35 protein-coding genes and 6 tRNA genes (1 of these 41 cut by a window edge) are annotated in these 50,611 nt (G+C 40.0%); 25 read left to right on the top strand and 16 right to left on the bottom strand.

From position 1 onward, the window contains the following. Nucleotides 1-7 precede the first annotated feature (7 nt). Nucleotides 8-83, top strand: a tRNA-Gly gene (locus C9J47_RS12825). Between the two features lie 449 nt (nt 84-532). Here the strand turns inward: C9J47_RS12825 and C9J47_RS12820 are convergent. After that, entirely contained in the window at nt 533-1,555 is a 1,023-nt protein-coding gene (locus C9J47_RS12820) for a PTS sugar transporter subunit IIC (RefSeq protein WP_107253879.1), read from the bottom strand. Nucleotides 1,556-2,715: 1,160 nt separating this feature from the next. Here C9J47_RS12820 and C9J47_RS12815 point away from each other — a divergent pair. From C9J47_RS12815 to C9J47_RS12790, 6 genes are all read left to right on the top strand, one after another. Next, nucleotides 2,716-5,601: a pyridoxal phosphate-dependent class III aminotransferase gene (locus C9J47_RS12815; protein WP_107253878.1), complete on the top strand. Its 2,886-nt coding sequence runs from the start codon at nt 2,716-2,718 to the stop codon at nt 5,599-5,601. 121 nt (nt 5,602-5,722) lie between these two features. After that, nucleotides 5,723-6,967, top strand: coding sequence for a carboxynorspermidine synthase (locus tag C9J47_RS12810; RefSeq protein ID WP_107253877.1), 1,245 nt, complete (start codon nt 5,723-5,725; stop codon nt 6,965-6,967). Nucleotides 6,968-7,050: 83 nt separating this feature from the next. Beyond that, nucleotides 7,051-8,184 carry a carboxynorspermidine decarboxylase gene (gene nspC / locus C9J47_RS12805; protein ID WP_107253876.1) on the top strand — a complete coding sequence of 378 codons (1,134 nt, stop codon included), beginning with the start codon at nt 7,051-7,053 and terminating at the stop codon, nt 8,182-8,184. A gap of 342 nt (nt 8,185-8,526) precedes the next feature. After that, a tRNA-Cys gene (locus C9J47_RS12800) sits at nt 8,527-8,600 on the top strand. Between the two features lie 107 nt (nt 8,601-8,707). Next, nucleotides 8,708-8,794 (top strand) — tRNA-Leu (locus C9J47_RS12795). Between the two features lie 42 nt (nt 8,795-8,836). After that, nucleotides 8,837-8,912 (top strand) — tRNA-Gly (locus C9J47_RS12790). 246 nt (nt 8,913-9,158) lie between these two features. Here the strand turns inward: C9J47_RS12790 and dld are convergent. Further along, nucleotides 9,159-10,865 carry a D-lactate dehydrogenase gene (gene dld, locus C9J47_RS12785; RefSeq protein ID WP_107253875.1) on the bottom strand — a complete coding sequence of 569 codons (1,707 nt, stop codon included), beginning with the start codon at nt 10,863-10,865 and terminating at the stop codon, nt 9,159-9,161. 941 nt (nt 10,866-11,806) lie between these two features. Here dld and C9J47_RS12780 point away from each other — a divergent pair. After that, the gene (locus tag C9J47_RS12780; protein WP_107253874.1) at nt 11,807-13,498 is read left to right on the top strand and encodes an L-lactate permease; all 1,692 of its coding nucleotides are present in this window, start codon (nt 11,807-11,809) and stop codon (nt 13,496-13,498) included. Between the two features lie 71 nt (nt 13,499-13,569). Here the strand turns inward: C9J47_RS12780 and C9J47_RS12775 are convergent, their stop codons facing one another. Then, entirely contained in the window at nt 13,570-14,472 is a 903-nt protein-coding gene (locus tag C9J47_RS12775; RefSeq protein ID WP_107253873.1) for a LysR family transcriptional regulator, read from the bottom strand. Between the two features lie 503 nt (nt 14,473-14,975). On the opposite strand from C9J47_RS12775, the gene C9J47_RS12770 reads away from it, so the two are divergent. The 3 genes from C9J47_RS12770 to C9J47_RS12760 all read left to right on the top strand — a co-directional run bounded on the left by C9J47_RS12770 (nt 14,976) and on the right by C9J47_RS12760 (nt 17,226). Further along, nucleotides 14,976-16,622, top strand: a complete 1,647-nt coding sequence (locus C9J47_RS12770; RefSeq protein ID WP_107253872.1) for a response regulator — start codon at nt 14,976-14,978, stop codon at nt 16,620-16,622. 382 nt (nt 16,623-17,004) lie between these two features. Further along, nucleotides 17,005-17,091 (top strand) — tRNA-Leu (locus C9J47_RS12765). A 61-nt stretch (nt 17,092-17,152) separates the two neighbouring features. After that, nucleotides 17,153-17,226 (top strand) — tRNA-Cys (locus tag C9J47_RS12760). A 167-nt stretch (nt 17,227-17,393) separates the two neighbouring features. Here the strand turns inward: C9J47_RS12760 and C9J47_RS12755 are convergent. From C9J47_RS12755 to C9J47_RS12750, 3 genes are all read right to left on the bottom strand, one after another. Continuing rightward, entirely contained in the window at nt 17,394-17,915 is a 522-nt protein-coding gene (locus tag C9J47_RS12755) for a GNAT family N-acetyltransferase (RefSeq protein ID WP_107253871.1), read from the bottom strand. Between the two features lie 300 nt (nt 17,916-18,215). After that, a complete protein-coding gene (locus C9J47_RS27110; RefSeq protein ID WP_006232327.1) occupies nt 18,216-18,359 on the bottom strand; it encodes a hypothetical protein in 144 nt (47 codons plus the stop codon). A 41-nt stretch (nt 18,360-18,400) separates the two neighbouring features. Then, on the bottom strand, nt 18,401-20,671 hold the full coding sequence (locus C9J47_RS12750) for an acetyl-CoA hydrolase/transferase C-terminal domain-containing protein (RefSeq protein ID WP_107253870.1): 2,271 nt from the start codon (nt 20,669-20,671) through the stop codon (nt 18,401-18,403). 415 nt (nt 20,672-21,086) lie between these two features. Between C9J47_RS12750 and C9J47_RS12745 the strand changes: the two genes are divergently transcribed. After that, nucleotides 21,087-21,443, top strand: a complete 357-nt coding sequence (locus tag C9J47_RS12745) for a phasin-related domain-containing protein (protein WP_107253869.1) — start codon at nt 21,087-21,089, stop codon at nt 21,441-21,443. Nucleotides 21,444-21,454: 11 nt separating this feature from the next. Next, nucleotides 21,455-23,134, top strand: a complete 1,680-nt coding sequence (locus C9J47_RS12740) for a wax ester/triacylglycerol synthase family O-acyltransferase (protein WP_107253868.1) — start codon at nt 21,455-21,457, stop codon at nt 23,132-23,134. Nucleotides 23,135-23,326: 192 nt separating this feature from the next. Here C9J47_RS12740 and C9J47_RS12735 read toward each other — a convergent pair whose 3' ends face one another. Beyond that, the gene (locus C9J47_RS12735; protein WP_011218901.1) at nt 23,327-23,593 is read right to left on the bottom strand and encodes an acyl-CoA-binding protein; all 267 of its coding nucleotides are present in this window, start codon (nt 23,591-23,593) and stop codon (nt 23,327-23,329) included. A gap of 63 nt (nt 23,594-23,656) precedes the next feature. After that, nucleotides 23,657-25,648: an SDR family oxidoreductase gene (locus C9J47_RS12730; protein WP_107253867.1), complete on the bottom strand. Its 1,992-nt coding sequence runs from the start codon at nt 25,646-25,648 to the stop codon at nt 23,657-23,659. A gap of 304 nt (nt 25,649-25,952) precedes the next feature. Between C9J47_RS12730 and C9J47_RS12725 the strand changes: the two genes are divergently transcribed. The 9 genes from C9J47_RS12725 (at nt 25,953) to ald (ending at nt 36,102) form a co-directional block, all read left to right on the top strand. Further along, a complete protein-coding gene (locus tag C9J47_RS12725; protein WP_107253866.1) occupies nt 25,953-27,590 on the top strand; it encodes a GMC family oxidoreductase in 1,638 nt (545 codons plus the stop codon). A 336-nt stretch (nt 27,591-27,926) separates the two neighbouring features. Beyond that, entirely contained in the window at nt 27,927-29,036 is a 1,110-nt protein-coding gene (locus C9J47_RS12720; RefSeq protein ID WP_245903444.1) for an alpha/beta fold hydrolase, read from the top strand. Nucleotides 29,037-29,235: 199 nt separating this feature from the next. Next, the gene (locus tag C9J47_RS12715) at nt 29,236-29,997 is read left to right on the top strand and encodes a metalloregulator ArsR/SmtB family transcription factor (protein ID WP_107253864.1); all 762 of its coding nucleotides are present in this window, start codon (nt 29,236-29,238) and stop codon (nt 29,995-29,997) included. Nucleotides 29,998-30,063: 66 nt separating this feature from the next. After that, entirely contained in the window at nt 30,064-30,576 is a 513-nt protein-coding gene (locus C9J47_RS12710; RefSeq protein ID WP_107253863.1) for a phosphatase domain-containing putative toxin, read from the top strand. Nucleotides 30,577-30,786: 210 nt separating this feature from the next. Beyond that, the gene (locus tag C9J47_RS12705) at nt 30,787-31,788 is read left to right on the top strand and encodes an ArsJ-associated glyceraldehyde-3-phosphate dehydrogenase (RefSeq protein WP_107253862.1); all 1,002 of its coding nucleotides are present in this window, start codon (nt 30,787-30,789) and stop codon (nt 31,786-31,788) included. Nucleotides 31,789-31,894: 106 nt separating this feature from the next. Next, complete coding sequence (gene arsJ / locus C9J47_RS12700) at nt 31,895-33,127, top strand: organoarsenical effux MFS transporter ArsJ (protein ID WP_107253861.1); 1,233 nt, start codon at nt 31,895-31,897, stop codon at nt 33,125-33,127. Between the two features lie 135 nt (nt 33,128-33,262). Next, nucleotides 33,263-33,952: an HAD family hydrolase gene (locus C9J47_RS12695; RefSeq protein WP_107253860.1), complete on the top strand. Its 690-nt coding sequence runs from the start codon at nt 33,263-33,265 to the stop codon at nt 33,950-33,952. Nucleotides 33,953-34,013: 61 nt separating this feature from the next. Further along, entirely contained in the window at nt 34,014-34,280 is a 267-nt protein-coding gene (locus C9J47_RS12690) for a hypothetical protein (protein ID WP_107253859.1), read from the top strand. A 706-nt stretch (nt 34,281-34,986) separates the two neighbouring features. Next, nucleotides 34,987-36,102: an alanine dehydrogenase gene (gene ald / locus C9J47_RS12685; RefSeq protein WP_107253858.1), complete on the top strand. Its 1,116-nt coding sequence runs from the start codon at nt 34,987-34,989 to the stop codon at nt 36,100-36,102. Nucleotides 36,103-36,729: 627 nt separating this feature from the next. On the opposite strand, the gene C9J47_RS12680 is transcribed toward ald, so the two are convergent. Both C9J47_RS12680 and C9J47_RS12675 read right to left on the bottom strand, forming a co-directional pair. Further along, complete coding sequence (locus C9J47_RS12680; RefSeq protein ID WP_211321739.1) at nt 36,730-37,374, bottom strand: murein L,D-transpeptidase catalytic domain family protein; 645 nt, start codon at nt 37,372-37,374, stop codon at nt 36,730-36,732. A 496-nt stretch (nt 37,375-37,870) separates the two neighbouring features. Next, the gene (locus C9J47_RS12675) at nt 37,871-41,008 is read right to left on the bottom strand and encodes a chitinase C-terminal domain-containing protein (RefSeq protein ID WP_107253857.1); all 3,138 of its coding nucleotides are present in this window, start codon (nt 41,006-41,008) and stop codon (nt 37,871-37,873) included. Between the two features lie 466 nt (nt 41,009-41,474). Here C9J47_RS12675 and C9J47_RS12670 point away from each other — a divergent pair, with 466 nt between their 5' ends. After that, complete coding sequence (locus C9J47_RS12670) at nt 41,475-42,704, top strand: EAL and HDOD domain-containing protein (protein ID WP_107253856.1); 1,230 nt, start codon at nt 41,475-41,477, stop codon at nt 42,702-42,704. A 76-nt stretch (nt 42,705-42,780) separates the two neighbouring features. Here the strand turns inward: C9J47_RS12670 and C9J47_RS12665 are convergent, their stop codons facing one another. Further along, nucleotides 42,781-43,425, bottom strand: a complete 645-nt coding sequence (locus C9J47_RS12665; RefSeq protein WP_107253855.1) for a DUF2057 domain-containing protein — start codon at nt 43,423-43,425, stop codon at nt 42,781-42,783. Nucleotides 43,426-43,723: 298 nt separating this feature from the next. Between C9J47_RS12665 and C9J47_RS12660 the strand changes: the two genes are divergently transcribed. Continuing rightward, entirely contained in the window at nt 43,724-44,482 is a 759-nt protein-coding gene (locus C9J47_RS12660; RefSeq protein ID WP_107253854.1) for a sulfite exporter TauE/SafE family protein, read from the top strand. Between the two features lie 62 nt (nt 44,483-44,544). On the opposite strand, the gene C9J47_RS12655 is transcribed toward C9J47_RS12660, so the two are convergent. After that, nucleotides 44,545-45,738 (bottom strand): class I SAM-dependent methyltransferase, encoded by a 1,194-nt coding sequence (locus C9J47_RS12655; protein WP_107253853.1) that lies wholly within the window; start codon nt 45,736-45,738, stop codon nt 44,545-44,547. Between the two features lie 112 nt (nt 45,739-45,850). Further along, nucleotides 45,851-47,251, bottom strand: coding sequence for a methyl-accepting chemotaxis protein (locus C9J47_RS12650; protein WP_107253852.1), 1,401 nt, complete (start codon nt 47,249-47,251; stop codon nt 45,851-45,853). Between the two features lie 356 nt (nt 47,252-47,607). Between C9J47_RS12650 and yccX the strand changes: the two genes are divergently transcribed. Further along, a complete protein-coding gene (yccX, locus tag C9J47_RS12645; protein WP_107253851.1) occupies nt 47,608-47,880 on the top strand; it encodes an acylphosphatase in 273 nt (90 codons plus the stop codon). 120 nt (nt 47,881-48,000) lie between these two features. On the opposite strand, the gene C9J47_RS12640 is transcribed toward yccX, so the two are convergent. The 3 genes from C9J47_RS12640 to C9J47_RS12630 all read right to left on the bottom strand — a co-directional run. Continuing rightward, nucleotides 48,001-48,330 (bottom strand): TusE/DsrC/DsvC family sulfur relay protein, encoded by a 330-nt coding sequence (locus C9J47_RS12640; RefSeq protein WP_041394359.1) that lies wholly within the window; start codon nt 48,328-48,330, stop codon nt 48,001-48,003. Between the two features lie 153 nt (nt 48,331-48,483). Continuing rightward, nucleotides 48,484-49,149, bottom strand: coding sequence for a Bax inhibitor-1/YccA family protein (locus C9J47_RS12635; protein WP_107253850.1), 666 nt, complete (start codon nt 49,147-49,149; stop codon nt 48,484-48,486). A 764-nt stretch (nt 49,150-49,913) separates the two neighbouring features. Further along, nucleotides 49,914-50,611, bottom strand: partial view of an amino acid ABC transporter ATP-binding protein gene (locus C9J47_RS12630; RefSeq protein ID WP_425440600.1) — the 3' portion only. 40 nt of this gene lie beyond the right edge of the window; only the last 698 of its 738 coding nucleotides appear in the window; its start codon lies off the right edge, out of view; its stop codon occupies nt 49,914-49,916.

Here is a 50,611-nt window from a genome sequence, read left to right as displayed (position 1 = left end):
TCAGCATGCGACACTAGCTCAGCTGGTAGAGCGCAACCTTGCCAAGGTTGAGGTCACGAGTTCGAGCCTCGTGTGTCGCTCCAAATTGAAAAGCCCAATCAGAAATGATTGGGCTTTTTGACGTTTGGAGCATATTAGAAAGAGTCTCGATGCGTTATCTCAACAATCATTAGCTTAGCTGGTAGGGTGCAACCTTATCAAGGTTGAGGTCACGCCTAAGCCTTGAAGATCGGGAGCCTCGTGTGTCGCTCCAAATTGAAAAGCCCAATCAGAAATGATTGGGCTTTTTGACGTTTGGAGCATATTAGAAAGAGTCTCGATGCGTTATCTCAACAATCATTAGCTTAGCTGGTAGGGTGTAACCTTATCAAGGTTGAGGTCACGCCTAAGCCTTGAAGATCGGGAGCCTTGTGTGTCGCTCCAAATTGAAAAGCCCAATCAGAAATGATTGGGCTTTTTATTTATACTTTTTGCAGCATGCGACACTGGCTCAGCTGGTAGGGTGCGGCCTTGCCAAAATTGGTGCTAAAAATTATCCATTAGCAAACTGCTGCAAAGGAACTCGTTCTTGTAAAAACGTACGGTAAATTCTCACGCCAATCATACCACCCAATAAACCTGCGACAGCAGCAGCAGATGCGGCCATGAATAAGGTTGATGGCGGGTTGAAAGCAATTGAGGCTAATAAACCGGGAATAGGAGCCGCACTGCCTGGTGCATCATTGATGATGCCGAAATACGCGGCGATTGTGCCAGCGAAGGCACCACCAATGAAATTAGACATGAAAATAGGGACGGGATTGCGGGTAACAATATGTGCCTGAGTTAAAGGCTCTAACATTACGCTCACTGTATTGCATGATTTCCCTAATTTTAGAGTATGGAAAATATAACCGTTGGTAAACGAACCACCAACACAGGCCATTGCCGCAATCCCCATCGGTAGTCCTGTTAATCCGAGCATAGCGGTCAATGCCATTGAACTGAGCGGGGAAGTACATACCATTTTAATAAGCCCACCTAATAAGAAGCCCATAATCAGCGGTGACAATGAGGTTGCTTCAGTGATCATGTTAGCCAACGTTCCCATCAGTAAATCAAGGGCTGGACTAATAAAGAAGCCGACTAATCGTGCTAGTGGGGCAAGAATTAACACACCTAGAATAACGTCGATACCTTCTGCTAAATATTTTTTAAATAGAGGGGCAATGAACGAGAATAAATAGCCGACAATGAAGCCTTCTAGAATACCTAAATGTATCATTGCCAAACCTGTAACCATCGCAAAGACTGGCTGTACACCAACACGGAGCATGACTAATGTGGCCGCAGCGACACCTCCCATACCACCAACGAGGTTACCAAATTCGGCTAAGTAACCAATTCCTAATAAGTTACCCATAACGTACTTATGAATAGCTTCGACGAGAAATGTCGCGATAGCAGCATCTGCTAACCCACTCATTGCTGCACTACCGTGGGGTGCTTTAAAGCTAAAAAGTGAAAATAATGCCAGAGCCATTAAAAGTGCTGTAATTCCTAATAAAATTTCCATGGTCTTTCCTTACCATACAAGCGACTTCTGATATGAATAACACCATTTACAGGTGATATTCACCTAGCAACCTCGCTTAACGCTGCGAGTTGCTATATTGATATAGATTTATAGAGAGGCTGAAGATGAGAAATGCGACCAGGGTCAGGACCAGACGGAATAAAACGAATAGGGTAGTACAGAGGTGAAATAAAAAAGAGATAGCTGCGCAAACTGCTAGCATCAATATTGACTCAATATATGTTCATATGCGTCACCATGTTTGAATACATTGTGTGAAGAACAAAAGGGTATTGTGTAATAGAGCTACCGTAGCACAAGCAAGTTGGTTGGTTTTTGAGCTAGTTCATATTCCGTAAAACTCATGGATATAAGTGTAAGTTCATATGGTTGATTAAGCTGAGTATCTTTTACTTGTTGGAAAGTAATACTGAATTTTATGGGTAAATGCTGCTGAATTAGTTATCAGTGTGCTATTTGGTGGTGTTTTGTATTAATGCGATTGAAATATTGAGTTCTTATATAAATAGCACTTGTTTTTTAAATCGTGATTGTGTTACTTTCTGCCCAATCTCGAGTGAATTGTACTGAGACACATGCGTTATGACGATATCAAATAAGTGTGTCATAACGTGCCGTAGGTACTAACGAACCAATCGTTAGTAGAAGGGCATTAATAGAGCAAACCTGCATAAAATAAAGCAGGTGCATATTGAAGGAACCCAACAGTGAATATACCAACATTATCTATGCAACTTACGTTCGTCTTGCCTAACTGCAGTATTATTACTGAGCCTTGATCTTTCCTTAAAAAACACGAGTAACTTACTCTCTTTGTTAATTCGCATATTGGCACAATTGAATATTGTCTTTTAAAAAGGCTTTTTCAATATTCCAATGATGAATGCGGGTTAAGTGCATCAATAAATCAATATCTTATGTATTGTTGATTGTTGCAGAAGAACTTTTCATCAGCTTTTTCTGGTGAAATTTATACGCATAAGTTCATTCGACCATCTAGGAATACCACTTTCGTTATGCCTGAACGTTCAGCATATCTCTCGATTGTTTGTATCTCTATTTGTTCTCGATAAGAACTCGAATACATATAACGATATGAATTATTCGATGCGTAACGTGATGATTTAATGGAAATGAAAATGAACAATGTGTTTGATTTAGACGAACTGAAGCTAGCTTCTAATATCCCTGTCGTTCACGAGTTATATGACTTAACACCCGATGAACTTTTGCTTAGCCAAGAGCATTATGAATCAGAGGTGCGTTCATATCCAAGACGCTTACCTTTAGCTATCGCAAAAGCGGCTGGCGTTATGGTTGAAGATACCCGTGGTCAACTCTTTATTGATTGCCTTGCTGGTGCTGGCACACTTGCGCTTGGTTATAATCATCCAGAAATTAATCAAGCGATTATTGACCAGCTACAAGCGGGTTTGCCTTATCAGACGTTGGATATAACAACACCAACAAAAGATAAATTTATCAGAGAAGTCATGAGCTTCCTTCCTGATGAATTTGCGAATAATGCGTGTATCCAATTCTGTGGTCCATCGGGTGCTGATGCTGTTGAAGCAGCTATTAAACTCGCGAAACAAACAACTGGTCGAAACACGATGGCTGCGTTTCATGGTGCCTACCATGGTATGACGAACGGCACGATGGCAATGATGGGTAATCTAAGTACCAAATCACGCCGTCAGGGGCTGATGTCAGATGTTCATTTTTTACCATTCCCATATAGTCTACGTTGTCCGTTTGGTTTAAAAGGCGACGAAGGTGCAAAACAAAGTTTACGTTATATCGAGCGTATGCTGAGCGATGATGAAAGTGGTGTTCAAAAGCCTGCTGCAATTATCGTTGAACCCGTGCAAGGCGAAGGTGGTGTTATTCCTGCCCCTGCATTCTGGTTACAAGAATTACGCCGCATTACCAAAGAGCAGGGCATCCTACTTATTTTGGATGAAATTCAATGCGGTATTGGTAAAACAGGCCATAACTTTGCTTTTGAAGAAGCAGGCATTACGCCTGATATTCTGTGTTTGTCAAAAGCCGTTGGTGGCGGACTACCAATGTCGTTGCTTATTTTTAATAAGTCGATAGATACTTGGCTGCCTGGTGAACATACAGGTACATTCCGCGGCAACCAACTTGCGATGGCAACAGGTGCGACAGCGTTAGAAATCATTCGTCGTGATAACTTGGTCGAGCATGCTCAAAAAGCCGGACAGTACTTACGTGAAGGCATCGAACGTATTGCTCAATACACGGATTGTATTGCTGAAGTTCGTGGTAAAGGCTTGATGTTAGGTGTTGAAATTGTAAAACCTAACGGCGCTAAGAATAAATTTGGTGAACCTGAAGCTGATCCAGAATTAACGGTTAACATTCAACGTGCAGCCCTTGAACGTGGATTGATTATCGAAAAAGGTGGTCGTCAGGGCTCTGTACTGCGTTTCCTTCCCCCGCTTATTATTACTTTCGAGCAAATTGACTTTGTGCTTGATGCGTTAAGCAAAGCGATTATTGCAACGGCGGGTCCCGCTAAAATTGTTGAGCCTGTAACGGCGAATGAACAAGACGATTGGCGTTCATATTTCATCCATACTGGTGAAGGTGGTGCTGACCAGTTTGAAAAAGTACTGAATCAGACAACCCAAGTGCTGAAAAATGTATTTGAAGAGACAACGGCACCCTATTCAGGGTTAGATCCTGAAGTCTTGAAATCGATGATTTATAACATTGATCTCGATCACCAGCAGTTGCCGATTGAAACGGTCATTGAGCAAACCGGCGAGCTTATCGCTAAAAATTCAATCATGGTGCAACATCCACATTGTATTGCTCATCTACATACGCCACCTTTATTGCCAGCAGTTGCCGCTGAAGCCTTTATTGCGTCGTTAAACCAATCGATGGATTCATGGGATCAGGCGAGTTCAGCAACATTTGTAGAGCAAAAAGTTGTCGATTGGTTATGTGGTGTTTATAACCTAGGTGAACAAGCGGATGGTGTATTCACCAGTGGCGGCACTCAAAGTAATTTGATGGGGCTGCTATTAGCCCGTGATTGGGCGGCAGATACTATTTCTGGTCACAATATCCAGAAAGATGGCTTGCCAGAGTATGCGTCGAAAATGCGCATATTGTGCTCGAAAAAATCACACTTCACCGTGCAAAAATCAGCGTCATTAATGGGGCTAGGTGAACACGCAGTAGAGTGTGTTGATACCAACCCCGATGGCACTATTAAGATTGCAGCATTGGTGAAAACGGTAGAGACACTAAAGAATGAAGGCTTATTGCCATTCGCTTTAGTTGGCACAGCTGGTACAACCGATCACGGCGCGATTGATGACTTAGCCAATATGGCTGATATTGCAGAGCAACATAACCTGTGGCTGCATGTTGATGGGGCTTACGGTGGTGCACTGATTCTTAGCCGCCACAAAACACGTTTACACGGTATTGAAAAAGCAGACTCAGTGAGTGTGGACTTCCACAAGTTATTCTTCCAACCAATCAGCTGTGGTGCAGTATTGCTTAAAGACAAAGAGAACTTTAAGTACTTATTACATCATGCCGATTATCTGAATCGTGAAGATGATTTACTGCCAAACCTTGTTGATAAATCGATTGCAACAACGAAGCGTTTCGATGCATTAAAAGTATTGATGACAATGCAGTGTGTTGGTACGCAAGCTCTTGGCGGTATGTATGATCACCTGTTAGGGCAAACACAGCAAGTTGCCGACTTGGTCAATAATCGCAATGAATTTGAATTACTGGCAGACCCTGCATTATCAACGGTGTTATTCCGTTATGTGGGTGAAAAGCCAGATACCGATATCGACGCACTGAACAAAAAACTCCGTATAGAGGCACTTGTTAAAGGTGTTGCTGTACTGGGTGAAACGGTTGTCGACGGTAAGGTTGCGTTAAAGTTCACGATTCTAAATCCTTGTTTAACTATGACTGATTTTGAGTTATTGCTAAATAATATCAATCAGTTGGCTTTAACGTTATAACGTAAAAAAGATAAATAATTCCCCTTCTTTTTAGAGGAGGGGAAATATTCTGATTTCAGGCGATTTTTTAATAAGTTGTCGAATATATTTCAAAGAACACATAGACGGAATACAAAAAAATATGGCTATTTTACAAATTGGTGCAGGTGGTGTTGGTTGGGTTATCGCGCATAAAGCGGCACAGAATAATGACGTATTAGGTGATATCACCATTGCATCTCGTACAGTTAGCAAATGTGAAAAGATCATCGAGTCAATTAAAGGGCGTAATAACCTAAAAGACACGACTAAAAAACTAGAATCACGTGCAGTAAATGCAGATGACGTTGATGCACTAGTTGCACTGATCAAAGAAGTTCAGCCTGATTTGGTTATTAATGCGGGCCCTCCTTGGGTTAACGTTGCCATTATGGAAGCATGTTACCAAGCTAAAGTATCATACCTTGATACATCTGTAGCGGTAGACTTGTGCAGTGAAGGTCAACAAGTGCCTGAAGCTTACGATCCACAGTGGGCATTCCGTGAAAAATTCGCAGAGGCGGGTATTACAGGTATTCTTGGTGCGGGCTTTGATCCAGGTGTTGTAAGTGTATTTGCAGCTTACGCGGTTAAGCATTTGTTCGATGAAATCGACACAATCGATGTAATGGACGTGAATGCTGGTGATCACGGTAAGAAGTTCGCAACGAACTTTGACCCAGAAACAAATATGCTAGAAATTCAGGGTGATTCTTTCTACTGGGAAAACCAAGAGTGGAAACAAGTGCCTTGCCATACACGTATGCTTGAATTTGATTTCCCTAATTGTGGCTGCCAGAAAGTATACTCAATGGCGCACGATGAAGTGCGTTCAATGAAAGAGTTTATTCCAGCGAATCGTATCGAATTCTGGATGGGCTTTGGTGATACTTACCTGAACTATTTTAACTGTATGCGTGATATTGGTCTGTTAAGCCCAAATCCAGTAACGCTGCAAGATGGTACTGTTGTAGAGCCACTTAAAGTGCTGAAAGCTATTTTGCCTGATCCAACATCATTAGCACCGGGCTACACAGGTTTAACCTGTATCGGTACTTGGGTTCAAGGTATTAAAGACGGTGAGCCACGTAGTGTCTTCATCTATAACAATGCCGATCATGAAGTTGCTTACAAAGATGTTGAACACCAAGCGATTTCTTACACGACAGGTGTACCTGCCATTACAGCGGCACTTATGTACTTCCGTAACGAGTGGAGTGGTAAAGGTGTATTCAACATGGAGCAGTTGAACCCAGACCCATTCCTAGAGCTAATGCCAACAATCGGTCTTGATTGGCATGTACAGGAATTGCCAGTAGCACAGCCTGAGATTAAGATTCTAAAATAACACCCTTATAGCTGTTATATCGAATTAATCATTAGAGCCGGTGTGCAAGCATCGGCTTTATTCCGTCTACGCGGGTAGTAAAAATGCAGAAGAATGATTTAAAAACACCTTACTTTATGATTGATGAAAGTAAGCTGGTAGCAAATTTAGAGAAAGCAAAGTTGTTAAAAGAGCTTTCTGGTGTGAAGTTGGTACTGGCACTGAAATGCTTTTCTACGTGGGGGGTGTTCGACCTTATTAAGCCGTATCTTGATGGTACTACAAGCAGTGGTCCTTATGAAGTGAAGCTAGGCTATGAAACGTTTGGTGGTGAAACACATGCTTACAGCGTGGGTTACAGTGAAGATGATGTGAAAGAAGTGGCTGAAATCTGCGATAAGATGATTTTCAACTCGCAAAACCAGCTAGCAGCTTATTGTCATTTGGTTGAAGGTAAAGCATCTCTTGGTTTACGCCTAAACCCTGGTGTTAGCTATGCAGGGCAAGATTTAGCTAATCCTGCGCGTCAATATTCACGCCTTGGTGTGCAGTGGGATCACATTGATGCAGCTGTCTTTGATAATCTTGACGGTGTTATGTTCCACATGAACTGTGAGAACAAAGATGAAGATGCATTCATAGGATTATTAAATGATATCTCAGATAAGTTTGGTCAGCATTTAGACAAACTAGACTGGGTGAGCCTTGGCGGTGGGGTATTCTTTACTTGGCCGGGTTATAACATCGAAAAGCTTGCAGCGGCATTGAAAACGTTTTCTGAGAAGCATGGTGTTCAGTTATACCTTGAGCCCGGTGAAGCGATTATTACTAAAACGGCCGATCTTGTGGTGACAGTTGTTGATATTGTCGAAAATGAGATGAAAACAGCAATTGTAGACAGTGCAACAGAAGCACACCGTTTAGATACGCTAATTTATGATGAACCAGCCTCGATTGCTGAAGCCAGCGAGCAGGGGGAGTACCAGTATGTTATTGGTAGTTGTTCTTGTTTAGCCGGTGATCAGTTTTGTGTAACCCAGTTTGATGAGCCATTGAAGATTGGTCAGCGTTTGCACATCACAGATAGTGCAGGTTATACAATGGTGAAATTAAACTGGTTTAATGGTTTGAAGATGCCCTCTATTTACTGTGAACGTGCAAATGGTGAAATAGAGAAACTGAATGAATTCGGTTATGACGATTTTAAACGATCTTTGTCACAATGGTCGGTGTCGTAAACGTTTAAGTACTAACGTTTAAGTACAAGCATATAAGCCAATTATTATAAAGAAGATCGGTGAACGGTCTTTTTTTACGTTGTAGAAAACGTTATCTTTTGGCTGTAATAGGGGGGGGGTATGATTAATTTCACAATGGCGACGTTAATTTAAACGAATTTTGCGTTGTTTTTAGCAGGTTTAGATAAAAAATAATCAGTTGAATTAAAACAATAAAATTTCCTATTGACTCATTTTCTGAATCAAGTAAAGTACGTGCCATACCGCAACGGGGTAACCCATTAACGGTTAGCGATTGAAAGATTGCTTACTTCTTTAAGATGTTTTAGCTTTAAAGAATATGGCGCGTTGGCAGAGTGGCTATGCAGCGGATTGCAAATCCGTGTACCTCGGTTCGACTCCGGGACGCGCCTCCAAATTTTGTACTAACGGTCACGTTACATTGGCAGGCCGTTATAAAGATGGTGTCTAACCGCTTTTTATAAAGCACATTGGTTAGGAGCATCGCAATAAAGAATTGCGTGCCCTGGTGGTGGAATTGGTAGACACAAGGGATTTAAAATCCCTCGGCGTTCGCGCTGTGCCGGTTCAAGTCCGGCCCGGGGCACCATCTATTAAAGTCTGATATTCTCTGAAAAGAGGGTTTCAGCATGCGACACTAGCTCAGCTGGTAGAGCGCAACCTTGCCAAGGTTGAGGTCATCGGTTCGAACCCGATGTGTCGCTCCAAATACGAAGCCCTGACAGAAATGTCAGGGCTTTTTATTATTTAAATTTTGAGTCGCGTCAATATCATATTCAATGTGCCACTCGCACAGCAGTTTGTTGCTGCCGTGAACCAGAATACTCCCATAACCAATTCATCAAAATCCCGAAAGAAAAGCTGGCGTCATAACATTGCTAGGCTCAATGTATTTCTTAATAGCAGTAGGGAACTTAATAAAAAGCCAGAGCATAATGCTCTGGCTTTGCGTTTTAATGGCAGCAGCTACAATTGCGCTTGTATTTACTCATCTTACCAATCCCTGGGTTAAAGGTGTTGGTTGGGTCCAACTTATGATAAAACTCCTGCAATGTGTTTTCAGCCTCATAAAGGTGACCAACATTATGTTCGGCAGGATATTTTGCTCCTTTTTGTTCAAGCAATTCCAACATCAATTTCTTCATTTTCTTGGTGTCAGTGCCTTTCTTGAAGATATAGTCCTGATGGAATACATGACACAGAAAATGGCCGTAATAAAGTGATGTCACCATGTTTTTGGTTATCTCTTCTGGTAGTTCTTCTACCCATCCACGGTCATTACGGCGAAGCGCTATATCAAGTGCGACTATCTCTTCAACTTCATTTCTGTGGATAGTTTCGTAACGAATAGCTGCTCCTGCTGCTGCAAAACGATGTAGCAGTGCTTTTTTCCCTTCGTCTGCAGTACATGTAAAGTAGCTACCACCTGAGCCTTCTCCCCAGTTCTTTTCTAGGTAAGCTTTTGCTTCTTCGATTCCCTTATCACTCATTTTTAATATTAGGTGGTGTTGATACTTGTTACGGAAATCCAGCATGCGTTTTGGCAGATGCTGAGGGAATATCTTGCTTATATAATACAAAATTGTATCTGGCAGGTATTTGTTCACAAAAGGAATACGACCTAGGAAGTTTTCTACTTTTGCTTTTAATGCAAAGAACTTCGGTAGACTTTCGGTACCTAAGTAATTGATAGAAAGGAAAACATCTTTACCGTATTTTTCTGAAAGATTGAAAATGTCACGGTGCATGTATTCACCCATTTCTGGTAAATTATCAAACTTAGATAAAATATCCCTTCTTAGCTGAGTCAGTTTTTCAGCGTTATCAGTACCAATATAAAAAACCTGCTCTTTTTCTGTTACAGGGTAGCTGTCAACTCGTACGGCAAAAATACCTAGCTTACCCGCGCAACCACTGGCCTCGTATAACCGGCGTTCATCAGCGTTAAATCGAGATGGAATATCAGAATCTACATCACGAACGCGCGCTTCATATTCACGGTCAGAAGCCATACCAGCATTATGCTGGATGTTTTCCAGTTTAATGTTTCCGTTTTGAATGTTGGTTAAGATCTCTTCAGGTGTATCACCTAGTCCGTCAATTCCTAAGTGGTTAACGAGGTGTAATTTGCCTTCTTTATCTACTTGAGCGAATAATGATAATTCAGTATAAGCAGGCCCGCGTTTAACCAGTGCACCACCAGAGTTATTGGCAATACCACCAACAACTGTTGCACCAATAGAAGAGGATCCAATGACAGAGTGCGGCGCACGCTTTACTTTTTTTAGTTCTTTCTCTAGGTTGTGTAGGCTTGTGCCCGGCATACATATAGCCTGCTTGCCACCATCTAAAAGATGAATCTGTTTCATTTTAGTAATATTAATGATTACCACTTCTCTGTCGTAATCACTGCCGCTTGGTGCCGAACCTTCTGTTAGTCCGGTTTTTGCCGCTTGCATAATAATAATGCAGTTTGATTCAACGCATGACTTAATGACATTCCACTGCTCTAGTAAAGTTGTCGGAAATACGACTGCAAGAGCTTCGCCTTTCCCCGAACGAAAACCTGAACGGTAATATTCGGTTTCTTTAATTCTGGTTAAAACGTTTTTTGTTCCAACAAGTGATTGGAACGTCTTTATTAGCGTATGGTTTTCCATAACAATCCTTTACTACAGTGTGTCTTAAGTTGTAATAGTGTAAACATTTATTCATCCGTACATCTACGATGAATATATTCGGATGTGTTTTTTACATAAATTTCAAATTATGTAATGCTTACGGAATTTAATTATTTATTTATAAGATACAACAAGGTAGCAAGATTTTTAGCTGACATTAACAACTGACTATTCATTATTTTGCAACGGTAAGTTTCAAAAGCGCAAATAAATAATAACTGATAAATTATATTTTTAGTCCAAATAGGCGATAAATAGGGAGTGTTTTATTCTGATGTGGCATTTACGTGAGGTTACTTGGGTATAGAAGTATAAAAACATGCTTAAGCAGTGGGTGAATGAAATACACCTTTTGTTTTGTCTAACCATTTATTAAGTAGGAGGGTATTAATTGAGCTCATGAAACGCATCAATAATCACAAGTCAAGTTTGTAATTAAATAACAAATGTTTTATGTATTATCATTTTACTGATGGTGTTTGTTGTAATATAACACCATTCTATATGGTGGTGATAATTGTTTTTAACGTAAGAAGGCTATAAATAGTGAAATTCTCAGTTATTACTTTTATTTATTAGTGCAGATATAGAACATGATTGTTTCCGGTTTATGTATAATAAGAGGGCGATATTTATACTATTTGTTTATTGCAGCCTTGTTATCAAAGGTTTTGAGGCGAATTATATATTTTTTAACAAAATAACTTATATTTACTAATGCCTCCTGTAGCAAAAAAGAGGCATAGCCATTACTTTTTTTCGCTTTAGAATATCTTCCCCACATAAAACAGCTGATAGAAAATTACTGTTCTAAATACAGCCTGTAATGAAAATAACATAATTATAAACATGGCAGCTAACTTAAGAAATATCCTAATTAATCGGGTAACTAGCTAGCCAAACACATGGAGTGGAAGATCATGACGTCCTTATTTTTATCCGTTATACCTATTGTCATCCTGATTTGGATGATGACAAAGAAAAATGGATTACCTTCGCACATTGCCTTACCAGTTACCGCTCTAATGGTAGGAACAATACAACTTTTTTACTTCGGTACAGACATCACATTAATTAGCGCCAACATCATTGCTGGTATTCTTTCTGCTATAACTCCAATTTCTATTGTTGCTGGCGCTATTTTATTAAACAGAATGATCTATCTTTCAGGCTCTGAAGATATAATTCGTCGCTGGCTTGAAGGGATCAGTCGAAACCAAGTAGCTCAGCTAATGATTATCGGTTGGGCATTTGCTTTCATGATTGAAGGTGCATCCGGTTTTGGTACCCCAGCTGCAATTGCTGCCCCGATTCTAGTGGGCTTAGGCTTTAATCCATTGAAGGTTGCCATGTTGGCCCTAGTCATGAACTCTGTACCTGTATCATTCGGTGCTGTAGGTACGCCAACATGGTTTGGTTTTTCCAACCTAGGGTTAGATGATGCAACCTTACTTGATATAGGTAAAACTACTGCTTTAATCCATTTTGTAGCTGCATTTATCATTCCGCCTATGGCGCTTCGTTTCATCGTTAGTTGGAATGATATCCGTAAAAATTATCTGTTTGTATTAATCAGTACTTTGTCATGTACTGTTCCATATTTCCTACTTGCACAATGGAATTATGAGTTCCCAGCACTTGTTGGTGGCGCTATTGGTTTGATTGTTTCAGTTATTGTTGCGCGTTTAGGCTTAGGTTTAGCAAAAGAGCAGCACAATGTTACCCAAACTGTTTTTGCTGGTGATGCTGCAGCTTTTGGTGAAGTGAACGCAGTCAATATGACAGCTACTGATTCTCGCTCGGCAGAAACTCGTTCATCAGAGAAGCAAAGCGTACAAAGTCAAAGTGTGTCGTCGGCACAAATTTTTAAAGCGATGACGCCAACGATTTTACTTATTGTCATTCTTATTGTTACTCGTATTAAGCAGTTCGGCATTAAGTCGATACTGACTGATGGTACAGAAATATTTTCTCTATCGTTTGGCCCGCTAGGTGACTTCAGTCTTAGTAAGGCATTGATTGTTAAACTTAGCCATATTCTTGGAACCGATGTATCTTGGGCTTATAAGACACTTTATGTGCCAGCACTGATACCTTTCCTTCTGGTGGTATTGATTTCTATCCCACTGTTTAAGTTGCAAGGAAACGTAGTTAAACAAATGTTTTCTGAAACAGCGAGCCGAATCAAAATGCCATTTATCGCGCTGGTTGGTGCATTAATTATGGTGAAGTTGATGATGACTGGTGGTGAGAACTCACCGATCATGACAGCAGGTCAAGCCTTCTCTGATCTTATGGGTACAAGTTGGCAATATGTTGGTGCCTATTTAGGTGCACTTGGTGCATTCTTCTCGGGCTCTGCAACTGTGTCTAACCTGACTTTCGGTGCTATTCAGCAGACAATTGCAATTAATGTTGGTTTGCCACAAACCACAATTTTAGCTTTGCAGTCAGTCGGTGGGGCTATGGGTAACATGGTGTGTATCAATAACATCATTGCCGTATCAACCATTTTAGGTATCGCCAATAAAGAAGGCTTTATTATTAAGCGTACTGTCGTTCCGATGATCGCTTACGGCATTGTGGCTGCAATTATGAGTACTATAGTGTAATACCCATCAGACCTAATAAAAAAGCGAGGTGATAGTTTCGATCATCTCGTTTTTTCTTTATAGATCGAGAGCTAAAACTTATCTTCGTGTTTCTGATAACACTGATAAAGGTGCTCTATAAATAATTTTACCTTGATCGGCTGGTGACGAGTGTAAGGGTACATGGCATAAATACCTAAGCACTTAGCGACTTGCTCTTGCAGCACTTCAATTAAACTACCTGCTTTTAAATCTTCCGCAACTAGCACTTTCGGCACATAAACGAGTCCTTGCCCAAACAAAGCTGCGCGACGTAATGCAGATGCATTATTCGTCGTAAAGTTACCATTCACCTTAATGGTATAAGGTTTATTTTCACCTTTGAACAGCCATTCTTTTGCCCCAGTTTCTTGGTAGCTATAAGCGAGGCAATTATGATTGACCAGTTCAGATGCTATTTTTGGTACCCCATTGCGAGCAAAGTATTCAGGAGCACCACAAATAACCCAATGAGCATCAACAAGTCTTCTGGCTATAAAACTTGAATCTGGTAATTCACCCGTTCGGATCGCGAGGTCAAACCCTTCTTTCACAATATCAACAAACCGATTGTCTAAATCCATATCGATGTGAATTTCTGGGTATTTAGCACTAAACTCTGATATTGCTTTCGGTAATAGCAGTTCACCAGAAATAGTTGGAACGGTAAGACGAATGGTGCCTGTTAAGCTTTCTCCTAATCCGCTCATGGCTTCTTCAGCACTTTGGACAGAATAATAAACTTCTCTCGCATGGCCGAAAAAAACCTCGCCCGCTTCGGTAAGCGTTAACTTACGAGTCGTTCGATAAACCAGCTGCACGCCAAGATCTTGTTCTAAACGGGTTATCCGCTTACTAACGACAGACTTTGTTAGCCCAACTTGATCGGCGGCTTTGCTGAATGAGCCTTGCTCAATTAAATGGTAAAAGATTAAAAAGTCATCTGTATTTCGCATTATTAGTGTACTTTTTGCAACGAAATTAATTATGTGCGGCAGTATATCAACCAATAAGGAAATATTAAATGCCACTAAAGGTGGTAAAAAGGAGCCTTACTGTACTTAATTAATTTAAGGTTCAGGTTTCAGCGTCTGAACGAGCTCTGTAACTTTGGATACCAATGAGCGAGCATTTTTTGTTAATGGCTATGAATGGTTAATACAAATTGGTCATGTGCTAACTGATCGCTACTTGCACAGTGCAGCTTGCTTTTTAATTAATTGATTAATAAAGTTAAATGTTAGGGCTTTTTATTTATCTGAAATTAGATCCGCGCCAATTTCATCATCAACATGTCACCTGCCCAGCGGCACGCACAGCAGTTTGTTGCGGTGAATCAGAAGACTTCCACATCAAATTTTCTATATTTCTTCTTTCACAATGATTATTTTGTCTTATGCATATGCAACAGGTTTATTCAGTGCTATCGTTTGACTTGTGTAGCCATGGAGGGGTTGAGATGGTGATAGAAAAGAAATATTTATTGATAGATGACTCTAGTACCGCCATCTCAATCATGCGATCTATGCTCAATGTGGCTGGTATTTCTAATCATAATATTGATAGCACGATGGATAGCCTCAAAGCTATCCGCCTATTAGCTGCCCACTCTTATGATATAGTGATTTGTGATTATAATATGCACCATCATATTGATGGTGGTCTCATTTTTGACGAAGTAAAACAACGTAGACTTCTTCCAAGTGATGGTGTCTTTATGTGTGTGACTGGTGACAGTACTCAGAAGGTCGTTACTCATCTCATTGAACTGGAACCTGATGATTATTTGATAAAACCTTTCTCTGCGGCCGCATTTATACATCGGATTGAGATGGTATTAGCACGAAAATCGACTTTGTATCCTTTATTACTGGCTGTTGATAATAAGGATTATCAAACAGCGACTGACCTTTGTAAGAGATATAGAGCGGATCACCCGCTGTATACAGGTTATATCGATAGAATAAACGGAGATTGTTTATTACGTTCAGAGCGACATTTAGAAGCCAAAATTTTCTATGAAAATGCCTGTAAGCATACTGATCATTTATGGCCAAGAATTGGTTTTGGGCAAGCTCTTAAAGGTTTAGGTGAACTGAAAAGAGCAGAGACTGTCTTTCGAGACATTTTGGCAAAATACCCGAAGCAGCCATTAGCGAGAAAGCATTTGGCTGGATGTTTGATAGCGAGTGAACAGTTGCCGGAAGCCCTTGAACAGTTTCACCTTCTGCACAAAGTTAATTCAGCAAACCCACTACGAGAACTCATCATTGCTAACCTTTATGCTGTTCTTCAACAACATCAGAAAGCAGCGATTGGATATTTACGTTTTATTCAAAAGGTTACAGGGACAAGCCGTTATAGCTTCGGTGTATATTCTAATATTTCTGTTTCACTAATGCTTGCTAGTATATATACCGATGACAATTCTGAATATACCGAATTGCTGAATGAGGCAAGACACAATATTTACGAACAGAATATACATGGTGATACAGAGAAAGAACGTTATGAGAGTGAGATCGGTTCATTGGTTGGAGTCGCCATTCTGGCTTGTTTACATGGTGAAATCCAAGATTCTTTTACAATAGTTAGTAAAATTAACCTTCAAGAAAAGCCTATTGATGATTATTACACGGTGTTGAATATTGCTCGCTTGTATGGCTTTTGTGGCATGCCTGAACAATATGAAAAAACGATGCAGATCGCGAGAGGATTATGTTGGAAATCAGATGATGATGTATTAATACAAAGCCAGGTTAAGCTGCTTGAAGCCTGCCATGTTGAAATTAACCATCGCTTAAAAGAAGGAGGTGAGCTGGTAGAAAAAGCCTTTGAAAAACGTAACAGTAATAATGCAATAGGGGCGTTAGAAGACGCCTATAGAGCGTTTCATATGGTACCTTTTCATTATCATCTATGTTTTTTGATTCTTGAACTGACAGCATTAGCGACGCCTTCCTTTTTGAAAACTGCAAATATCAAGGGAGTGATTTCGTCATGTAATTGGGTCTGCTGTAATGATACAAGACCGGAAAAAGAAGAGATCGAGCGAGCCAATGAGCTTTACAAACTAGCGTTAGAGCGTGTTAATAAACTCTTGTAGCCAGTATCCCAATCTAATGTACAAAGCACTATCTAAACTGTTATTCCATTGATTAAACCTCGTTAATGAGTGAAATAAATTTATCTCATACACCGTCTTAATTTTGTGCTAATTATTTTTTGTACTGGATCAATTATGCGCGTTGTGGTGTGCATTTCTACTTCCTTGGCTTGTTTTTAACCGTTTGAATCAAATCCATAAAATTTCTTATTGACTCATTTTCGCAATCAGTTAAAGTACGTCTCGTTCTCAGGGTAAACCGCTCTAGAGAAAAAGAATTTTGTACTAGCAGTCATGTTACAGTGACAGACTGTTATAAAGATGGTGTCTGACCGCTTTTTATAAAGCACATGGTTAGGAGCATCGCAATAAAGAATTGCGTGCCCTGGTGGTGGAATTGGTAGACACAAGGGATTTAAAATCCCTCGGCGTTCGCGCTGTGCCGGTTCAAGTCCGGCCCGGGGCACCATCTATTATTATTTATCGTTACCATAAGCGATAAAGCTAAGTAATGACTTAGCGATAAATATGGCGCGTTGGCAGAGTGGCTATGCAGCGGATTGCAAATCCGTGTACCTCGGTTCGACTCCGGGACGCGCCTCCATATTGATTTAATCAGTGTGTTCGATGGTAAGTTACCATCATAATAAACCAGCCAAGTGCTGGTTTTTTTGTATCTGGAATTTGGATAGTTATAGATACCAATATCCACAAGATTCAGCGATGTATTGTATTTGCTGCTCCCAGTTTCACATAATGAAACCAGAGAACTTATAGCAGTTCTTTAATGGTTTCCCAACGATAAACAAACTCTTGAACATGGCTACCATCGGGTGCTTGCCATGTCTGAGTTTTCTCATTGAATGCCCCTAGCTTCTGATAAAATTGTTGAGCGGCCACATTGCCCGTCAATACTTCAAGGTAAAGCCCATTAGTCGGTGCGTGTTGGTAAGCTATTTGGGAGGCAGCGGTGAGTAACGTTTTACCCACTCCTTGCCCTTTATAGTGTTCGCTGATATGCAGGTTTTCAATTAATGTCCCCCATTGACGGTGGTTATCTATATAAATACAGATAAAACCACAAACGGTATTATTTTCGCATGCCACTAAAATACGTTGATGGCTTTCTGGTGTGTCAAACCGTTGCACCCACACTGTTTGACGATCTTCAAATATGTCGTTATCTAGATATTTATCAGACAGCATACCGCGATATATATTTTGCCAATTTTTTGCATGTAAACGTGAAATTTGGCTAATGTCATCTCGTGTCGCCATTCTTAGCTTTATCATAAAATGCTGTTTGCTGCCTATTTAGTGAATGCAATATGACCATTACTGTGCCTGTATATTATTTATAGTATCAAAATACGCTCATGAAATATTTATGCATAAGAGCGACATGTTTGAAACGTAAATTTCAGCTGAATTTGAAACGGTTTATAACAATTTAGCAGAGATGATTCTTGGATTAGCAGTGATTTTGTGAATGGAAGGGGGTATTGCTTCGTGGCTTAGTTACTTGTGCTGTTTTTATAAGAAAGAAAAACGGGTCACTAGCTAGGAATAGTGACCCGTTTTATTTCAAATTAATTAATCTTTCGGTTTGTCTTTGGGCTTAATTGGCTGATCACCAATCGTTGTTTTACCCGGACATATCCTCTTAACTGGACATTTAGGGCATCCCCATACTGCAGCATAGGGGCATAATGCCATTTCTTTACTTTTTGTTGCCATCCACTCATACCTCGTTCAATGATTGCTCACAGATATTTTAATTATTTACTTAATTCTGCTGTTAATAGGCGCTTTGTTATACGGTCTTGTAAGTTATTTGGCTCATTCATACCAATACGCTTTAATAGTGGTTCAATCGCGGCTGTTGGCTTTGGTGCGGATAGTGCCTGCCATAAACACTGTGCTTTGCCCTTTCTTGTTGCTGTTTTATTTTTAAGCGACTTTAATGCTTTACCTAATTTAAGCTCTTCTTCAGTAAAGCTACAACCGAAGGGGAAAGGGCCAAAGAAATCTTGTGCTGTATATTTGTTATATACTAGTGCAATTGCTTCTGGGGTGTTATTACAGAATTCAGCAGGAATTTGGTAATCTTTTGCTACTTTTCCTGCCGCTTTGGCTTTTTCTAGTAATTCTTGCTGGAAGCGTGAATCTGCGATTTTAATCAGTTCTGTATATACAACATGATCTGACTTACTGCGAAGATCTGCAATGCCATATTCAGTAATAACCGTATCGCGAAGGTGACGAGGTATTGTCGTGTGTCCGTAATTGAATAAAATATTTGATTGAAGTTTGCCACCACGTACACAACAGCTGCGTAATTTTAGAATAGAACGTGCACCGGGTAATTGATGGGCCTGTGCGACAAAGTTATATTGACCGCCTACACCACTAACGACCTGTCCATTTTCTAAGGCATCTGAAATAACAGATCCATTTAACGTCACCATCATGGCTGAGTTAATGAAACGTGCATGTTTACGTTGTGCTTGCTTGAGCTGCTGGCTACCAAGGAAATGGTCATAAAGCTCATTTACATAGTTCACACTTGTCATACAGAATTGATCATGCTCGGCATCGGTCATTGTATTAAGTGCTTCGTAAAAGTCTTTAGGTCCGATGAAGAATGCACCGTGCATGACTACGCCGCCGCATAATGCTGAATTCAAGCAATGTTTGGTTATCCATTGTAAGGCTTCTTCATTTTTCAAATTACCTAAATAGCTGCTATCAGTAATATTAAGCAACCCATTGTGGTAATGAACCGATGACTTAAATACGCCAATACGTTTTAAATAATCCACATCATCACTGTTCAATACTGAAGATATTGCGTTATGCTCAAGCAAAGTGAGTAGTGTTGAAATAGTCACTTTCGGCGTGATTTTCTTTTCATTAAGTAGGGTTTGTATTGTTAAATCTTCGAATACTTCACGCTTGAGAATGCCGGCTTTAAACAAGTGCATGAAGCCATCAACCATCAGCTCACTACAGCCGTACAAGCCTTCTTCGAATGTGCCCGTTTCACCAATAACACAACTAAGAGGGAATTTTTCTTCAACTTTTAGATCGTGAAGTACTTGTTGGTAAACAGGGTTATTCTGATGACGTAGCATAGTGCTGTACGTTAATGCGCTACTGAGAGAACCAATACCAACCTGTAATGTACCACCATCTTTAATCAGCGTACTCGAATATAGCCCAATCATATGATCTTCTTGGGAAATACTGGCATTTGGTGCTGCAAATAGTGCGTAATCTTCATGTTTTTCGTTCAGGTTGCCATCAAGAATGAAATCAAATTCGGAGTCTGCTACTTCTGCATGGTTACGCATGAATGGCATGTTGCTGTTAACTTCACCAACAATTGCCATAGGAACGCCTTCTGCTTTCAGTCGATCCATTTCAGGAATGAAATCTAACGCTAAATCAGAGTTACTGCACAAGCTGTACGTTGTTACGCCATTAATGACACGTTTGGCAACGATTTGGGCGACAACATTCACCCCTTTATCTAGCAGATCTCGAACGGCATGCGTATAGTTTGTGCTGGTGTAATTTAATTGCTGTGTGCTATTTAAAAAGCTGCCCGCTTTGAAGAAAAATTCATTCACGCAGATATTGCTAGGCATATCGCCTTTACGAAGACCACAGATATAATCAATCTCGGGTACATTCGCAAATTCGCGTTCGACGAATGGCCCTAAAAAGTTTTTCTCTAACGTACTTTTACCAATAGGTTTTTCGAGTGTAATACCCGTTTCTATACGAAGTGAAATAGAAGGATCGGCTTTCGCTCGTTGATAAAGCGCATTGATAAAAGCAATGGGTTTTCCGATAGCAAGAGGTACGCCGATAACGATATTCTTTCCAACTTGCGCAATTACTTGATCAACAAGTTCATCTGATGTCGCGAATGTTTGCGCAGCCGATTTTGTTTCGTTTTCTGTATGCAATATTTGGTTATCGGAATGACTAGGAGAAAGAGCAGAAGGGCAAATAGGTGTATCTATAAATTCAAGTACAGACATGACAAATTCCTTTTTCACTATATTTATTTACTATTGGTGGCGAGTGTTTGCTAAGTTGTTTTATTATTATCTTTATACTTTTAAAGGATAGAGTTATGACTCTAGTTGTCTATTGAAAGTTGAACTTTATTTCAATATGTTGAAGCCAATCACATATAGTTAGGTGAAATAAATAATGATAATTAGGTTGAGCATTCTAAAATAAACAAATAAGCCGTTAGCTTTACTTAACGGGTTGATTTTAATGTTGTTTTTGGCTGTTTGTTTTTTGTGATCTCAGCGGTATTCTAATTCTGAAATTAGAAAGAATGATCTAATTTTAATTGCTAATCTTATTTTAATGATAGATGCCATTGTTTCGTTTATTTTTTTTCGTAAATAAGAAGCAGGCCAATAATAAATAAGGGAATTAATTATGATGCTCAAAAATATAATCGGAAGTGTTAAATCTGTTACTTCTGTTGGTGAAGAAACTGCTCGCACTGTTTATTTAGCGGGGCTAGGTGCTTATAGCAAAGGCATGGAACAAAAACAGCAAACTCAAGGCTTGTTTAGCAGCCAATTCCGCGCTTTAGTTGATAAAGGTGAATATGTTGAAGCCGAGAGTAAGCAGCGTATCGATTCAACCAAAAAAGTTGTTTTAGGTAACGTTGAAAAGCAGGTTAATTATGTTATTCGCCGTACAAGCGGTATCGATCGCACTAAATTATCAGGCCTTGAAGAGCGTATTGATACATTAACGGCAGCTGTTGATAAGCTTTTGCAAAAATAAGAGGAACATCTATGCCTAGTTTGTCTCTTCTCGACTTAAGTTTCATTATTTTTGAATCTGACAAAACACCAATGCATGTAACTGGTTTGGTTATATTAGAACCGCCTAAAGAGCATGCGGCTACGTATGCGCAAGATCTCTATGGTGAATTTTTACAGCAAACTGACGTGACAGCACCTTTTAATTGGAAGCTTCAGTGGTCGTTTACGGGCAAACCAAGCTGGCAAACACTTCCGAAAGTGAATTTAGAAGATCATTTACGTATTACTATGCTTCCATCACCAGGAAATGAACAACAGTTACAACAAGTTGTTGGTCGTTTACATGGTCAAGTATTGGATAGAAGTCGACCAATGTGGGAAGTATGGGTGATTGGTGGCCTTGAAAATAATCGTGTGGCGATTGTATTTAAAGTCCACCATTCAATGGCAGATGGTGTTCGTGCCAGCAGTTTATTTACCCGTAGTTGTGCTACAAACCCTGAAGAATCATTTACTAAGCCTATTTGGCAATGTGATTTACGTAAAACGGCATCAGAACGCCGTGCAGAAACACACCTTACCGACATGGTAATAAAAACAGCCTCGCAGGCATCAAAGCAAATATCGCTTATTCCATCCATGTTCCGATTGGGTAGTAAGCTTGCGTTGAAAGCGGTAAAGCTGGCTGATTGTGATTTGAAGGTGCCGTTTACCGCACCCAAAACACCGTTCAATTTGAGTCCTAAGCGTAGCCGAGCGGTGAGTTTAGGCCATTTTTCTATGGGTAAATTGAATCAACTTAGCCATATTACGGGTTCATCAATGAATGATGTACTCTTCACGGTAAGTGATATTGCTCTGAATCGTTACTTAAATGATCGCTCGTTACCTTTAAGAAAACCGTTAGTTGCCATGATGCCAATTAACCTTCGTAGTAAAGGAGAGGTTGCAAGTAAAGGCAATAAGATGTCTATCGGGCATGTTGAGCTGGGTCGAGCGCATTTAACGTCATTAGAGCGATTAGAAGCAATTCAGCAGGCAACGGTTGATTTAAAAAATGAAGCCTTAAATATTTCACCTGATGCTTATGTTAATTACTCTTTACTTGTTAATGGTGCGTCTTTAATTAGCGGTAAATTTGGCTTAAATGGGTTTATTCCGCCAGCAAGTAACATACTTATCTCTAATGTACCGGGTGTGAAAGATACCTTGTATTTCATGGGGGCAGAAGTAAAAGAGCAATACCCTGTATCGTTGCTTATGCCTGGCCAAACGCTGAATATTACATTCTTTAGTAATGCAGGAAAGATGTACTACTCATTGGTTGCATGTAGCCAGTCTTTGCCTGGGTTTGAGGTGATTGCAGGGTACATGGAAGAGGCCTTAAATGAGTTAGAGCAAGATATCATGGATACAGCAGTGTCAGCAGTATCAGAGCAGATGGAAAGCCATGATAGCGAGACAGTGGCGGTTGAAATGGCGGTACTTGCAGCACGTGAAGCCCTTACGCCAGATGATGCTGAATTTGAGCGTTTGTACATGGAGAAACAGCAGCGAGTAGATCATCTGGAAAAGCAATTATCACAGCTAACTGCCATGCTTTCTAAAACAATCGAGATTGATCCTGCGGTTAAGCCGATAAATGAAGAGCTAATGAATGAACCAGTTGCTATCGATATCATTCCAAAAAGTACATCAGCTTCGTCATAACGTAGCATAATAAGAAAGACGTTCTTTCCCTTTTACCGCAATCTATATTTATAGGTTGCGGTTTTTTATTAGAACAATATTTCACTTTTGTCTTTGTGACTTGTTATTGTGTACTACCCTGATGACGTATAAATGCTGTGCATAAAAAAGACCGCATCAAGTGCGGTCTTATAGTATTTTTCTATGTATGGATTATGCGTAAGTTGCTGCCATTTTTTCTACTTGGTCAACATACTTCTGCATCGCAGTTTCAGCATCCATTCCTTTTTGCTTTTCCCATGCTTCGTATTTTGCCGCCCCTTTAAAGTCAAACATACCAGGACGCTTGCCGTGTACGTCACCATCAGTGGCTTGCTTGAACAAAGAATACATTGTAAGCAATTCATCGTTTGTTGGACGCTGAGTCAGTTTCTTAACATCTAACTGTGCTTGTTCAAAGCTTGCTTTTAAATCTGCCATGATTTTCTATCCTTAATTATAAAGTTGTTAATACCTAGCCACCGATGAAGGTGGGTTGTTAAACTACAAGTGGATACCACGTAGTAGTGCAGAGAATGCCATTAGCTCTGCTGATGATGCTTTTTCTGTTTTATCCTCTTTACCTTGCTCACTTTCTTTCGAATCAGGGAACATGCGGAAGGTACTGTTCATGATTATTTCAGCAAGTTTAGGGAAAAGGGCATGAATAACGGAACCAAAAATACCTAAGTTAGTTGCAATACGTTTAGGCTTATCAATGATTGCTGTTGCTAACAAATCAGCAGCTTGATCTGGCGATAATGTTGGTACCGATTTGTAGATCTTCGTTGGTGCGATCATTGGTGTTGCCACTAAAGGCATGTTGATCGTCGTGAAGTTAATGTTCATATCTGAATATTCAGAGGCAGCACAGCGTGTAAATGCATCCATCGCGGCTTTTGAAGCAACATAAGCAGAGAAACGAGGGGCGTTAGTCAGTACACCAATAGATGAAATATTAATAACATGACCGCCACCTTGTGCTTCCATATTTGGTAGTAAGCCTAAGGTTAGTTTCAATGAGCCAAAGTAGTTAAGCTGCATTGTGCGCTCATAGTCATGGAAACGATCAACGGAGTTTGCAACAGAGCGACGAATCGAGCGACCAGCGTTATTAATTAGGATGTCAACACGGCCATGTTCTGCCAATATATTCTCAACAAGCGTATCTACTTGTTCTATATTGGATAAATCGCACTGGTATGTATGAGCGATACCACCACGTTCTTCTACTTCCATTTTAGTGTTAGCCAGTTTCTCTTCATCACGAGCAACTAAAATCATCTGTGCGCCATTCTCGGCAAGTTTGAACGCTGTTGCTTGGCCAATGCCTGAGCTTGCACCAGTGATCAAGATGATCTTATTTTCTACGCGACCTTTAAGGCTGCGATCACCCGAGATCTCTGGATCAAGGTGACGTTCCCAGTAATCCCAAATGGCAGGGGCATAGCTTGGTAAGCGAGGGCACTCAATGCCAGAACCTTTAAGGGCTTTTTGCGTTTCACGACAATCAAACTCTGTAGGGTAGGTGAAGAATTGTAATGCTGATGAAGGAATACCAAGATCTTTCATCGTTACGTCGCTAATTTGTTTAATCGTTGGTAACGATAAAATAGCGTTCTTCATTTGATTGGGAATAAAACCAAATAAGCGTGCATCTAAACGTAATGCCATACGAGGCGCATGGCCCGCTTCAGCAAAAATATTAAGTACTTCACCTGAACGGTAAGGTTTAGGATCAGTTAGGTGGAAGCAACGTCCATCTAAGTCATCTTTATGCGCAATATGGTCTAGTGCATCAACAACGTAATCAACGGGTACGATATTAAGACGTCCGCCTTCTAAACCAATCGTTGGTACCCATGCTGGCAATACATTACGAATGCGTTGTAGCATTTTGAAGAAGTAGTACGGCCCATCGGCACGATCTGCAATCCCTGTTTTTGAATCGCCCACAACCATACCAGGACGATATACACGAAAGGGAACTGTACATTTTTCGCGAACAACTTTCTCTGATAAGTGCTTGGTTGAGAAGTAAGGGTGATCGAGATTTTCCGCTTCATCGAACATATCTTCGCGGAAGTGCCCTTCGTATAACCCAGCTGCTGCAATTGAGCTGATGTGATGGAAGCAACCTGCTTGTAAATTCTCAGCCGCATCGACAGCATTTTGTGTTCCTTCGATGTTAACAGCTTCTTGTATTTCGGCTGTGGCATTTAAATCATAAATAGCAGCAAGGTGGAAAAAATGCGTAATAGAGCCAGATAACTTTGCAATATCCTCTTTCGCTAAACCTAAACCAGCATGCGTTAAATTACCAGTGACAGGTAATACACGGCCAGCTGGAATAGACGTTTCTTCTATGTAAGCTTCGAGTATATCTTGTGATTGTTCATTATGACAAAGGACGTAAATCGTGCCTTCTCGCTTTAGAAGTCTGGTGATGAGGTTTCGTCCAAGAAAGCCTGTACCGCCAGTCAAAAAATATGCCATGGTCTCTCCTTAATATACAACTGATCTAATAACATTCCTTTTAGAAATACAAAATACACTGGTCAGAGTTCTTGTCGTTACTAAATCTTTGAAACTATTAAACAGATCACCTTTTTATTTAAATTAACGGCCATATTTCATCTTAAGTGAAAAAAGTAATAAGTTTTTTTGGAAGTTACACTATGATTTATAATGGTAGAAAAGAGTGTTTTCATATTAAAAACAACATTTAGTTATAATAACAATATTAACTTTTAATAAATTTGGCTGGCAATAATCATTACAATGAATGTGAGAGGGTATTATGTATGACTTTATAATTGTAGGTGCAGGATCTGCAGGGTGTGTACTTGCTAATAGATTGTCAGCCGATAAAAAGATAAAAGTTTGCTTGGTAGAAGCAGGGCCAAAAGATTCAAGTGTTATGGTGCACGTCCCATTGGGTTTAATTGGAATGATGCATTCAAAAAAAATGAATTGGCGTTATTATACCGAGCAAGAATCACACCTTGGCGGACGAAAGTTATTTTGGCCTCGTGGTAAAACACTAGGAGGAAGTAGTGCTTCTAATGCGATGTGTTACATCCGTGGGCATGCGTGTGATTACGATGAATGGGTAACATTAGGTAATGACGGTTGGGGTTATAGTGATGTGCTTCCTTACTTTAAAAAGGCACAACACCAAGAGCGTGGTGCTTGTACTTATCATGGTGCGGGTGGTCCGTTAAATGTCGCTGATTTACGAACAAAAAATCCATTATCAAAAGCGTTTCTTAACGCTTCGCAGCAAGCTGGACATAAGTTAACGGATGACTTTAACGGCGAAGATCAAGAAGGTGTCGGCTATTATCAGGTAACGCAAAAAAATGGTCAGCGTTGTAGCTCTGCAATTGGGTATTTACGGCCAGTCGAACAAAGAGAAAACCTTACCGTTATTACCGATGCACTGACGACAAAAATTAACTTTGATGGTAAAACAGCAGTAGGTATTGATTACCTTAAAGATGGTCGTAAATATACGATAATCGCAATGAAAGAAGTCATTCTTAGTGGGGGGGCAATCAATAGCCCTCAGCTCTTATTAGTTTCTGGTGTTGGTAGTAAAGATGTTTTAAATCAGCATAGTATCGAACAAATTTGTGAGCTTGATGGCGTTGGTAAAAATTTACAAGATCATCTTGATGTACTGGCTGTAACCCGTGAGCGTACTTTTCACTCTGTTGGTTTTTCACCTGTTGCCCTAATGCGTTCGATTAAAGGTATTTTTGACTTTTTATTATTTCGAAATGGTAACTTTACCACAAACATTGCGGAGGCTGGTGGCTTTGTAAAGAGTGACCCTTCCCTTGCTGTACCTGATGTCCAATTTCACTTTTCACCGTGTTTTCTTGATAATCATGGCCTTAATCTATTGCAAACAGTTAGGCATGGTTATTCATTACATGCGTGTAATCTTCGCCCTAAAAGCCGAGGGGAACTCACATTAAGAAGTGCAGACCCTGCTGTTCCTCCATTGATTAATGCTCGTTATTTAGAGAACAAAGAAGACATCAAAATCATGATAAAAGGCATTAAAATGTCTCGTGAAATTTTGAAGCAACCAGCTTTTGATCATTACCGAGGCGTTGAAGTATTTCCAGGGAAAGAGGTTCAAACAGACGAAGAACTGGAAGCGTTTATTCGCCGAAAAGCAGAATCAATTTACCATCCAGTTGGCACTTGTAAGATGGGTGTTGATGATCAAGCTGTCGTCGATCCAGAGTTAAAGGTAATTGGCCTTAAAGGTTTGCGTGTTGTAGACGCATCAATTATGCCTACGTTAATTGGTGGAAATACCAATGCGCCGACCATTATGATTGCTGAAAAAGCAGCTGATATGATTTTGGCTGATTATAATAATGTTAATATCGAAATAAAGGAAAAAGAAACAACAAAAGCTTAATGATATTATTTGTAAGCATAAAAAGGCTGAATTATTTCAGCCTTTTTATGCTTAAAGTGAAAATTAGGGTGATTATTCTAATTTTATTTATTATAATCTTATGTCTGTTTTTTTAATGTTATATTTTTTCATTTCAATGCCAGTGTTTTATTCTTTCCCTTTCTGCTTTTTTCATTTCAGTTAAATCTACTAAAGTGTTATATAAATATGTATTGCTAATACAATGTATGATTGTATAGATATTGAATAATAAGTCTTTGCTAATAGGCTGCTAACATATTAAGAAAGATGTATCACTATATGAAAGCATTTAGAACCACAAATCGGGGTGTGAATATGATTTCAAGGAACAACCTGAGTCAGAAATTCCAAGCATTGATAGATGAAATTTCTTCTAAAATGGCTGAGAACACCGGAGTTGCTAAAGATAAAGTCACAGAATTTATCGAGCAGGGTCTACCACCCGTCCAGAGTGATGCAGTGATTGCTACCTTAAATGGCATGGTCGGTGATTCTCTTGAGCAGCGAGACAGCCGTTTTGCTCAAAAAATGCAATTTCGCGATCAGCAGCAAACGCTAAGTGACGATCCGGCTTTATTATCTCTTCAACTGCCAGAAGCGACAGACAGAATTATACTTTGCGTACACGGTTGGTGCATGAATGATGTGCAATGGTTACGTAAAGAGCATGATCATGGTCGTTTCATGGCAACATTTGGTTATACCCCCATCTACCTTCGTTATAACACTGGCATGCATATTTCAACTAACGGCGAAGAGTTTGCCTTAAAGCTTGAGGCGTTATTAGCCGCTTGGCCATGTGCGGTCACTGAGTTAGTGATTGTAGGTCATAGTATGGGGGGGTTGGTTACTCGCAGTGCTTGTTATTATGGCAAGCAGCTTAATGTGGATTGGTTAGATAAATTAACCACATTTATTACATTAGGCACACCACATAATGGTGCCCCATTGGCTAAGTTGGCAAGCTGGGTTGATGAAAGAATTGCTGATGCGCCATATTTAAAGGTGTTAAGTAAAGTAACGGAAATCCGCAGTTGCGGGACAAGAGACCTAAGCCATGGCTTTGTTTGCCATAGTGATTGGCTGCAAGATGAAGAAACAAGAAAGATACTTAAAAAGCGACCTACGTTGCCAGAAGGGGTTGCATGTTATGCGATAGCGAGCTGCCTTGGGAATAATTTTTACGATGAGAAAAGCCAAATGTTAGGCGATGGGCTTGTACCTGTATCAAGTGCATTGGGTGATGCGGAAACAGGGCATATTAGGCTAGATTTCCCACCTAAGCATAAGTGGATAGGCGAGGGAATAAACCATCTCGATTTGCTTTCTCATCCTCTTATCATGTCGAAAATCAAAGAATGGATCCTAGATAATACGATCCAGCCCTTTGACCAAAGTGAAGACCCGTTACGTTCTGGTTGTTGAAAAACGACGAGCAGTTATAAGCGATTTTTCCTACGCAATATTATGATCAACTACTTACCTAGAATGGTATAAGTTAATCTTTTGCCACCTTTGTCTATACACAAGGTGGCATTTTTATATCAATAATCGCCATATCTGTATTTTGATATATATGCTTAGTCGTATATAATGATTTCAAATATCGAAAATCAAGACTCATATGAAAAAAATACTTTTTCTCTGCACTGGCAATTCGGCACGTTCTCAACTGGCTGAGGCATTAATGCGACACATGGCTGATGAGAGTTATGAAGTGATGAGTGCGGGTATGAGCCCCGAAACTGTCGATGAGCGTGTTTATACTGTTTTAACTCAAAATGGTGTGAATAGTGACAATCTTCAAAGTGTTTCAGCTGAGTCATTACATGATCAGCATTTTGATGTGGTTATAACACTATGTGATAAGGCGAGTAATGAGTGTGGATTATTCCCTGAATCTGATGCGTTGATCCATTGGGATTTTAAAGATCCTAAACCACTAGAGGGGGCTCAGGGTTTCGTTGATACCTATGAAGGGCTTAAAGCAAAAATCGCATTATTTTTGATGTTAAATGGTGAAGATCAAAGTGATGCTGTTGGTCCTGTTGAACTTTTTAAGATCATGAGTGATCCGCTTCGTCTTCGTATCTTGATGTTGATTGAAGATGAGTTTGCCCTTTCGGTGGGTGATTTAACGAAAGCCTTGTCTGTTAGTCAGCCAAAAGTTTCTCGTCATCTTGCTCTATTGCGTGATGCGGGAATTTTAAAAGATCAACGCGAAGGTTTATGGGTTTTCTATCGTTTACCTGAGAATTTACCTGTTTGGATTCACCACATATTAACAACGGTACGCAATGGTAATCCTGGGCTAATCAATAATGAAAAATTAAAGATCAGCCAGATTAAAGATAGAAAAAAGCCAGGATTTAGTAAGAAAAAATAAGCGTTTATGGAGACTTATTTTTTAAGATTTCAGTCATTTTAAAACAATAAATTATAGGTACACACAATGTCGAATACACATCCATTTTGGGCTCTTTCTCTAGATGCAATTTTGGGCAGCCAAGGCGTACAACTTCTGCTGACACCTTGCCCAGGTAAGAAAGAAGCAAATTTGCATGATTCATTAGTACAATTAAAAGAGGCAGGGGCAACCGCTGTTTTAACGGCATTGCAAGAGAGTGACTTACCTGATGGTGGACTTAAACTGTTAACACAAGAATGTAAGACGCTAGGGCTTAAGTGGTTTCACCTTCCTATTGAAGATGATTGTGCCCCAGGCGAAGCATTTGATGCAAACTGGGGTGCAGCGAATACTGCTGCACAAGCAATGTTAGATAATGGCGAGTCATTGGTTATTCATTGTATGGGAGGTTCAGGCCGTACAGGATTGATTGCTGCACGCCTAATGTTAGCTCGTGGTTTTGAATTAGAACCTACGATTGCACAAATTCAAGCACTTCGTCCGGGTGCATTCACTCGTCAACCGCACATTGATTACATTCAACAATTTGCTAAATAAACGGTTTCTAACAGTTAGGGCATTTTTCAGCTCTTAGATAATTAAAAATTAAGCCCCTTAGTGCAAGAACTACAATGCACTAAGGGTTTTTTTTACAGAAAAAACTGGTCAATCAGTCTGAGGTTTATTAATATACGGCAAAGCATATATATGAGTTTGCATATATAGCATCTCAGTTTACGGTAACATTGAATGAATAAGGGTAAGAACATGACAATTAAAGTCGGTATTAATGGTTTTGGTCGTATCGGACGTTTAGCACTTCGCGCAGCCTTTGATTGGGATGAATTAGAATTTGTTCAGATAAATGATGTGGCTGGTGATGCAAAAACACTGGGGCATTTACTTGAGTTCGATTCGATTCAAGGTCGTTGGGATCATGCCGTTACTGTTGAAGGTGATCAGCTGTTGATTGGCGATGCAAGCATCACATGTACCCAAGAGCGTGATATTGAAGCTGTCGACTGGTCGGGCTGTGACGTTGTTCTTGAAGCTACGGGTGTTCATCGTAAAACAGCATTGCTGCAAAAGTACCTCGATCAGGGGGTAAAACGTGTTGTTGTATCTGCACCTGTAAAAGAAGAAGGTGTACTCAATGTGGTGGTGGGGGTGAATGATCATTTATTTGATCCAGAAAAGCACAGCATCGTTACAGCAGCATCATGCACTACCAATTGTATCGCACCGATTGTTAAGGTGATTCATGAGAAGATCGGTATCGATCAAGCCTCTTTTACGACAATTCATAATCTAACCAACACCCAAACCATTCTTGATGCGCCGCATAAAGACCTTCGTCGTGCACGTTCATGTGGATCAAGTTTGATTCCAACCACAACGGGCTCAGCTACTGCTATTGTAGAAATTTTCCCAGAATTAAAAGGAAAAATTAATGGTCATGCAGTGCGTGTACCTTTAGCTAACGCATCGTTAACGGACATTATTTTTGATGTAAGCCGAAATACAACCGCTGAAGAAATTAACGCATTGCTAAAGGAAGCATCAGAAACTGAAATGGTTGGCGTACTGGGCTTTGAAGATCGTCCACTTGTCTCTATTGATTACAAAGGTGATCAACGTTCAACAATTGTTGATGCACTATCTACCATGGTTGTTAATGATCGCATGGTGAAAATTTATGCTTGGTACGACAATGAAATGGGTTACGCGACGCGTACTTCAGAGTTAATTCGTCAAGTTGGCTCTGCGTAGTCACATCTAGCATTGTCATTGACTGAGTTGATGATGGCTAACGAAGAAAATTACTCCGTATTTATGAATAATTAATAAATGCGGAGAATGAGATAGAGATATCGGAATGATTGCAGCGTTTTCAAATCTGTCGAAAGATGTAAAGCAGTACATGTTGGTGACGTTTAACTATTGGAACTTTACCATCACTGATGGTGCATTACGCATGCTGGTGGTCTTACATTTTCATCAACTTGGCTATTCACCGCTCGAAATTGCATCACTATTTTTGTTCTATGAATTTTTTGGTGTAGTAACCAACCTTCTTGGTGGTTGGCTTGGTGCGAAAGTCGGGTTAAATCGCACGATGAATATTGGCCTTGCTATGCAGGTTATTGCCTTGGGCATGCTTGCCATTCCGACAGCTTATCTTACCGTTGCTTGGGTGATGCTGGCACAAGCGATGTCGGGTATAGCCAAAGACTTAAATAAAATGAGCGCTAAAAGTGCCATTAAAACTTTAGTTTCTAGCGATCAGCAAGGTGCATTGTATAAGTGGATTGCAATTCTAACTGGCTCAAAGAATGCGCTTAAAGGAGCCGGATTCTTTCTGGGCGGTTTATTATTGGCGGCATTAGGTTTTCAAGGTTCTGTGTTGGTAATGGCTGCTGTGCTGGCGATTGTATTTTGCATGAGTTTGCTTTGGCTTGAGAAAGACATGGGGAAAGCCAAGAACAAGATAAAATTTAGTCAGATATTTTCAAAAAGTGAGAGTATCAATATCCTTTCTGCTGCTCGTATGTTTTTGTTTGGTGCTCGCGATGTGTGGTTTGTTGTCGCATTGCCTATTTACCTAGGACAAGTATTTGGCTGGGACCATGTAATGGTTGGTGGCTTTCTTGCTACTTGGGTTATTGCTTATGGTGTTGTTCAAGGTTTTGCTCCTCGGTTAACGGGTAAAGCGAAAGGTATTGTACCAGATGGACGAGCGGCTCTGGGCTGGGCTGCTTTGCTTGCTGTTATTACCGCAATCATTGCGCTTGGCGTACAGTTTCATTGGCAGCCAGAGCTGACTATTATCGTTGGCCTATTAATTTTTGGTGCAGTATTTGCGGTTAATTCTTCACTGCATTCATACTTGATTGTTAGCTATGCCAAAGATGACGGCGTATCGCTGGATGTTGGCTTTTATTACATGGCGAATGCGATGGGGCGTTTAATTGGTACCATTTTGTCGGGTTGGATGTATCAAGAGTACGGACTTGCTGCTTGCTTATGGGTCTCTTTTGTTTTCTTAGCTATAACAACGGTGATTTCTATTCGTTTACCTGCACACCCTAAGGTAGAAGCCGCTTTATAACGTCGCACTATCGCATCTTGAGGCAACTTGGGTATAAGTATTCATCAACAGATTCATAACGATGTGTTGGTGAATTTTTTGCTTTCAGAATAACTAACTTCTACTATAGCCGCTTCAGTTTGTTGGGGAAGTAAAATGCGGGCTATTTGTTTTGATTTTGATGGCACTCTTGTCGATTCTGAAGTGTTCCATGCAGAAAATTGGTCTGGTTTTTTAAAGACATTAGATATCGACTTTTCAATGGGGGCATTTCTAGAGCAGTATGCTGGTGTAACATGGGATAAAGTAGCGATAGATCTTTTTACTCGCTTTTCCATTAGTATGCCTATAGAACACATGTTGCAACAAATGGAAGCAATAACAGAAAAAGCGCTAATGCTTGATAATATTCCGGCTAAGTTGGGTGTGAGTACATTACTGCATGAGCTCTCGGGAAAAGTGCCTTTAGCGGTCGTTACTGGTGCGCCACGTATCTATGTTGAAGGTATTTTACAACGTCATGGTTGGCTTGAATTATTTGATCACGTTTTTTGTGGCGAAGATGTTGCCTCTAACAAACCTGCCCCCGATATATACCAGCTAGCGTGTGCCACATTGGGTTTTAATCCTCATGAAGTCTTAGCGATTGAAGACAGTGTTACGGGCATCAAATCGTCGTTATCTGCGGGATTAAAAACAGTATTAGTGAGCGATATTGATGTTATCGACTCTTCTATAGACACCTCAATACATGAGCAGCTTGCATTGGATTATTCTTTTGATTCAATGCATCAAGCACATCAAACGGTATTGAATTTAGTGACACGTTCAATTAGATACACTTAGTGCTAGCTCGGATATATAAATAGAGTAAAATACTCAAGAATTTATTATACAGGCAATAAAGATGCAGAACGAAGAAATCATGACTGGCGATATGCTAGTAAAAATCGTTGAAAATCAATTAACTGATGGAAATCCAGTTAAGGTGAAAGAAACATTGATGCGCTTAGTTATGTCTGGTTCGCCGCGTGAAGAAGCCGTTCAAATGATTGCTTGTGCATTATCTATCGAAGTTTTTGATGTGGCCAAAAATGAAGGTACATTTGACCTTAAGCGTTACAGTGAAAACTTAACGGCATTGCCTGACATGCCTTGGGAAGTTGAAGACTAAGGTTAGTAAGTAAAAAGCGAAACGTTATATCACTCGATAATCGTTTTGAAATAAAGCCGCTTTTTCGCGGTTTTTTTTATGCTATATCACCCCTACCTCGCTGCACTTAAAGCTAAGTTTTGCTCTCCTTACAAGAACGTCAGAACATTTACTCACCTAAAATCATATAACGCCTCTAATGCTAAATGCACTGACTTTAACTGTGATATTTGTCACGGGTATAAAAGCTGCAGTCTCCATTTTTGTGATCTTATTATCTTAAATCTGCCTCTAATACTTCACTTGGTTGCTTTTTTGTTAACTAGTCGTGTTTTGTTGTGCGGTTTTGATATGTTTTCAACTGTAGTGTTTAGAGAGCTGTAATTCATATAAATAGTGCTTTGTTCTATAGCTAATCCTTTAAATATGCATTTAACACCTTGATATTACTTATATGCGAGTATTTTCATTAGTGTTTATATCTGCTTTTTCTTTTGATTGTGGTTTTAACCGCTACTTTAGCTCTCAAATCTGGTTAACTGGTCTGCTTTGGGTGCTTATATTGAATTTATATAGTGTGACGCAGCTCAAGATCGGTTGATTATACTGATTTGGAATAAAATACCAGAACCATTTGTTGAATATTAGTTAAAAAACGGTGACACATTCCAAGAGGAATTCATTATTGTGTATATAACTTCTAAACAAGTCAGCAAGGAAAATTAAGATGATTATTGGTGTACCTAAGGAAATTAAAGTTCATGAGTACCGTGTAGGTATGGTTCCAGCGTCAGTAAACGAAGCTGTTTCTCATGGTCATACTGTATACGTTCAAACTCTGGCTGGCTCAGGTATTGGTTTCAGTGACCAAGATTACATCGACGCTGGTGCACAAATTTTACCAACTGCTGAAGCGGTATTTGCTGAAGCAGAAATGATTGTCAAAGTAAAAGAGCCTCAAGCAGTTGAACGCGCTATGCTGCGTGAAGGTCAAATTCTATTCACATACCTTCACTTGGCACCGGATCCAGAGCAAACTACAGACTTGGTAAACAGCAAAGCAGTATGTATTGCGTATGAAACTGTAACAGACGACAAAGGACGCTTACCCCTACTTGCGCCAATGTCAGAAGTGGCAGGTCGCATGTCTATTCAAGCAGGTGCTTTCGCTTTAGAGAAATCTAAAGGCGGTAGCGGTATGCTTCTAGCTGGTGTACCAGGTGTTGAGCCTGCAAAAGTTGTTATCATCGGTGGTGGTGTTGTTGGTGCAAACGCTGCACAAATGGCTGTAGGCCTACGTGCTAACGTTGTTGTTCTTGACCGTAATATCGATGTATTACGTGATTTAGACGCGCAATTTGGTGGTACGGTTCAGTGTGTTTATTCAACGAAAGAAGCGATTGAAAAGCATGTACTAGCGGCAGACCTTGTTATCGGTGGTGTATTGGTTGTTGGTGCTGCTGCTCCGAAACTGGTTACAGCTGAAATGATTAAGAAAATGAAGGCGGGCTCTGCGATTGTAGACGTTGCAATCGACCAAGGTGGTTGTGTTGAGACATCTCATGCAACAACGCATAGCGATCCAACATATATTGTTGATGATGTTGTTCACTACTGTGTTGCTAACATGCCGGGTGCTGTTGCGCGTACATCAACATTCGCACTAAACAACGCAACGCTACCTTATATTCTTAAGCTAGCTGATAAGGGCTACAAAGCGGCGCTTCAAGATGATAAGCACCTACTAAACGGTCTAAACGTTTACCGTGGTCAAATCACTTGTGAGAGTGTTGCATCTGCATTAGACCTAGAGTTTGTTGCTGCAGATAAAGCGATTGCTTAAATAAAGTTGCTCTAAACTTTAAGAAATCCCTACTTCGGTGGGGATTTTTTTTAGCTTCATTAGGCTATATACCTAGCATCTTGAGATGACTTGGGTTTAACAAATAAACTAATGGTTTTATATCGTTATACTGCTTCTCTGTGAATCTATCCGGTTAATACAATCGTTAATCATTATTCTATGACCATTATTGTTCATTGCATTTGTTGTTATTTACTATTCTCGAATGCAACTCTCTTACCTTCAAGCGTTTGAATTGTTGTTATAAATTAAAATTCATTGTCATGTGAATACATTGTTTGTTGTCTTTATTTCGAAATAGGAGATGAGAATGGATTTATTATGGTGACTTGGGTATAGGTCTTAATTACCTTTCTTTACGAGAAATATTGCTATTAAATCAAAGAGATTAAGATGTGTAGTGATCGTAAGTGTGAATTATTTAGCTTTGATTGTTGAAACTATAACAATTAGGGGGGGAGGGTGGCCTAATATATAAGTGGTTATTGTTATTAGGTTTATTCATGTTTTAATGAATGAAAGTTGTATGTTTGAAATCAATCACTATTTGTTTTTTAAATGCATTATGGTCGAAATCAAATGACATCGACCATAATTTAAAAAGTATTAAGCATGTGCAAAGATAACACTACCATTTTTGATGGTATCAATGATTTTCTTCGATAATTTTTTAGGTAAAGCCGGGCAACCCCAACTGCGACCTAAGTAACCGTTTCGCTTTATAAAAGTCTCTGTCGCATAGTCAGCACCATGAATCACAATGTAGCGACGACGTGCATTATCATTGATGCCAGCAGTAAGTCCATCTAACTTTAGCGAGTAACCATTGCCACCGTTATAGGTCGTTGACGTCAGATATGTACCTAACGAGCTTTTTCTCGAATTAACAGTATTAGAGAAATTTTTCGCCATTTTACCACCGCTGTTTACACCATGAGAAACATACGTGCTGTACAGTAATGTATGGTTTTTTAAATCAATAACAAAGAATCTTTTTTCAGTGGAAGGCTTACTGTAATCAATGATCGTAAGTAGCGACTTCTTTTTTCCCTTAGTATTGGTGTATGCGTTAAATCCTTGTTTGAAAATTGCATAATCAATAACGCCTTCAAGATTTGTCTTCTTGTAAACGTACTGTACTACAACATCAGCATTATTATTAGAATATGAACTACTTTTGACATTACTTGCAGATGCCTGAATAGGCAAATAAAAGAAAATCAAAATGCATAGGCAAATTGCTTTTTTCATTTTACTTACTGAACACTCTTTTTATTCTTTGTGTTAACGGGATGCAGACTTTAACATAAAAAATAATAAAGTTTAGTGCTTAAAGCGTAAAGGAATGTATATAATATTTTCACCACGTAAGCGTTGTTTGAGACGATGGCGTAATAATTAATTTAATAACAGGTGTTTATTTACTAAACATCGTTTAATTAGGCTTTAAACCCAAGGTTACAAAATTGAATATAAAGGTGAAACTAAGTTTCAGTCCCACATTATAAAGTATTGTTATTCATTAATAAAATTATCTGTATTTATCTAACAAAGTTAAAAATAGCCCGTTGAACTGTTTGGCTAAAAAATGAGCACAATATCTCATTTTTTGTGAGGGATGAAACCCAAACATTAACGTATATGCAGTTGATCTCTTTGTTTAACTAAAGGTGTGCGCTTTGAGTATTAGCAATATAAATGAAAGCGCAGATACTATCTGCACTTCAAATTAATGATGTCGATTAGCTTAAATTGAGCAAACCGTTGCCCAGCTGCCATCGCCTCCTGGTGTTGAGCTTGTCCACCAGTTTGCTTGGTAGATTACGCCGTTGTGAATGATTTTGTCTCCTTGATTAGCGTGGCTAGGCTGACCGCCCGAATCTGTTTGTGGCCAGTTAGGGTAAGTGTTGATGCCTGTAATATTACAGTCGCCGCCATTACCACCACCTGAGCCAATATTACCTAGCGGTAGATCTGGATGCTCAAACTTAAGTGCATATTCTTTACCGTTAATGTTAACGGCATAATTAGCAGGTCCAGATATTGGGAGGTAATAAACCATATCCAGCTCGTACGTGCCGCCATTGGGTAAATTTTTCCAAGACGGTAGGGTAAAGGCAACACGGTGCATTTCACCTTGTAGTCCGCCAATGTTATTCGCAGCTGTGTGTCCTGATGCTATAACCGCTAAACCGCCACCAGATTGATCGGTAGCGTTATCTGGCGCTGATGTTGGAATATCAAATTGGAATTCCGTGCCACCAGGAAGTTCAGATCCAGTGTTGTTCGTAAAGGTTAACTTAGGGTTGATAGGGTAGTTTTTGTCGCCCACCTTAAAGCCACTGATTGATACTGTAATATCGACGGCTTCTGTTGGTATCGGACCTGTTGCAACAGTGTTTCCATACGGTGTAGCAGACTTAAACTTATCATAGATAGCTTTTGTCATTGTGTTACCCATATGGTATTCGCCGTTTCCGGTCTTACAGGCATTTTCTGTTGCATCAATACTGGTTCGTTGGCCATTAGCATCGAGCACATAGCAGTTATAGTCACCTGCCAGCTCCCAGAACATGATACCACCGATCTCTTTATCAACGATGTAATTAGCTTTAACGTTTATGGACTCTTTATCTTCAGTAGATAGGAATACTTTCTTCTCGGCATTCCATAACCAAGGCGCAACAGCCACTTCATCGTAATTGCGCGCGTAAGTACCCACAAGTGGATTATTTGATGGTGTGAGCCCATAAGAAGCAGTGTAAGTACCGTAAATGCCTTGTGCTAAGTTCATTGCATGCCACATTGGATTCGAGCCTGCGCCCATTTCATCACCAGCAGCCCCTTTGTCGTGCCACAAGTTATCAATACCCATTGCACCATTACCGCACTTATTTTTCTCGCCTTCACCTGTACCCGCTAAACATTCTGCTTGATTAGGCAGTGGTGCTTTACCCCAAAGCCCATTATTTCCACCTGTGACACCTTGCCAACCACGCGTATAATATGGAACCCCAATATTAATACGCCCTGCAGGCATTGAGCCTCGGAAGTAGTGATATGCCCAGTCAGTATTTAGGTAACCAATACCACCATAAGCTGCAGTGTCATAGACACTCCACATAGCAAGCTCTGAATCTTTACCTGTGTCGTAAAGGGCTGCATTATGGCCTACATGTTCATTCCATGCACCGTGCAGATCATAAGACATGATATTGACATAATCGAGATACTTAGTGATCTCCATTGTTTCCATACCGCGTAACAAGTAGCCAGAAGATGGAGCTGCGATGGTTAGCATATAGTGAATGCCATCATTAGCACTGGCTTTATCTAATTTTTCACGCAGTACACGCATTAACTCATGGTATGAACGCATGAGGTAAGGGCGGCGAGCTTCGGCAAAAATCATATCGTCAGGATTACCAGCGCCCGACATACTGGTTGGGTATTCGTAATCGACATCGACACCATCGAACTTGTATTTACGAATCATTTCAACTGCAGATGTTGCAAATTTTTCGATACCAGCATGGTTTATGCTGCCATCGGCATTGGTTGTCATGGTGTAGAAGCCACCATCGGCAATGCGATCACCGTTTGGACCAAAGTGACCGCCTGTTTCAGCCCACCCACCGATTGAAATGAGCGTTTTCACATCATGTTTAGCTTTGGCTGTCGCGAGTGCACCAAAATGCCCTTTAAAACCTAATGCTGGATCAATTTCAACGTTGTTCCATTCCATACCCACTGCTGGGTTAGTCGGATCATTAACGTCTCCGATATTCACGTTGCCATCAGCACCAATACTCACAAAAGCATAGTTAATGTGAGTGAGTTGCTCCCAAGGGATGTCTTTTACAAGGTATGAGGTTTGCGCATCATCACCTGCGCGCCAACTTGTAAAGTAGCCAATTACACGGCGAGGATGATCTGCGCCCATGACTTCACGTCCATCTTCGTCATAAATGCTACAGTAAGGTACGGTTACACCCTCTGTTTGATATAGACCATCAGGACGACAATTACCGGCAACAGAACCACCAGGTACTGTAAGTTGACTAATCACAGAGTCTGAGGTCGCTCCTAAATCGTCAGTAGCACGAGCAAAAAAGCTGATGCTTCCAGACTGAGTAGCAGTGTATGTGAGTGTGTATGGTGACGTCGCGGCTGTACCAATTAATGCCCCATTGGCAAAGAAGTCGACTTTATCGATTGTGCCATCAGAATCGGCAGCAACTGAACTCAGTGTTACTGTTGCACCAATATTTACACTATTGGTTGAGAGGGTTAGGTCTACGGTTGGTAATTCATTTCCACCTTGAGCAGCATCAACAGTAATAATGACAGCTGAGCTGGTTGTTTCAGCGCCTTTATCGTCGACTGCCTTCGCTGTTACGCTGTGTTGGCCTGGAACTGCCATCCATGACGAAGCAAAAGGGGTTGATGAATCAGAACCGATTAACGTGCCGTTAGTATAAAAATCGACACGTACCACTGCGCCATCTGCATCTGCTGCATTGGCAGTAATCGAAACAGTATCACCTTCTGTAATAATATCAGAAGCTGATGGCGAGCTTAGCGAAACCGTAGGTGCTTCGTTGCCTATACCTCCATCGGTTTTACAGCTATCGAGTAAAGACCATTCTTGAGAGGTATTAGAGTGGGTAGATGGTGATTGCCCTTGAGTCCACCAGTTTGCTTTATAAGCAATATTATTTTCTTGTACTTGCGCTCCTCCAGAATAGGAAGAGCTTGAGTTCCATTCTTCTATACTGCTGCAATCTATAGCTGCCTGCGCATTAAATGCAAGTAAACAAGAAACGGTGAGGGTACTGAGCGTAAATAAGGGCTTAGATATCGACCTTTGTTTCAAATGGTGCATGTCATCATCCTTAACACATTGTTTCATTGAATTGATAAAATCACGTTGACCAGAAAACTTTTGTTCTGAACAAAAACAACTATAGGGCTGATGACAAAATGCGCACAATTGTATGTCTTGTTTTACATACCAAATCGCAAATAACTGTCGTTTTTATGTAATGAAAATGATCTTATTTTGCACCGAGAACTAATTTGAATGCCAATCTAAGCAAGAAATATTTGTGGTATGTGTGAGGTTAGAGAGCATATTTAGATTGAAAATAAATACCTTTTATTCATTTTGTTTGTGAATGAGTTGGTTTCGATGTATTTACAGTGTTAAGGTTAATTGTGGTTGAATTGGCAAAAATGAAATAAAAAAAATGATTAGTAGCAGGATAATGCTATAAATAAAGTGTGACATTGCTCCATAAAATGTGCCGATTTCCACGATTATATCGATATTTAGAAAAGAGTAAGAGTAAATGGATTTTTCTGTTGTAAGACAACCTATTTTTAATCGTCAGCAAAATAAGGTTGCTTACCAAATAAGTTTTATGAATAAAACGCAGTTTTCTGACAAGTGTATTCCTATGTCTGTTTTTTCAGACAGATCTGATCCTCGTAAATTGAACGATTTATTGGTTCATGCTGGTCTCAATCAGTATTCAGACAATAAAGTGTTGATTATTACGTTTGAGAAAAATACATTTAAAAATATTATCGATTATTTCTTTTCTTCACGTGGCTTAGTTATTGAATTATCAAAACAAGAAGTTCTTGATACGGAATTATTAGACTTAGTCCAAAAAGCATCTCGTAATAATTACTTTTTAATGATGGATGATCGTGTTCTTTATAACGGATTTGAAAATTACCTGAAAAATATAAGCCATGTGAAGATATCGGTTAAAAACAAAAAAAGATCGCTAGTCGAATCATTGATCAATAAGGCAAAAAGATTCAATTTGCGTATTATTCTTGATGATATCTCTTCTTATGAAGAGTTTAAACAGTATTCTTTGTGTAAGGTCGACTTTTTCAAAGGTGATGTTTTTTCAAAGCAAAATCTTGTTGAAGTTAGAACAAACACTTTGAATGAAGGTATTTTACTTAATGTATTTCAGCATGTTATGACGGATAATTACTGTTACAAAGAGCTAACGAGTATTTTTGAGTCTGATATTAAATTAACGCATAAACTGATTTCTTTTCTGAATACGTCTTTGTATGGCAGACAGGGTACGATTGGTTCGATAAAGCAAGCTGTATGCTTTATGGGAGAGAATAATATGCGGAAGTTTATATCGTTATTAACGGCTCAAGAATTAACGCAAACAAGAACGACTGATATTTATACGAAAGCGGTCAGTCGAGCACGTTTTTGCGAGTTGGTTGCAATAAATACAGGTAAAAATAAAACATTTATAGATAGGGCTTTTTTGGCTGGACTATTTTCAAACCTTCCCGATATTTTAGGCTTAGATATTCAAGAAGCGTTAGACATGCTGAAGGTTAATGATGAAATTAAAAAAGCCTTATTAGGCCAAGAGTGTGATCTTAAAAAATACCTGGAAAGTGTTATCGCCTTTGAGCAGGCTGATTGGCAGTTACTTCATAGTGTAACGGAAGGGAATGATATTTCGCCAGATTTGGTCGGGCGTTTGTATAATCAAATGATCCGCGAAGTACGCAATAACAGTTACTTACATTAATTATAATGAACAGCTAAAAAGGCTTCGTTTTCACAAAGCCTTTGTATTCCCATTCTAATAAAATAGAAAAAAGAGCTTACTTCGCAATACGGGCTTTAAAGTTTGCGCGTGTTGCTTCATCTGCTTGGCTGTACCAGTAATCTAGCATTTGACCAGCTACAGTTGTTTTGTCGCCATTTTTATTTTGAAGAGCAGGGTAATCAGCAGGATTAATCGTTGCTGGAAGTGTTACCGCTATTGCACCTGTTGCCATTGCATAGGCCGCTGGCTGAGATGATTGGTTGTAGACTGCCATCTCTTTTTCTAAATCACGACCAAACTGTACGCCATTTTTCATTAGCTTACCCTGCTCAAAATCCACAGAGCTATCTGATTTATTTTTTAGTTTTAGTGAAGGGTTGCGGTTAAACTTTTCACCCTCAAGGCTTGATGTGATTTTAGGTAGTGTTAATACATAATTAGCATCTTGACCGTCAAACGTCATGATAACGATATCTGACTTGAATAAATTGTAATCGCCATTTTCGCGGTAGTTTTCTTCAATGCGGAATGCGATTTGGTTTTTACCATCTTTCAAAGTAAGTGCATTGTTACCTTCAGCATCAACACCGTTGACCAGTACAAGTTCAGCACTTTTAGGTAATTCAAGGTTTACGTCTGCTAATGTTGGAAAACTTAGTCCACAAGCTGTTAGAGCGATGATGGCGGTACGTAGTTTCATTTTTATTCCTTTCGAATTCTAATGACGAATTAAGATAAATTGATGTAAGTGTGACAAAGTCTTACATTCTATACCAGTTACTTTGAGTCTGAAGCCAGAAACCTGAATCTAAACTGAACCAGATGTACCCGTAATCAATTTATAGTGTCTTTTGATATCAATGCTATTAAATGCTGTACTAAATATCAGGTTTACATCATTTTTTGCTAATCTTGTTTATTTATTGTGCTAGCGTAACTCCTGTTTTATTTAACACCTATACCCCTACTTCCTCATAACATAGGGATACAAGCATTATATGGACATAACGCTTCTACATGTTTGCCTGCTACTCATAACAGGCTTTTTAGCCGGTATTATCAATACGCTGGCTGGTGGCGGTTCTAATTTAACCTTACCTGCACTAATGATCATGGGGATGCCTGCAGAAGTGGCAAATGCCACTAATCGGGTAGGGGTTGCTATGCAGGCTGTGACTGCTGTATCAGGGTTTAAACGTCATGGTAAGATGGATTCTGACGATATAATTCCTATTCTTATTCCTTCTGTTATCGGTGGGTTAATCGGAGCCGCTGCTGCTGCGTATATGCCAACTGAATACATAAAGCCCGTGCTATTAGGCACAATGCTGACCATGGCGGCTGTGATGCTGGTTAAGCCTTCTCTTATTGCTCCAGAGCCAGGTACGTTAGTTAATAAAGTAAAAGATACTCCGAGTTCGTGGTGGGGGCTGGGTATTGCTGGTTTTTATGGTGGTTTTATTCAAGCTGGAGTAGGGTTTGTATTAATTGCAGCGTTAGCTGGTACATTGCGATATGACTTGGTAAGAGCAAATGCACTCAAAATGCTATGTACATTAGTATTTACTGTTGTCGCGTTAGGGTTATTCATTGCTGAAGGATTAGTGATGTGGGTACCTGGGTTAATTTTGGCATTTGGTACTATGTTTGGTGCACATATTGCCGTTAATATGGCGATTAAAGCACAGCCTGCGACCCTAAAGTGGTTCTTGTTTATAATGACCTTATGCGGCTGTATCGCAGCATTAATGTTTTAGATACAAAAAAGCCTGACAGAATCAGGCTTTTGTTTAGTGTGGCAATTGTTGTTTGCTCGTTTTTATTTAACGTAGCAAGCAAAACCTTTCAGGTAGAAACCTTCAGGGTAAGCACTGTCTAGTGGGTGATCAGCTGCTTGCCCAAAACGTTCAATAAACTGTACTTCACGGTGCGCATCAAGGGCTGCATCTGCAATGATTTTTTGGAACAAGCCGTTGTCCATCAAACCAGAACAAGAATATGTTAATAACATACCGCCTGGATTAAGAATCTGCATCGCTAGCATGTTGATATCTTTATAACCACGGCATGCACCTACAAGCTGTGATTTAGACTCTGCAAACTTAGGTGGATCCATGATCACAACATCAAATAATTCGCCACGTTCACGGTATTCACGTAGTAGCTTGAACACATCAGCGTTTACGAATTCTGCATTTTCAACAGGTAAGCCGTTCGCTTCTGCGTTTAATCGTGCTGTATCTAGCGCAGGTTGTGAAACATCAACGTTAATAACTTGGCTAGCACCGCCTTTAAGAGCGTAAAGTCCGAAACCACCGGTGTAACAGAAGCAGTTCAGAACACGCTTACCATTCACATATTTAACGGCGGCTTGGCGGCTATCGCGTTGGTCTAGGTAGAAACCTGTTTTATGTCCACCGACGATATCAACATTGATTTTAATGCCGTTTTCTTCGATAGTTACAAACTTAGGTGGCTCTTCGCCTGAAAGAACACCTGTACGCTGTTTTAAGCCTTCTTTTTTACGAACGGCTACATCAGAACGTTCGTATACACTGCATTCTGGGTAACAGATATTTAATGCTTCAACCAGCGCATCTTTTTGTTCTTCTGCGCCAGCACTTAGTAGCTGACAAACTAAAAAGTTTTGGTAACGGTCAATGGTGATTCCTGGTAAACCATCAGATTCAGCGGCGATTAAACGGTAGCCTGTTAAACCATCACGTGCTGCTAATACATCACGTAAAGCTTGTGCTGCTTTAAGTCGCTTAACAAAGAAATCGACGTTGATTACTTCTTTTTTATCGAATGTCCAAACACGAACACGAATTTGTGATTGTGGAGAATACGCACCACGTGCTAACCATTCGCCTTTGTTGTCGTAAATTTCAACAGTTTCACCCATTGAAGGTTTATTTCCTTCAATGCGATCGATACCGCGAGAGAAAACCCAAGGGTGGCGGCGACGAAGTGATTTTTCACGGCCTTTAACAAGATAAATAGAAGCAGTCATGACATGCCCAGTTAAGGAAATCGAATGGGGGCGTATTATGTTGCTGCTAATCATTAAAAGCAAATGAAAAAGCCGCCAAAGTAGGCGGCTTGAGGTAAACCGTTACAGTTTATTAAGCTTTAAGACCATTCATCAAAGATTCAAGCACTTCTGCTTGTTGGTTGAGTCGTTCAATTTCAGTACTCGATTGAGAAATTACGTCACAAACCTGACGTGACTGCTCGCGTACTTGCTCAACGCTAGAGGCAATATTATCTGCCACTGCACCTTGTTGTTCTGCAGCGGCTGCTATTTCGGTACTGCGATCTGAAATTTGCTGATTACGTTCTGTAATTTGGCTGATTTCATTATCGACAGAATCCATTAACTGCTCACTTTGCTGAGCATTTTGAACGGTATTATTCATTACCGACATTAACTGCTGGCTGTTTTGCTGCAAGGATTCAATCATTTGCTGAATTTCAACGGTTGCACTTTGCGTGCGTCCTGCAAGGGTACGTACTTCATCAGCAACAACAGCAAAGCCACGACCTTGCTCACCAGCACGTGCTGCTTCAATCGCTGCGTTTAATGCTAATAGGTTCGTCTGTTGAGATATGCCATTAATTGTTGTGACAACGTCATTTATCTTTGTGGCATTACTGTCGAGTTCAGAGACAGCACTCGCCGCTGCATTAATTTCACTCGAAAGCGTAGAAATAGCCGATTTTGTTTCACCCACTTGTGTGCGACCAAGCTCAGACATTTCTTGTGCTTCTCGGGTTTGATCCGATGTTTGATGAGCGTGAGTAGCCACTTCACGGACTGATGTCGCCATTTCTTCTGTTGCGCTGGCTAATGAATCTAAATGTTGCTGCTGGCTTGCAGAAAGGTTTTCACTTTGATGGCTACGTTGACGCAGGTCACTACTAATTTGCTGCATCATTGCTGTTGCTTCTTGTGTAGCTTGAACCAGTTTTTGTTCACGATCAGCTACGCGGTCTATGGTAATGGCAATGGTGCTGAACTCGTCGCGTACTTGAAAGAAGTTCATACGCTGTGTTAAGTCGCCATCGGCCAAATTAGCGAGGGCTCTGTTCATGGTGAACATCGCGCCACCGATGAATGTCATTATGAAATAGACACAGGCTAATACAACAACAAGCAGCAGAATCGTAAAGCTGATTTGTGTGGTAGACAGGTAGCTATAGATACTGGACGGATCAATCGCTGATATTACATAGTTCATGTTAGAAACGGTTGAAGAAATTTCACCATTCCCAAGTTTTAATCCACTATTAGCAAGTAATGAGACAGCATCTGATTGGCTAACATTATATTTTGATAATAATGCAGTTGTTGTATTTAGTTGATTTGTCGTGATTTCAATACGTTGCTCATTAGCGGCATCGACTAAAATGGCACTAACACTGATTATGGCAACTAAAGGAAGAAGAAATAAAAGATAGAACTTTTCTTGTATCTTTAAATGAATGAGGTACTTATCAATCCATCGAAACGCGACTTCTTTCATATTGTTGTCCTGATTAACAAAGAATACGACTGTCTAATGACAATTCACTATATACCCAAGCTACCTCAAGATGCAGGATTCAGAGTGATCTCAGCGTGTTTAATTCAAGGAAAATGTGTGTAGGAATGGCTTTCCCTTTCAAACACATTTGACACAGAAGTAGATACGCTGAATCACTCCCAAAGGGCGAGTTTTGTTGGGCTCTATGCGGTGTTACTTATTTTCAACGTAGAACGACTAGGTCTATAAATAAGTGCCTTGCCTAGAGCCCAACAAATTCTCGCTGAAACGAGCATCTTGAGGTAACTTGGGTATAAGTCGTTATCGGTTAGTTCATAAAATTCTTGAGGTGATATATGTCACAGATTTGTGTGAAGGCAAACGTCAAAGGGATTGTTCAGGGGGTCGGGTTCAGATTTCATACAGCACATGAAGGGCTAAAAGATGGCTTGAGTGGCTATGCGATGAACTTACCTGATGGAAGTGTTGAGGTTCTGGCGTGTGGCAGCGAAGATAGTGTGAATAAGTTGCTGGCTTGGCTAGAAAGTGGGCCTAAAACGTCAAGGGTTGACAGTATCGACGCTGAAATCATTGAATGGCGACATATTGATGGATTCGAGATTAAATAACATAGTTACTGATATAGAGGTAATAAAAAGATTATCTATTGGGATTTATGGATGACCTAAAAAAACAGGGCTCATGAATGGTTTCGTGCCCTGTTTGTAGTCTTTGCTTATGTAAAGGCGTTAGATACACTTTACGGGTTTTGGTAAGCCAGCAAGTTTTGTTGCTTGCTTCGCTGGCCCTTTGATAAAGAGCTTATAAAGATAACGAGAGCTACCTTTTTCTTCACCGTATTTTTTCGCCATTGCTTTTACAAGCATGCGAATAGCGGGTGAAGTGTTAAATTCTAAATAAAATTCTCTTACAAAGAGAATAACTTCCCAATGTGCTTCAGATAATTCAATACCTTCATCTTGAGCGAGAAGGGGAACAATATCTCTCGACCAATCATCAACGTTCTTAAGGTAACCCTGAGCGTCGGTTTCTATTTGTTTGCCATTAATTTCAAGCATGATGTGCCTCGATATTCGGATCGCAGAAAGGATAGTGATTCGAACACGGTGCTGCAAGTAGAAATGACAAAATCATGTAAATTGTAGGCAATAAAAAAGCGTCCATTTCGGACGCTTTCAACTACCTATTTAACGATTCACTAATAGAAGTGATTAATCGTTGTTACCCATGATGCCTAAGATTTGTAGCAAGCTTAGGAATAGGTTGTAGATAGAGACATATAACGTGACGGTAGCTGAAATGTAGTTTGTTTCACCACCACGGATGATTGACTGCGTAGTAAGCAGAATCGCCGCTGAAGAGAACAGAACAAACATACCGCTGATTGCTAATGAAAGCATTGGCATTTGTAGGAAGATGTTTGCAATAACAGCAACAATAATTGCCACAAAACCAGCCATTAACATACCATTCAAGAATGATAGATCACGCTTAGTTGTTAGTGCATATGCAGAACAAGCCATAAATGTAAGGGCTGTACCGCCTAGAGCAGGAACAATTGCGTGCCCCATACCAGCGCCAAGGTACATGTTCAGAATAGGCCCTAGGGTGTAACCCATGAAACCCGTTAATGCGAATGTAAATACGATACCTAGGCTACTGTCTTTGTTCTTTTCAGTTAAGAACATTAGACCGTAGAAACCAACCAACGTAATGATGATTCCTGGGTAAGGCAAGTTCATTGCCATAGCGGTACCCGCGATAACCGCAGACCAAAGCAATGTTAGAGAAAGTAGGAAGTACGTGTTTCTTAAAACCTTATTGGTTGAAAGTACGCTATCGTAAGATCCAGTACGATTGACTATACGATCGTTCATAAGTGTCCCCTTAGGGTTAGTTATGTTGATATTTGTTAAGACATATATGAGGGCAAACGTTCATAATTGCAAGCTATTAACTTGTAATAAAACCATTTACTGACCAAACACATCCTATCTAAGTTCTTGAGTCGAATGATACTTAACATTTCATTATCTTTTTTGGTAAAAATGTAAATAAATGTTTCATTGCCATTCGTGTGATTAAACGTATCGCGATGCAGAGACTTTCTACATTCAACTGTGCTGCTTTATTCGTAGATTACATCATGCAACAAAACAGAAGCTGAATAAAGCTTCGTTTTTTCGTTTGGAGCTGATTGTGGCTTGTCGAAAAAATTGTAAAATCCCCCTTTTATTTACGGTATGGTTGCCTGTATGGGTGGTGTGATGTACTCTTTACCACGGTTAAATGGTGCTACAGGCTGTTGGTATGTGCGATAAATGTGGGTCTGAAATGATTAAAATTCGTAGAACACTGTTACAAAAGGTATTAAATATCAAATCTGTTTGGAAATGTATTAATTGCAAAAAAGTTAAACGACTTTGAGCGACAAAAAGATAGTTAGAAAAATAATAAAAAATAAAAGTAAAGAAATATTACGAAATGCTTTAAGGAAGCATTTGGAGAAAAGTGGACGCTCAACGAGCTGCTGATTATAGCCATACAACACTGCCTTGTTTTAAATTTGTAAAAATATAACTAGCGTAATAATTCACGCAGCCCGCCAGTCATGAGCGGGCTTTTTTGTGCATGATTAAATTTAATGCAGTATTTGGCTTAAGAATAACTGCGTACGGTCAGATTGTGGGTTGTCGAAGAAATCATGAGGATTGTTTTCTTCTATGATCTCACCACGGTCCATAAAGATAACGCGATCGGCAACCTGACGGGCAAACCCCATTTCGTGCGTTACGCATATCATGGTCATACCTTCATGAGCCAATTCAACCATAACATCTAACACCTCGCGTACCATTTCAGGGTCTAGCGCTGAAGTTGGTTCATCAAAGAGCATTATTTGCGGGTTCATACACAGCGAACGTGCAATTGCGACACGCTGCTGCTGCCCACCAGAAAGTTGCCCTGGGTACTTATCTGCTTGGTCAGGTATTTTAACGCGTTCAAGGTAATTCATCGCTAATGCTTCAGCTTCTTTCTGAGGCATTTTCTTCACCCAAATAGGCGCAAGGGTACAATTTTCTAATACGGTAAGATGGGGGAAGAGGTTGAAGTGCTGAAAACACATACCGACTTCTTTACGTACTAATTCGATATTTTTAAGATCATCGGTTAGTTCGTTACCAGCAACAACTATCTGCCCCTTTTGGTGTTCTTCTAGGCGGTTGATGCAGCGAATCAAGGTTGATTTTCCTGAGCCAGAAGGACCACAAATAACGATTTTTTCACCTTTAGTTACGGTTAGATTGATGTCTTTTAGTACGTGAAATTGCCCATACC

Source organism: Photobacterium indicum, from assembly GCF_003026215.1.
GTDB lineage: Bacteria > Pseudomonadota > Gammaproteobacteria > Enterobacterales > Vibrionaceae > Photobacterium > Photobacterium indicum.
This window is presented reverse-complemented; position numbering and strand designations above follow the sequence as displayed.

Coding starts and splice junctions, on each gene's coding strand:
- C9J47_RS12815 (WP_107253878.1), top strand. CDS start 2,716: ATGAACAATGTGTTTGATTTAGACGAACTGAAGCTAGCTTCTAATATC.
- C9J47_RS12725 (WP_107253866.1), top strand. CDS start 25,953: ATGTATGACTTTATAATTGTAGGTGCAGGATCTGCAGGGTGTGTACTT.
- C9J47_RS12670 (WP_107253856.1), top strand. CDS start 41,475: ATGGATTTTTCTGTTGTAAGACAACCTATTTTTAATCGTCAGCAAAAT.
- C9J47_RS12695 (WP_107253860.1), top strand. CDS start 33,263: ATGCGGGCTATTTGTTTTGATTTTGATGGCACTCTTGTCGATTCTGAA.
- C9J47_RS12735 (WP_011218901.1), bottom strand. CDS start 23,593: ATGGCAGATTTAAAAGCAAGCTTTGAACAAGCACAGTTAGATGTTAAG.
- C9J47_RS12690 (WP_107253859.1), top strand. CDS start 34,014: ATGCAGAACGAAGAAATCATGACTGGCGATATGCTAGTAAAAATCGTT.
- C9J47_RS12740 (WP_107253868.1), top strand. CDS start 21,455: ATGCCTAGTTTGTCTCTTCTCGACTTAAGTTTCATTATTTTTGAATCT.
- C9J47_RS12705 (WP_107253862.1), top strand. CDS start 30,787: ATGACAATTAAAGTCGGTATTAATGGTTTTGGTCGTATCGGACGTTTA.
- C9J47_RS12745 (WP_107253869.1), top strand. CDS start 21,087: ATGATGCTCAAAAATATAATCGGAAGTGTTAAATCTGTTACTTCTGTT.
- C9J47_RS12650 (WP_107253852.1), bottom strand. CDS start 47,251: ATGAAAGAAGTCGCGTTTCGATGGATTGATAAGTACCTCATTCATTTA.
- yccX (WP_107253851.1), top strand. CDS start 47,608: ATGTCACAGATTTGTGTGAAGGCAAACGTCAAAGGGATTGTTCAGGGG.
- C9J47_RS12720 (WP_245903444.1), top strand. CDS start 27,927: ATGATTTCAAGGAACAACCTGAGTCAGAAATTCCAAGCATTGATAGAT.
- C9J47_RS12780 (WP_107253874.1), top strand. CDS start 11,807: ATGACGTCCTTATTTTTATCCGTTATACCTATTGTCATCCTGATTTGG.
- C9J47_RS12635 (WP_107253850.1), bottom strand. CDS start 49,149: ATGAACGATCGTATAGTCAATCGTACTGGATCTTACGATAGCGTACTT.
- C9J47_RS12750 (WP_107253870.1), bottom strand. CDS start 20,671: ATGTCTGTACTTGAATTTATAGATACACCTATTTGCCCTTCTGCTCTT.
- ald (WP_107253858.1), top strand. CDS start 34,987: ATGATTATTGGTGTACCTAAGGAAATTAAAGTTCATGAGTACCGTGTA.
- C9J47_RS12665 (WP_107253855.1), bottom strand. CDS start 43,425: ATGAAACTACGTACCGCCATCATCGCTCTAACAGCTTGTGGACTAAGT.
- C9J47_RS12680 (WP_211321739.1), bottom strand. CDS start 37,374: ATGAAAAAAGCAATTTGCCTATGCATTTTGATTTTCTTTTATTTGCCT.
- nspC (WP_107253876.1), top strand. CDS start 7,051: ATGCAGAAGAATGATTTAAAAACACCTTACTTTATGATTGATGAAAGT.
- C9J47_RS12770 (WP_107253872.1), top strand. CDS start 14,976: ATGGTGATAGAAAAGAAATATTTATTGATAGATGACTCTAGTACCGCC.
- C9J47_RS12755 (WP_107253871.1), bottom strand. CDS start 17,915: ATGATAAAGCTAAGAATGGCGACACGAGATGACATTAGCCAAATTTCA.
- arsJ (WP_107253861.1), top strand. CDS start 31,895: ATGATTGCAGCGTTTTCAAATCTGTCGAAAGATGTAAAGCAGTACATG.
- dld (WP_107253875.1), bottom strand. CDS start 10,865: ATGGAAAACCATACGCTAATAAAGACGTTCCAATCACTTGTTGGAACA.
- C9J47_RS12715 (WP_107253864.1), top strand. CDS start 29,236: ATGAAAAAAATACTTTTTCTCTGCACTGGCAATTCGGCACGTTCTCAA.
- C9J47_RS12660 (WP_107253854.1), top strand. CDS start 43,724: ATGGACATAACGCTTCTACATGTTTGCCTGCTACTCATAACAGGCTTT.
- C9J47_RS12710 (WP_107253863.1), top strand. CDS start 30,064: ATGTCGAATACACATCCATTTTGGGCTCTTTCTCTAGATGCAATTTTG.
- C9J47_RS12640 (WP_041394359.1), bottom strand. CDS start 48,330: ATGCTTGAAATTAATGGCAAACAAATAGAAACCGACGCTCAGGGTTAC.
- C9J47_RS27110 (WP_006232327.1), bottom strand. CDS start 18,359: ATGGCAACAAAAAGTAAAGAAATGGCATTATGCCCCTATGCTGCAGTA.
- C9J47_RS12775 (WP_107253873.1), bottom strand. CDS start 14,472: ATGCGAAATACAGATGACTTTTTAATCTTTTACCATTTAATTGAGCAA.
- C9J47_RS12820 (WP_107253879.1), bottom strand. CDS start 1,555: ATGGAAATTTTATTAGGAATTACAGCACTTTTAATGGCTCTGGCATTA.
- C9J47_RS12675 (WP_107253857.1), bottom strand. CDS start 41,008: ATGCACCATTTGAAACAAAGGTCGATATCTAAGCCCTTATTTACGCTC.
- C9J47_RS12810 (WP_107253877.1), top strand. CDS start 5,723: ATGGCTATTTTACAAATTGGTGCAGGTGGTGTTGGTTGGGTTATCGCG.
- C9J47_RS12655 (WP_107253853.1), bottom strand. CDS start 45,738: ATGACTGCTTCTATTTATCTTGTTAAAGGCCGTGAAAAATCACTTCGT.
- C9J47_RS12730 (WP_107253867.1), bottom strand. CDS start 25,648: ATGGCATATTTTTTGACTGGCGGTACAGGCTTTCTTGGACGAAACCTC.